General features: G+C 58.2%; 54 protein-coding genes and 2 pseudogenes (2 of these 56 cut by a window edge). 25 read left to right on the top strand and 31 right to left on the bottom strand.

The features are described from left to right. The 7 genes from nirB to K3759_RS19010 all read right to left on the bottom strand — a co-directional run. A protein-coding gene (nirB, locus tag K3759_RS19040) for a nitrite reductase large subunit NirB (protein ID WP_259986553.1) crosses the window boundary here: on the bottom strand, nt 1-1,217 show its 5' portion. It extends 1,213 nt beyond the left edge of the window; only the first 1,217 of its 2,430 coding nucleotides appear in the window; its start codon is at nt 1,215-1,217; its stop codon lies off the left edge, out of view. Nucleotides 1,218-1,221: 4 nt separating this feature from the next. Continuing rightward, nucleotides 1,222-2,901 (bottom strand): ABC transporter ATP-binding protein, encoded by a 1,680-nt coding sequence (locus tag K3759_RS19035; protein ID WP_259986552.1) that lies wholly within the window; start codon nt 2,899-2,901, stop codon nt 1,222-1,224. Between the two features lie 35 nt (nt 2,902-2,936). Then, nucleotides 2,937-4,013, bottom strand: coding sequence for an ABC transporter permease (locus tag K3759_RS19030; protein ID WP_259986551.1), 1,077 nt, complete (start codon nt 4,011-4,013; stop codon nt 2,937-2,939). 63 nt (nt 4,014-4,076) lie between these two features. Next, complete coding sequence (locus K3759_RS19025) at nt 4,077-5,444, bottom strand: CmpA/NrtA family ABC transporter substrate-binding protein (RefSeq protein ID WP_259986550.1); 1,368 nt, start codon at nt 5,442-5,444, stop codon at nt 4,077-4,079. 262 nt (nt 5,445-5,706) lie between these two features. Next, nucleotides 5,707-6,876 carry an ABC transporter substrate-binding protein gene (locus K3759_RS19020; protein WP_259986549.1) on the bottom strand — a complete coding sequence of 390 codons (1,170 nt, stop codon included), beginning with the start codon at nt 6,874-6,876 and terminating at the stop codon, nt 5,707-5,709. Continuing rightward, nucleotides 6,873-7,457, bottom strand: coding sequence for an ANTAR domain-containing response regulator (locus tag K3759_RS19015; RefSeq protein ID WP_259986547.1), 585 nt, complete (start codon nt 7,455-7,457; stop codon nt 6,873-6,875). The genes K3759_RS19020 and K3759_RS19015 overlap by 4 nt, the downstream gene beginning before the upstream one ends. Further along, nucleotides 7,454-8,380, bottom strand: a complete 927-nt coding sequence (locus K3759_RS19010) for a LysR family transcriptional regulator (protein ID WP_259986546.1) — start codon at nt 8,378-8,380, stop codon at nt 7,454-7,456. The genes K3759_RS19015 and K3759_RS19010 overlap by 4 nt, the downstream gene beginning before the upstream one ends. 391 nt (nt 8,381-8,771) lie before the next feature. Here K3759_RS19010 and K3759_RS19005 point away from each other — a divergent pair. Further along, a protein-coding gene (locus K3759_RS19005) for an IS3 family transposase (protein WP_409202534.1) occupies nt 8,772-9,979 on the top strand; the annotation gives its coding sequence in 2 pieces (ribosomal slippage) (nt 8,772-9,093 and nt 9,093-9,979; 1,209 coding nt in all). Between the two features lie 412 nt (nt 9,980-10,391). On the opposite strand, the gene K3759_RS19000 is transcribed toward K3759_RS19005, so the two are convergent. Together K3759_RS19000 and folE2 are read right to left on the bottom strand one after the other, a co-directional pair. Further along, nucleotides 10,392-11,165 (bottom strand): SDR family oxidoreductase, encoded by a 774-nt coding sequence (locus K3759_RS19000; RefSeq protein WP_259986544.1) that lies wholly within the window; start codon nt 11,163-11,165, stop codon nt 10,392-10,394. 104 nt (nt 11,166-11,269) lie between these two features. Beyond that, complete coding sequence (gene folE2 / locus K3759_RS18995; RefSeq protein WP_259986543.1) at nt 11,270-12,361, bottom strand: GTP cyclohydrolase FolE2; 1,092 nt, start codon at nt 12,359-12,361, stop codon at nt 11,270-11,272. A 243-nt stretch (nt 12,362-12,604) separates the two neighbouring features. Between folE2 and K3759_RS18990 the strand changes: the two genes are divergently transcribed. The 3 genes from K3759_RS18990 (at nt 12,605) to K3759_RS18980 (ending at nt 15,434) form a co-directional block, all read left to right on the top strand. Next, entirely contained in the window at nt 12,605-13,294 is a 690-nt protein-coding gene (locus tag K3759_RS18990) for a sulfotransferase family protein (protein WP_259986542.1), read from the top strand. Nucleotides 13,295-13,569: 275 nt separating this feature from the next. Then, on the top strand, nt 13,570-14,043 hold the full coding sequence (locus tag K3759_RS18985) for a molybdopterin-dependent oxidoreductase (RefSeq protein WP_259986541.1): 474 nt from the start codon (nt 13,570-13,572) through the stop codon (nt 14,041-14,043). Beyond that, on the top strand, nt 14,040-15,434 hold the full coding sequence (locus tag K3759_RS18980; RefSeq protein WP_259986540.1) for a sensor histidine kinase KdpD: 1,395 nt from the start codon (nt 14,040-14,042) through the stop codon (nt 15,432-15,434). Before K3759_RS18985 ends, K3759_RS18980 begins: the two co-directional genes overlap by 4 nt. A gap of 134 nt (nt 15,435-15,568) precedes the next feature. Here the strand turns inward: K3759_RS18980 and K3759_RS18975 are convergent, their stop codons facing one another. From K3759_RS18975 to K3759_RS18950, 6 genes are all read right to left on the bottom strand, one after another. Beyond that, complete coding sequence (locus K3759_RS18975; protein WP_259986538.1) at nt 15,569-17,065, bottom strand: carboxypeptidase M32; 1,497 nt, start codon at nt 17,063-17,065, stop codon at nt 15,569-15,571. Further along, nucleotides 17,062-18,087 (bottom strand): ABC transporter ATP-binding protein, encoded by a 1,026-nt coding sequence (locus K3759_RS18970; RefSeq protein ID WP_259986536.1) that lies wholly within the window; start codon nt 18,085-18,087, stop codon nt 17,062-17,064. The genes K3759_RS18975 and K3759_RS18970 overlap by 4 nt, the downstream gene beginning before the upstream one ends. Next, nucleotides 18,084-19,049, bottom strand: coding sequence for an ABC transporter ATP-binding protein (locus K3759_RS18965; protein ID WP_259986534.1), 966 nt, complete (start codon nt 19,047-19,049; stop codon nt 18,084-18,086). Before K3759_RS18965 ends, K3759_RS18970 begins: the two co-directional genes overlap by 4 nt. Next, nucleotides 19,046-19,978 (bottom strand): ABC transporter permease, encoded by a 933-nt coding sequence (locus tag K3759_RS18960; RefSeq protein ID WP_259986532.1) that lies wholly within the window; start codon nt 19,976-19,978, stop codon nt 19,046-19,048. The genes K3759_RS18965 and K3759_RS18960 overlap by 4 nt, the downstream gene beginning before the upstream one ends. Further along, a complete protein-coding gene (locus K3759_RS18955; protein ID WP_259986530.1) occupies nt 19,978-20,952 on the bottom strand; it encodes an ABC transporter permease in 975 nt (324 codons plus the stop codon). The genes K3759_RS18960 and K3759_RS18955 overlap by 1 nt, the downstream gene beginning before the upstream one ends. A 72-nt stretch (nt 20,953-21,024) precedes the next feature. Beyond that, nucleotides 21,025-22,596, bottom strand: coding sequence for an ABC transporter substrate-binding protein (locus tag K3759_RS18950; protein WP_259986528.1), 1,572 nt, complete (start codon nt 22,594-22,596; stop codon nt 21,025-21,027). A gap of 163 nt (nt 22,597-22,759) precedes the next feature. Here K3759_RS18950 and K3759_RS18945 point away from each other — a divergent pair, with 163 nt between their 5' ends. Genes K3759_RS18945 through K3759_RS18920 form a run of 6 tightly spaced genes read left to right on the top strand, consistent with a single transcriptional unit; the run spans nt 22,760 to nt 28,043 of the window. Further along, the gene (locus tag K3759_RS18945) at nt 22,760-23,761 is read left to right on the top strand and encodes a GntR family transcriptional regulator (RefSeq protein WP_259986526.1); all 1,002 of its coding nucleotides are present in this window, start codon (nt 22,760-22,762) and stop codon (nt 23,759-23,761) included. Further along, nucleotides 23,758-24,459 (top strand): creatininase family protein, encoded by a 702-nt coding sequence (locus K3759_RS18940; RefSeq protein WP_259986524.1) that lies wholly within the window; start codon nt 23,758-23,760, stop codon nt 24,457-24,459. The genes K3759_RS18945 and K3759_RS18940 overlap by 4 nt, the downstream gene beginning before the upstream one ends. Continuing rightward, nucleotides 24,456-25,469 (top strand): ketopantoate reductase family protein, encoded by a 1,014-nt coding sequence (locus K3759_RS18935; RefSeq protein ID WP_259986522.1) that lies wholly within the window; start codon nt 24,456-24,458, stop codon nt 25,467-25,469. The genes K3759_RS18940 and K3759_RS18935 overlap by 4 nt, the downstream gene beginning before the upstream one ends. Next, nucleotides 25,466-26,218, top strand: coding sequence for an SDR family NAD(P)-dependent oxidoreductase (locus tag K3759_RS18930; RefSeq protein WP_259986521.1), 753 nt, complete (start codon nt 25,466-25,468; stop codon nt 26,216-26,218). Before K3759_RS18935 ends, K3759_RS18930 begins: the two co-directional genes overlap by 4 nt. Continuing rightward, the gene (locus tag K3759_RS18925; RefSeq protein ID WP_259986520.1) at nt 26,215-27,114 is read left to right on the top strand and encodes a polysaccharide deacetylase; all 900 of its coding nucleotides are present in this window, start codon (nt 26,215-26,217) and stop codon (nt 27,112-27,114) included. The genes K3759_RS18930 and K3759_RS18925 overlap by 4 nt, the downstream gene beginning before the upstream one ends. After that, nucleotides 27,111-28,043: an isoaspartyl peptidase/L-asparaginase family protein gene (locus K3759_RS18920; protein ID WP_259986519.1), complete on the top strand. Its 933-nt coding sequence runs from the start codon at nt 27,111-27,113 to the stop codon at nt 28,041-28,043. The genes K3759_RS18925 and K3759_RS18920 overlap by 4 nt, the downstream gene beginning before the upstream one ends. 332 nt (nt 28,044-28,375) lie before the next feature. Here K3759_RS18920 and K3759_RS18915 read toward each other — a convergent pair whose 3' ends face one another. Next, nucleotides 28,376-28,738, bottom strand: a complete 363-nt coding sequence (locus tag K3759_RS18915; protein ID WP_259986518.1) for a DDE-type integrase/transposase/recombinase — start codon at nt 28,736-28,738, stop codon at nt 28,376-28,378. A gap of 175 nt (nt 28,739-28,913) precedes the next feature. Beyond that, nucleotides 28,914-30,638: a gamma-glutamyltransferase gene (gene ggt / locus K3759_RS18910; RefSeq protein WP_259986517.1), complete on the bottom strand. Its 1,725-nt coding sequence runs from the start codon at nt 30,636-30,638 to the stop codon at nt 28,914-28,916. 236 nt (nt 30,639-30,874) lie between these two features. Between ggt and K3759_RS18905 the strand changes: the two genes are divergently transcribed. From K3759_RS18905 to K3759_RS18895, 3 genes are all read left to right on the top strand, one after another. Beyond that, nucleotides 30,875-31,831 carry an acyltransferase gene (locus K3759_RS18905; RefSeq protein ID WP_259986516.1) on the top strand — a complete coding sequence of 319 codons (957 nt, stop codon included), beginning with the start codon at nt 30,875-30,877 and terminating at the stop codon, nt 31,829-31,831. Nucleotides 31,832-32,488: 657 nt separating this feature from the next. Further along, nucleotides 32,489-33,088, top strand: coding sequence for a hypothetical protein (locus K3759_RS18900; protein ID WP_259986514.1), 600 nt, complete (start codon nt 32,489-32,491; stop codon nt 33,086-33,088). A 6-nt stretch (nt 33,089-33,094) separates the two neighbouring features. Further along, nucleotides 33,095-33,355, top strand: coding sequence for an HGGxSTG domain-containing protein (locus tag K3759_RS18895; protein ID WP_259986512.1), 261 nt, complete (start codon nt 33,095-33,097; stop codon nt 33,353-33,355). A gap of 51 nt (nt 33,356-33,406) precedes the next feature. Here K3759_RS18895 and K3759_RS18890 read toward each other — a convergent pair whose 3' ends face one another. Further along, the gene (locus K3759_RS18890) at nt 33,407-33,628 is read right to left on the bottom strand and encodes a CcdB family protein (RefSeq protein WP_259986597.1); all 222 of its coding nucleotides are present in this window, start codon (nt 33,626-33,628) and stop codon (nt 33,407-33,409) included. A gap of 200 nt (nt 33,629-33,828) precedes the next feature. Between K3759_RS18890 and K3759_RS18885 the strand changes: the two genes are divergently transcribed. The 5 genes from K3759_RS18885 (at nt 33,829) to K3759_RS18865 (ending at nt 38,454) form a co-directional block, all read left to right on the top strand. Further along, entirely contained in the window at nt 33,829-34,857 is a 1,029-nt protein-coding gene (locus tag K3759_RS18885; protein WP_259986511.1) for a sodium:calcium antiporter, read from the top strand. A 159-nt stretch (nt 34,858-35,016) separates the two neighbouring features. Further along, entirely contained in the window at nt 35,017-35,472 is a 456-nt protein-coding gene (locus K3759_RS18880; RefSeq protein WP_259986510.1) for a PRC-barrel domain-containing protein, read from the top strand. Nucleotides 35,473-35,722: 250 nt separating this feature from the next. After that, nucleotides 35,723-36,745: a hypothetical protein gene (locus tag K3759_RS18875; RefSeq protein ID WP_259986509.1), complete on the top strand. Its 1,023-nt coding sequence runs from the start codon at nt 35,723-35,725 to the stop codon at nt 36,743-36,745. Between the two features lie 183 nt (nt 36,746-36,928). Next, nucleotides 36,929-37,885 (top strand): IS5 family transposase, encoded by a 957-nt coding sequence (locus tag K3759_RS18870; RefSeq protein ID WP_259986508.1) that lies wholly within the window; start codon nt 36,929-36,931, stop codon nt 37,883-37,885. A gap of 215 nt (nt 37,886-38,100) precedes the next feature. After that, a complete protein-coding gene (locus tag K3759_RS18865) occupies nt 38,101-38,454 on the top strand; it encodes a hypothetical protein (protein WP_259986507.1) in 354 nt (117 codons plus the stop codon). A 463-nt stretch (nt 38,455-38,917) separates the two neighbouring features. Here K3759_RS18865 and K3759_RS18860 read toward each other — a convergent pair whose 3' ends face one another. Then, nucleotides 38,918-39,316 (bottom strand): hypothetical protein, encoded by a 399-nt coding sequence (locus K3759_RS18860; protein ID WP_259986506.1) that lies wholly within the window; start codon nt 39,314-39,316, stop codon nt 38,918-38,920. Between the two features lie 288 nt (nt 39,317-39,604). Here K3759_RS18860 and K3759_RS18855 point away from each other — a divergent pair, with 288 nt between their 5' ends. Beyond that, nucleotides 39,605-40,522 (top strand): tyrosine-type recombinase/integrase, encoded by a 918-nt coding sequence (locus tag K3759_RS18855; protein WP_259986505.1) that lies wholly within the window; start codon nt 39,605-39,607, stop codon nt 40,520-40,522. A 748-nt stretch (nt 40,523-41,270) separates the two neighbouring features. On the opposite strand, the gene K3759_RS18850 is transcribed toward K3759_RS18855, so the two are convergent. Continuing rightward, nucleotides 41,271-42,563 carry an MFS transporter gene (locus tag K3759_RS18850; RefSeq protein WP_259986504.1) on the bottom strand — a complete coding sequence of 431 codons (1,293 nt, stop codon included), beginning with the start codon at nt 42,561-42,563 and terminating at the stop codon, nt 41,271-41,273. 185 nt (nt 42,564-42,748) lie between these two features. Here K3759_RS18850 and K3759_RS18845 point away from each other — a divergent pair, with 185 nt between their 5' ends. Next, a complete protein-coding gene (locus K3759_RS18845) occupies nt 42,749-43,357 on the top strand; it encodes a GNAT family N-acetyltransferase (protein ID WP_259986502.1) in 609 nt (202 codons plus the stop codon). Nucleotides 43,358-44,283: 926 nt separating this feature from the next. On the opposite strand, the gene K3759_RS18840 is transcribed toward K3759_RS18845, so the two are convergent. Then, on the bottom strand, nt 44,284-44,580 hold the full coding sequence (locus tag K3759_RS18840) for a CcdB family protein (RefSeq protein WP_259986501.1): 297 nt from the start codon (nt 44,578-44,580) through the stop codon (nt 44,284-44,286). Continuing rightward, the gene (locus K3759_RS18835) at nt 44,580-44,822 is read right to left on the bottom strand and encodes a type II toxin-antitoxin system CcdA family antitoxin (protein ID WP_259986500.1); all 243 of its coding nucleotides are present in this window, start codon (nt 44,820-44,822) and stop codon (nt 44,580-44,582) included. The genes K3759_RS18840 and K3759_RS18835 overlap by 1 nt, the downstream gene beginning before the upstream one ends. 457 nt (nt 44,823-45,279) lie before the next feature. Here K3759_RS18835 and K3759_RS18830 point away from each other — a divergent pair, with 457 nt between their 5' ends. Together K3759_RS18830 and K3759_RS18825 are read left to right on the top strand one after the other, a co-directional pair. Then, nucleotides 45,280-45,888 carry a hypothetical protein gene (locus K3759_RS18830; protein ID WP_259986499.1) on the top strand — a complete coding sequence of 203 codons (609 nt, stop codon included), beginning with the start codon at nt 45,280-45,282 and terminating at the stop codon, nt 45,886-45,888. Beyond that, nucleotides 45,889-46,155, top strand: coding sequence for an HGGxSTG domain-containing protein (locus K3759_RS18825; RefSeq protein WP_259986498.1), 267 nt, complete (start codon nt 45,889-45,891; stop codon nt 46,153-46,155). It abuts the gene before it with no gap. A gap of 391 nt (nt 46,156-46,546) precedes the next feature. Here K3759_RS18825 and K3759_RS18820 read toward each other — a convergent pair whose 3' ends face one another. Both K3759_RS18820 and K3759_RS18815 read right to left on the bottom strand, forming a co-directional pair. Continuing rightward, the gene (locus tag K3759_RS18820; RefSeq protein WP_259986497.1) at nt 46,547-47,209 is read right to left on the bottom strand and encodes a YdcF family protein; all 663 of its coding nucleotides are present in this window, start codon (nt 47,207-47,209) and stop codon (nt 46,547-46,549) included. A 236-nt stretch (nt 47,210-47,445) separates the two neighbouring features. Continuing rightward, nucleotides 47,446-47,685, bottom strand: coding sequence for a helix-turn-helix domain-containing protein (locus K3759_RS18815; protein WP_259986496.1), 240 nt, complete (start codon nt 47,683-47,685; stop codon nt 47,446-47,448). Between the two features lie 36 nt (nt 47,686-47,721). On the opposite strand from K3759_RS18815, the gene K3759_RS18810 reads away from it, so the two are divergent. The 3 genes and pseudogenes from K3759_RS18810 to istB all read left to right on the top strand — a co-directional run bounded on the left by K3759_RS18810 (nt 47,722) and on the right by istB (nt 51,185). Next, nucleotides 47,722-48,636: a tyrosine-type recombinase/integrase gene (locus K3759_RS18810; RefSeq protein WP_259986495.1), complete on the top strand. Its 915-nt coding sequence runs from the start codon at nt 47,722-47,724 to the stop codon at nt 48,634-48,636. A gap of 251 nt (nt 48,637-48,887) precedes the next feature. Then, nucleotides 48,888-50,416 (top strand): annotated as a pseudogene (gene istA / locus K3759_RS18805) (IS21 family transposase). Nucleotides 50,417-50,426: 10 nt separating this feature from the next. Next, nucleotides 50,427-51,185, top strand: a complete 759-nt coding sequence (gene istB / locus K3759_RS18800) for an IS21-like element helper ATPase IstB (protein ID WP_259986494.1) — start codon at nt 50,427-50,429, stop codon at nt 51,183-51,185. A gap of 65 nt (nt 51,186-51,250) precedes the next feature. On the opposite strand, the pseudogene K3759_RS20320 reads toward istB, so the two are convergent. The 7 genes and pseudogenes from K3759_RS20320 to K3759_RS18765 form a co-directional block, all read right to left on the bottom strand. Beyond that, a pseudogene (locus K3759_RS20320) lies at nt 51,251-51,382 on the bottom strand (transposase); the annotation flags it as partial. A 352-nt stretch (nt 51,383-51,734) separates the two neighbouring features. Then, entirely contained in the window at nt 51,735-52,706 is a 972-nt protein-coding gene (locus K3759_RS18790) for a GDP-L-fucose synthase (RefSeq protein WP_259986492.1), read from the bottom strand. 1 nt (nt 52,707) lies between these two features. Continuing rightward, on the bottom strand, nt 52,708-53,832 hold the full coding sequence (gmd, locus tag K3759_RS18785; protein ID WP_259986490.1) for a GDP-mannose 4,6-dehydratase: 1,125 nt from the start codon (nt 53,830-53,832) through the stop codon (nt 52,708-52,710). After that, on the bottom strand, nt 53,829-54,590 hold the full coding sequence (locus tag K3759_RS18780; protein WP_259986488.1) for a glycosyltransferase family 2 protein: 762 nt from the start codon (nt 54,588-54,590) through the stop codon (nt 53,829-53,831). Before K3759_RS18780 ends, gmd begins: the two co-directional genes overlap by 4 nt. A 173-nt stretch (nt 54,591-54,763) precedes the next feature. Continuing rightward, nucleotides 54,764-55,672 carry a glycosyltransferase family 2 protein gene (locus K3759_RS18775; RefSeq protein WP_259986486.1) on the bottom strand — a complete coding sequence of 303 codons (909 nt, stop codon included), beginning with the start codon at nt 55,670-55,672 and terminating at the stop codon, nt 54,764-54,766. A gap of 237 nt (nt 55,673-55,909) precedes the next feature. Beyond that, entirely contained in the window at nt 55,910-56,476 is a 567-nt protein-coding gene (locus K3759_RS18770) for an acetyltransferase (RefSeq protein ID WP_259986484.1), read from the bottom strand. 3 nt (nt 56,477-56,479) lie between these two features. After that, on the bottom strand, nt 56,480-56,639 hold the 3' portion of the coding sequence (locus tag K3759_RS18765) for a glycosyltransferase (RefSeq protein ID WP_259986482.1). The gene runs 974 nt beyond the window's last position; only the last 160 of its 1,134 coding nucleotides appear in the window; its start codon lies beyond the right edge, outside the window — the gene reads right to left on this strand; its stop codon occupies nt 56,480-56,482.

Here is a 56,639-nt window from a genome sequence, read left to right as displayed (position 1 = left end):
AGCGGGTCCGAGGTATCGCCCCCCTGAAATGCCGGACCGAATATGAGCGTCTCGCGCATTTCGTCGATATCGGTGCCGTCTTTGATCAACTGGAAGAACCAATTGCCATCTGCTGTGTCGCCGTACATCACCGCGCCAATCAATCGGTCTCCCTCAATCACCAGCCGTTTGTAGATGCCCCGTGCAGGGTCACGCAGCACGATATCTTCACGCCCTTCCCCTTCAGCAAAGTCACCCGCGCTGAACAGATCGCAGCCGGTTACTTTCAGCTTGGTGGCAGTATCCTTCGCGATGAAAGCATCGACCCCGTCTAGCAGGCTCCGCGCCAGAACCTTGGCCTGATCATAAAGCGGCGCCACAAGCCCGAAAAGCTGCCCGTCAAACTCCACGCATTCGCCCACGGCAAAGATATCTGGGTCCGACGTCTGCATCTGCGCATTCACCTCGATGCCCCGCGCGACCGTCAGCCCCGCGTCGGTCGCGAGCCGGGTTTCGGGCCGGATGCCAACGGCCATGACCACCAGATCGGCTGGCAGGGTTTCGCCGTCTTCCAGCACGACGGCCTCGGCCCGTTCCGCGCCGATGATCGCCTTGGTTGAGGCCTGCGTGCGGATGCTGATGCCGCGCCCCTCGAGGTCCTTGCGCAACAGGTAACCTGCCGCCTCATCCAATTGCCGCTCCATAAGGTGGCCCATCAGATGCACCACCGTGACCTCCATTCCACGTTCGGCAAGGCCGGCTGCGGCCTCCAACCCTAAAAGCCCACCGCCGATGACCACGGCTTTGCCGCCCTTCCCCGCCGCGCTTATCATCGCATTGGTATCGTCCAAATCACGATAGGTGACGACGCCCGGCAGGTCTTTGCCGGGAACCGGAATGATGAAGGGCGCAGAGCCGGTGGCGATGATCAGCTTGTCATATGGAAGATGGCCATTCTGACCGGAGACCACCTTCATCGTCGGATCGATGCCAGACACAGGCTCACCAAAGCGACAGGTCACACCCTGTGTGGCATACCAATCGCTGTCATGGGTGACGATTTCCTCATAGGTCTTTTCGCCCGAGAGCACCGGGCTCAGCATGATGCGATTGTAATTCCCCCGCGCCTCCGCGTTGAACAGGGTGATGTCAAAGGCATCTGGATCGGTCTCAACCAGATGTTCGATGACGCGGCCCGATGCCATGCCAGCGCCGATGATGACCAGTCTTTGTTTCATGGGTTCACTCCGCCGCCATTGTTTCAGGGGTTTTGGGCTTGGGTTTTGCGCCGTGCTCATATTCCTCAAGGAAATCGAGCACCTCTTGCCTGTAGCCGTAGTAGTCAGGATGCTGCAGAAGCATCTTGCGCGTTCTTGGCCGGGGCAGATCGACCTGCGTGATCTTGCCAATGGTGGCCTGCGGCCCGTTGGTCATCATGACCACACGGTCAGCCAGCAAGATCGCCTCGTCCACATCATGGGTGACACAAATCGCCGTGACCTTGGTGCGCGACCAGACCTCCATCAGCACTTCTTGCAGTTCCCAACGTGTCAGGCTGTCGAGCATGCCAAACGGCTCATCAAGCAACAGCAGCTTGGGGCTGAGCGCAAAGGCCCGGGCGATACCGACACGCTGCTGCATACCGTTGGACATATCGCTCGCCCGCTTGTCCATCGCATCGCCCAGCCCAACCCGCTCCAGATAATACTCCACCACATCCTGACGCTCGCCCTGCGAGGCGCGGGGGTAGACCTTGTCGACACCGATCGCCACATTCTCTTTGGCGCTGAGCCAGGGGAACAAGTTGGGCGATTGAAACACCACGGCGCGCTCAGGGTCGGCGCCCTCCACATGGGTGCCGTCCAACACGATGGAGCCCTTCGATATGTCGTTCAGCCCCGCCGCCATGGTCAAAACTGTCGATTTGCCGCAGCCTGAATGGCCGATCAACGAAATGAACTCTCCCTTCTCGATCTTGAGATCGAAATTCTCGACCACCGTCAGCGGGCCTTTGGGCGTGGGGTAAACTTTGTGAAGCTGGCTGAAATCCAGATAACGGCTGCGCAATGTGCTCTTCTCTGCTTCGGCCAGAGCGGCGGGGAGGCCGTGGATCGGGGTCACGTTCGGCAAAAGTCGGGTGCCCTCGACCTTGGCCTCAATCCCAACATCCATCAGGTATTTGGTTACATCCGCGCGCAGGCGTTTGAAGGTTTCATTGGTGTTCATGCGTCCCCGATCCCGAGGGCGCGGGATCTTGACGGGGAACTCCTTGCCCAATGTGCCATCCGGGTTCAGGGCGATGATCCGGTCAGCAAGGATGATCGCCTCGTCCACATCGTTGGTGATCAGCACACAGGTCTTCTTGTCGGCTTCCCAAATATGCTCGATCTCATCAGCGAGATTGGCGCGGGTCAGCGCGTCGAGCGCCGACAATGGCTCATCCAGCAAAAGCACTTCAGGGTTCATCGCCAGCGCGCGGGCCACATTGACCCGTTGCCGCATCCCGCCCGAAAGCTCCGCCGGGCGGCGTGTAGCGGCATGGCCAAGGCCCACCATCTTGACATAGTGCGCGACTTTCTCGGCGCGCTCTGCCTTGGACAGACCGGGAAAGACCGTGTTCACCGCGAGGCCGACATTACCGCTGACCGTCAGCCAAGGCATCAGCGAATAGCTTTGAAAGATCATCGCGCGTTCCGGCCCCGGCCCGGTGACGGGCTGGCCCTTAAAGCTGACCTTTCCCTTGGACGGCTGCTCCAGCCCCGCCATCAGGTTAATGAGCGTCGTCTTGCCGCTGCCGGAAAAGCCGAGCAGCACGAGGAACTCCCCCTCACGCACATCCAGGTTGATGTCCTTCAGCACATGGGTCGCATGGGTTCCCGAGCCGAAGCTCTGGCTAACATGATCGAGTTTCAGAATGCTCATGTGAGTGTTCCTTTCCGCTATCGCCGCAGCACAGCTCAGCGGTTGTTCGTGAAGGTAAAGAGCGACTGCAGGGCGTACATCACCCGGTCCAGCAGGAAACCGATGATGCCGATGGTCAGCACTGCGACCATGATCCGGGCGAGCGAACTGGAAGACCCGTTCTGAAACTCGTCCCAGACGAATTTGCCAAGTCCCGGATTCTGCGCCAGCATTTCAGCGGCGATCAGGACCATCCAACCCACCCCGAGCGACAACCGCAGCCCAGTAAAGATCAGCGGCAGGGCGGAGGGCAGGACCAGTTTGGTGATCTTGGTCCAAGTGTTCATCTTCAGCACCTTCGAAACATTCACCAGATCCTTGTCGATGCTCGCCACGCCCAGTGCAGTGTTGATCAGCGTTGGCCAAAGCGAGCAAAGCGTCACGGTAATGGCCGAGACCAAGAAGGACTTGGACAGCAAGCCATCATTTGAGGCCGCAACGGCGGAGACCACCATCGTCACGATCGGCAGCCAAGCCAGCGGGGAGACCGGTTTGAAAATCTGAATGATCGGGTTCAACGCGGCGTTGGCCGTGGGCGAGAGGCCCGCCGCGATCCCAAGCGGGATTGCCACAGCACTCGCGATCAGAAAGCCGAAGAATACGGTTTGGATTGAGGTCCAGATTTGTTGGTAATACGTTGGCGCACCGGTATAGGCGCGCTCAACAGGGGGCATGCCCTGTTCGACGCGGCGTTCATTCAAAACCGCAACCTGCGCTTCGAATTTGGCACGGCTCTCGGCCTTGGCCTGCGCGTCCTCATGCAGGGTGACCGCCTCAGACCACACCTGTGCCGGACCGGGGATCGCGCCGAGCGAGGTTTGCACTGTCGGGGCCAATGTCGCCCAAAGCGCGAGGAACCCGATGATCGCAAGCAACGGCACCCCCAACAGGCGCCAGATCTCGGCGATTTGGGCCTTAGGATTGTCCCCGGCGACGGCTTTCAGGATCGGGGTCAGCCATGCCAGCCCAATAACCTGAAGCCACTTATCGGCGGTGTTGATCCGGGTGAAGCGCCTCTCGCGGCGCGCCGCGCGTGCTGGATCAGCGGTAAAATTCGGGTCTGCGGTGCTCATCGAACTGTCTCCTGCGGGAATGGGAAAAGCACGGGCGAGACGGCGCGCCAGTGCCGCCGGGCCTCAGCCCTGAACTTCGTCGCCGACCACGGTTTGATCGCCTTTCAGCCCGATTGGCAGGCTGTCGAGATAGGCGTTGGGGGCGCGGCCATCGAAGGGAATGCCGTCGATGATGTCAGCCGCAGGTGTCGGTGCCTTGAAGCCGTTGGCCTCCCAGGGGAAGTCTTCCTCCTTGGCCAAACCGTCGTCGACCAGCGACCGGGCGGCCTCCAGATAGATTTCCGGGCGGTAGACGCTGGCGGCGACGTCCTTGAACCATGCGTCGGATTTTGGCTCGGCAATCTGACCCCAGCGGCGCATCTGGGTCAGGTACCAAATCGCGTCCGAATAATAGGGGTAGGTCGCGTTATGCCGGAAGAAGACGTTGAAATCGGGGATGTCGCGTTTGTCGCCTTTTTCGAACTCGAAAAAGCCGGTCATTGAATTGGCAATCACCTCGTAATCGGCGCCGACATATTCAGGACGGCTGAGAATCTCGACGGCTTCGGGGCGGTTGGCATTGTTGTTTTCGTCCAGCCACATGGCCGCGCGAATGAGTGCCCGGACAACCGCTTTGGTGGTGTTGGGGTTTTCCTCAGCGAAGGCATCGGTGATCCCGAATACCTTTTCGGGGTTGTTCTTCCACAGTTGATAGTCGGTGATGACCGGCACGCCGATGCCTTTGAAGACCGCCTGCTGGTTCCAAGGCTCGCCCACGCAATACCCATGGATCGTCCCTGCTTCCAAGGTGGCAGGCATCTGCGGCGGCGGTGTCACCGACAAAAAGACATCCGCCCCGATCTGGCCCGAGATGTTATCGGGGCTGTAGTATCCGGGGTTGATCCCGCCTGCAGCGAGCCAATAGCGCAGCTCGTAGTTATGGGTCGAGACAGGGAACACCATCCCCATGTTGAAGGCCTCGCCCTTGGCATTGAACTCTTCGATCACCGGCACCAGCGCCTCGGCTGAAATCGGATGCTCGGGCCGTCCATCCGCCATCTTGGGAATGTTGGGCAGCATCTTTTCCCAAACCTCGTTGGAGACGGTGATCCCGTTGCCGTTCAGGTCCATCGAAAAGGGCGTGATGATATGCGCCTCAGTCCCGTAACCGATTGTCGCCGCCAAGGGCTGCCCGGCCAGCATATGCGCGCCGTCCAACTGGCCGTCGATCACCCCATCCAACAGCACTTTCCAGTTGGCCTGGGCTTCGAGGGTGACAAAAAGCCCCTCATCAAGGAAGTAGCCCTGCTCATAGGCGATGGCGAGCGGGGCCATGTCTGTCAGTTTGATAAAACCGAAGGTCAGCACGTCCTTTTCAAGGTCAAGCAGTTCAGCGAAGGCGGCGCTGGTCATCACGGTCGAGGCCGCAAGGCCAAGGATAAGGTGTTTCATGGTTGGTCCTTTTGAGGGCGTCCGCGCCGGGCGGAGGTGGATCGGGCAAATAAAAAAGGCCGCTCACTGACCATCGTTGCAAACGATAGAAAGCGAGCGGCCCTGCTCAACGTATCCCAGTCATCGGGAGGAATTCGGTGCAAGCCACGCCATTGTGGATGCACCTTCGATCATGCCGCAATGCAGCGCGTTCTCAACCCTATGATGTCATTATGCAGCAAAAAAGTCGGAGGCGTTTTGCCGTTGCGTAAAAAATAGTCGCCTACAGCGCGGAAGGATCGAAAATCTGGCCGTCGAAAAACTCATTCGGCAATAAAGTCAGCCTCCCCCCCGCTGAAGCCACCGGTGTAGCGCGTGGAATCGCCCCTTCGACCTTTTCCGATGCACCGGGCAGATCGGGGTCCAGCATACTGAGATGCAAACGATGTAGATCTGAGCGGAACACATTCGCAATCGTATCCGCAGTGGGATTGCCACTGCCGTGCGACTGACACAAATGTTGCGCGATCCATCTTGATTGGCTGCGCCACGGAAAGGTTGCGGCGCCGCGGTGAAACTCAAGAAATCCATCGATCTGGCGATGCGCCCCGCGGGACGAAACGATCAAATGCCCCGACAAGGCCCGGTTGATAAGTTCCGACGGCACATCCAGATAGGCTTTGCGCGACAACAGATCGCTGGCGGCGGCATGAACATTCGGGTCGGCCAACCACCGGCCTGCCTTCCAAGTCGCGCGCAACAGACGGGCGAGTAGGTCGGGCTCGGCCTCAGCCCAGTTCGTGCGCACGGCCAGAACCTTTTCAGGTGCAAAACTCCAGATCGCCTTGCCCGGCAGCAGCAATGCACCGACGCCGCGCTCAACCGCAACCGACCCCCAAGGCTCGCCTACGCAAAAGGCGTCCACCTCCCCCGCTGCCAGTGCGCTTGCCATAAGCGCAGGCGGCACGGTGCGGATTACGATCCCGTCCGGTCCAAGTGCTGATGCCCGGCTCCAGTAGCGCAACAGTTCGACATGCATCGAAAACGGGAATGGCACCCCAAATACGATCGGTCCGTGGCGGTCCTGTGCAAGTGCTTCTGCAGCCTTGAAAGGATCGACAAAGTCGAAGTCATAGCCCAAAGCGCGCAGCCGGTCTTCGAGCGGTTTGCCAACCCCTAAAACAGTGCCGTTGACCGACAGGACCGACACCGCCGACAGTGCGGTCGCGACCCCGCCCAACCCCATCGCCATTGCAACCGGCAGCGGCGACAGCATATGGGCAGCGTCGACACGGCCAAAGGCCAGCATGTCTCGGATTGACGACCACGACGGCGCGGCGGTCAGGTCCAGCGCAATGCCCTCAGCTTCGGCAAAGCCCAACTCTTGCGCTACGATCAAGGGCGCGGCATCCACCAGGGGGACGTAAGCAACAGGGATGGTCGTCGTCTTCATCCGAGCAGCCCCGACGCGGTCACCAGTGCTTCGGCCACGTCAGCCACCCGCCGCCCCTGGTCCATCGCGGCCTTCCGCAGGAGGGCATAAGCGGCTTCCTCATCAAGGCCCTTGGCCTTCATCAACAGCCCCTTTGCACGGTCAATCACCTTGCGTTCTTCCAAGGCGCGGCGTGTCTCGGCCAATTCACTGCGCATCTGACGCACCATCGCAAAACGCGCAATCGCAGTGTCCATTACCGGCTTTAGTCGGCCCGGCGCGAGTCCATCGACAACATATGCCGAAAGCCCCGCCTCAATCGCCGCCTGTGCCAGCCCGCCAGCCGCACCGGATACGAACATCGCCACAGGACGCTCCAACGGGCCAGAGGCCAGCGTCAGTTCCTCCATCACGTCGCGTGTCGGGTTGCCTGCGTCGATCAGCACAATATCGGGCACATGGGCGGCGATCTTGCGGGCGAGGCCACTGGAATTGCCGACAACGAAAACGTCACAAACGCAGGCCTCTTTCAGCGCGTCCACGATCCCAATCGCGCGCTCTTGATCTTCTTCGACAACAACGATGCTTAGGGTCTTGGTCATGGGTGCCCCGCCACCTTCTGAACTGGTGGCGCTGTATCGGGGCGAAACTCCGACACCAAGAAATCAATGAAGGCGCGGGTCTTCGGGGGGAGATTTCGCCGCCCCGCGAACTGCACGACGATATCGGTGCTGGCAGGCGCATAACCGGGCAAGACCCGCAGCAACTCACCCGACTGCAGTTTCGCGTCCACCAGATAGCTTGGCAGCCGCGCGATACCGATGCCAGCAAGGGCGGCGTGAAATATCACATCTGTACTGTTGCCTTCGAAATCCCCAACCGCGTCAAAAGGGTTCGCTCCGCTTGTCTGGTCATCGTTCCATGCATTCCTGCGGCTATTCCCGGCAATTCTAAGACAGTTGTGCTTCGACAGATCGGCGAAGCTAATCGGTGTTCCGCGTCGCTCGATGTATTGCGGCGCCGCACACAACACGCGGCGGCTTTGCATTATGCGGCGCACGACGACATCGGGGTTCTTGTACTGCTCAGCAAAACTGACCGCCGCATCGAAACCTTCCGTCTGCAGGTCAATGTCACGGTCCGTCAGCTCCAGCGACACTTCTACGTCTAGGTTCTTAGCCAAAAATATGGGTAAGGCCGGGATCAACTGAGATTTGCCGAATGCCACCGTCGACGCGATCCGCAATTTGCCGCGCGGCGCATCATCTAGGTTAGAAATATGCGCTTCGGCTTCTTTGAATTTCTCTGCCATCGCTTGGCACTTAAGGTAAAATTCTTGGCCTTCCTGTGTCGGCGAAACGCCTATCCGCGTGCGATTGAGTAAGCGAAAGCGCGCGTGATCCTCCAACAGGCTGATCTGCTTGCTGACTGCCGATGGGGTTTGCCCCATAGAGCGCGCCGCCGCAGAAATGCTCCCTCGCTCGACCACGGTGGCGAAGATCAGCATTTGCGCTGAGATATCCATGTCAACTCACTCATATTTTCCAGTTTGGCGCTGCACCGCTGGGCGAGAGACAAACTGCGAAGGCCTCTGCGCAGTCTCGGCTCTGCAATGCAGCAAAGATACTGCGCAGCAGCAATGGCTCGAACATTATGAAATTCGATTCCCACGGGTCAGTGAGGCTTGGCGACTACTTTTGATGCTCTCTGCCTATTCTTTCATCGAGTTTGTGTTTGCCGGTACGGGAGACTGTTGCGTTAATTGCAGTTCTTGGGAAGGTTGCTGTTTTTGATGTCGAGTATGCCGCGCAAATCGCCGTTCAAGCATCCCCGCTTTCCACGTGAACTGGCCCCCATTTCGACCGGACACCTTGGACTGACCAAGGAGGCATAAGGATAGCCTTAAGCACGTGCTTATGTCTGAGATGGAAATCATTACTGATGGCGGACGCCGTCGACGCTGGTCTGCGGCAGAAAAGCTGCGGATCGTTGAGGAGACCCTCTATGACGGGGACAGCGTTTCCGCTGTTGCTCGCCGTAATGGTGTGGCCCCAAATCTGTTGTATCGTTGGCGTAGATTGATGGTCGAGGGAGGGAGTGTCGCCGTAACAGGGGATGACAGCGTGACCAGCAATAAGGCTGTCCGAGAGATGGAAGCCCGCGTGAGGGAGCTCGAGCGCCAGCTGGGACGCAAGACGCTGGAAGTGGAGATCCTGAAGGAAGCGCTCGACAAGTCGCGCGCAAAAAAACCGACCTTGCTTGCGCAGTCGCTCAAACCGGGCGGTTCCCGATGAAGGCGGTGGCACAAACGTTAGGCGTATCCCGTTCGAACCTGCATGAACGACAGAAAGGAACCACGGAGCCGCGTCGGAGCTATTATAACGCTCAAGACGCGGCTCTCTTGCCACGTATCGAACGTTTGGTGGCGGAGCGCCCAACCTATGGCTACCGCAGGATCACTGCAGTGCTGAACCGGGAACTCCAAGCAGAAGGCCTTGCCCCAGCAAATCATAAACGCGTCTATCGCATTATGAAGGCCAATAACTTGCTGCTGGAGCGATCCGGCTTCAACTGGCCAGAGCGCGCCCATGACGGCAAGGTCATCATGGTTCGGTTGAACTTGCGCTGGTGCTCTGACGGGCTGGAGTTCACCTGCTGGAATGGCGACATTATCCGCGCGGCGTTCCTGCTCGATGCTCATGATCGTGAGGTCATCGCCTGGCGGGCCGTCGCCAATGCCGGGATTAGCGGCTCGGACGTCCGTGACATGCTTTTGGAGGCCGTCGAGAAACGCTTCGGCAGCTATCGCGCGCCAGAGGTGGTCGAGGCCTTATCCGACAATGGAAGCGCATACACAGCAAGGGAAACCCGCATCTTTGCTCGCCAGTTTGGCCCAAAGTCATGCTTCACGCCAGTCGCCAGCTTGCAATCCAACGACATGTCAGAGGCCTTCGTAAAGACGCTCAAGCGCGATTACGTGCGCGTCAATCCAATACCCGATGCCGAAACCGTTTTGAATTTGATAGGAGAATGGATTGAGGACTATAACGACAACCACCCACACAACGGCCTAAGATGGCGCTCGCCTCGCGAGTTCATCAAGGCCACAACCGAAACTGCTTAGGTGTCCGCTGAAACGGGGGCCAGTCCACATGGATATGGGGAGTGTCATGAACTTTGTGTATCAGGTCTGGCCTATGCGGGTTTTAGATACAGTCACGCATTGAAGCGATCCTCGAACATTATGGCGAAATGATTGCGAGCCGCAAACCATTCTCGAACATTCCGGCCGCCTTTCTCAAATTTGCGGATCGCCAAACAAGTTGGCAAAGCCGCGCGGCATGCTCAATCTTAAAAACCGCAAACTTCCCAAGACCTCCGATTACCGTAACAGTCTCCAACCACTGCCTCAGAGGACATATTTTGCATAGTTATCATGGCATTAGCTTCCATCGCTTCTTATAAAATGCGCTCGGCCGCTTATAAGACCGCACGTCAGGCCGTCGGGCTTCCTAAGATGTTGGACGGCCCCCCAGTCAGCTATTCTGACTGGCATTTTGCCACTGCAGGTGCTCGCCACCATCGGTGCAAATCAGTTGCCCCGTGACAGCAGGCGCATCGATAAAGTAGCCAAGGGCGGCAGTAATATCTGCAAGGTTCACACCCCGTTTCAACACCGTATTCCGGCGCTCCTGTGCAAAGACTTCTTCAGACTGATGTTGACCTTGTAAGGTTGGTCCGGGGCCAATGCCGTTAACCCGGATTGACGGAGCCAGCGCCTGTGCAGTGGTGCGTGTCATAGCCCACAGGCCCATCTTAGCGATCGTATAACTCATGAATTCTGGGGTCAGGCTGTGCACGCGTTGGTCGATCATATTCACGACCAGCCCAGTGGCACGCGGTTCGCCGTACTCATCTTGTGTGGCCTGCAACCCTTGCCCCGCCATGGCCTGCGTCAGCACGAAGGGCGCGCGTAGGTTGCTGCCAATATGGCGCTCCCAACTTTCTCGCGTAGCCGTTTGAATGTCGTCCGCCTCAAAGATTGACGCATTGTTGACCAGGCAGGTGATCGGTCCGCCGAGCGCCGCGGCCGCGCGGGGCAGCAGAAGCTCTGTCTCGACCTCCTTGAGTAAGTCAGCTTGCAAAAGAGCGGCCTTTCGCCCTTTCGCTGTAATTTCTGCGGCTGTTTTCCCTGCCTCGGCCTGCGAGGTGGCGTAATGCACAGCCACGTCAAATCCCCGCCCGGCAAGGTAGAGCGCCATAGCGCGTCCTAGTCGTTTTCCGGCGCCGGTCACCAGTGCTCGCTGCATGGCGCCTCTCCTCGATCCATAGTCACACATGGATAAACCACAAAGAGGGTGCTCCCCGCCAGCCCTGAGTCACGCACGAAAAAAGGCAAATCCATGAAAACCCGTCAGCCAACATGAAAGAGCGTGTTGAACAGCTTCGGGTCGAAACTTTGCGCGGCAAAGGTATCGCCTTGGGTCAACACGCTAATTGCATCATGGCTGTGCAAGCTTTCTTGATGGCTGGCGACAATTCGGAAATCCCCTACTCGCACATCCGCAAGAAGTTGTTCGCAGAAAAGTCGCGCTGCATCCTCGACGAAGATCGGATTGGCAGCGTTCAGCTCGGCAAAAGCCTGTTCGTCTTCGCGTTTGACCATCACTTGGGTCTCTGTCGACACCGCGCGGCGACAGAGGTCAATCAAGTCTTCAAACCAGAGGCAGACCCCCGCATCGATGACCTCCACCGAAATCCGTGCGACCGAACGCTGTGAATGCGGCGTGGCCAACTGCCCCCGGGTTGCGCGGGCATGTTCGCTCAACTCCAGCGAACAGGGACAGGTACTAGAGTAGACATAGTCGAGATGGACTATTTTTTTGCGCCTCCCCTCCTGCTCCACAAGTTCGAGCGCGAGGTCGTAATATTGGTAGCCGGTCAGCCCCGAGCGCAGGCTGGCGATCTTCATCGGGAAAGAAAACCGCATCTGGATCCGCGCATCGACGCTTTCCAGATCGGCCTTATAGTCATCCAGCGCGGCTTCGATCACCTCGAAGCTGAAGGTGGCTTCAGCATGACGGTAAAAGCTGCGCATGATACGGGACATGTTAATGCCCTTCTTCCCGGCATCAAGCGAGACCGATCCGGTAACAGAGGTTTCAAGCTGCAAATCACCGTCGCCGCGGCTGTGGTAGCGGATTGGCAGACGGAAGTTAGAAATGCCCACATGCTGGATCAACTGCTGTGCGCCGCGGATCAGGCTGGAAGGGCCGTTTTGCAAATCAGGCAGTGTGGCATTGTAATTGGCACCCATGGTGAAATCCGTCGGATAGACCCGGTTGAACGTAGGGTAACCGGCACCTTTCACCATCCGCGCGACCGCGGGGTCGAGTGCGGCGACCTCGGTTGGAGTGGCCTTTTGGCCCCACGCGCGCAAGGTGGCGAGTGCAGCCTTGGCCGCCTCCCGATCCGGTGTATCTGACACCTCTGTTTCAATAGTCATATGCACGCCCTGTTGATCTGTCGGCCGCACGCTAAAGTGGTTTAACAGGTAACACCATGGCGCAGCGCAACAAGACGACACCTTGGAGAGCCTCCCCCATAGGATGGTTCAGACTAAGGGCTCTTGAACTTGGCAATGTTTGCAAAGCCCGCCTGGGGCGACCACTATGGCCCCCGGCCCGAATTGACTCGCCAAGCGTTTCCCACATAGATGCACAATCTATGGTAATAACTGAGGCGACAGGTGCCCCTATCAAAAATCAACGGTAAGCTTCTGCATTTTGTCCATATCCCTAAGACGGGTGGATCGTGCATCACAAGCTATCTCAGGGCCAAGGGGCCGCTGGCTCTTTACAGCCGTGAGCCGGTAGAATGGTCCAAAACCACGCCCCAGCATATGGAAGCGGCAACGCAACGCGTGATCTTGCCCGATAATTTTTGCGATCATCGGTTCTGCATTATGCGCGACCCGTTTGAGCGCTTGCTGAGCGAGTATCGCTACCGCGCAACCCGAAGAAACCCTCCTGAAGCGCTGCCTAAACACATAGCTCCGGGCGACGCACTGACCGTGGAGCTTGATTGGACGACAGAGTTTTACGGTACTTTTGATGCATGGGTTGAAAAGATTTTTGCAGATCAGATTGCTGACCCCTATCAGTCAGACAATCATATCCGACCTCAGGTGGAATTTACCGGGCCGGACGTAAGGATGTTTCTCTTTGAGGAGGGGCTTGAGCAGGTGTTCCGCTGGATTGACCATGTCACTGAAACCGACCGAGCCATCGTGCCTCTCGACCATAACAGCAGCGTAAAGTTCTCCATACAAATGCTGGAACAAACGCGGAAATCAATCGACACCTTCTACCAAGAAGATCTGAAACTGATCCAAGAAATCAAAGCGGGAAGGAGACCTGCGCTGCAAATATCGTGCTGAAGTGCAAGGCACCATCAGCCCTTCTGCGAGAGGCCCTCGTGGTGGGACTTCAGCCGGTAGCGCGCGCCCGCCTCCCGCGCGGCCTAAGACTACGTCACCGGATAGAACTCTGCTTGGTCCAGGCAAAATAGATGAGGTAAGGGGCTTTTGATGACAAGAACCGGTCCCGCACCGCAAAGCAGCCCGTATTTCGAAAAAGGCCTTAAAATTGCCACCAATATCTGGTCGTTTTCTAACCGACATGCGAAAGCAACAAAGACCATCAAGGATCGGTTATGCGACGCAAGAATTTTCTGAACGCCATCTTCGTGGCTGCCCTACTCGCCCTTCCCACTATGGGGGCTGCGCAAACAATCTTGACTGTTTCGACCCCTGAGCAATCCGCGACGTATACACTGGAAGATCTGCTTAGGCTGCCTCAGACCACCGTTCTGACCAAAAACGACTATGTAGATACTGCAGCAACGTTTCAAGGGCCGCGTCTGCGCACGGTACTAGAGCCCCTGAATGTCGCGCCCGATGCAACCCTGAAGATGGTCGCACTGAATGATTTCAGCTCAAATGTCCCGGCCATAGATGCCTTTGATTACGATGTCATTCTGGCAGTGCTGCGTGACGGTGAGCAGATGTCGGTGCGGAACAAAGGACCTATTTGGGTCATTTACCCAATGGATGACCATGCGGAGCTTCAAGACAATTCCTTCAACGGCAGACTTGTATGGCAGCTCAAAAGCATTGCTGTCGAGTGACCGATAAAAGCAGAACCATTCGCGCAGCACTCCTCGTATTTTTTGTAGGTGCCGTGCTCTTTGGTATCGGGGTCGTCTATAAGCTGAGCGATAGGGTCGACAGTATCCAGACCGCGGAGCAAAGCGACCCGCTCTGGATCGGTTCACAGCTTCAGTTCGAAATGCTCAGGCTTGAGAAAGAGCTCAGCGAAGTCGCGCTCGGCCTTAGACCCGCAAGGGATGTGGCCTTGCGCTTTAACATCGCCTGGAGCCGGATCACGATCCTTCAGGAGGGTAAACTTTCGCGGCTCCTCACGAGCTTTGGCATAGATCAAACTGTGCTTTCTTCCCTTGAGGAGACCTTCCAAACCATTGAGCCCCATATCGATGAGTTCGCATCACAAGAGATGATAAATGACGCGGGGCGACAAAAGGTTGTGTACATTCTCACAGAACTCCGAGGCTACGACATAGCCTTACGCAATCTGTTGGTGGCCCTTGCACAGGCCAAAAACAGCACTCTGTCAGAGTTCAGAACCGGCCTGCTTTCATTGTCGCATACCATCGCCTATCTCGGCATGACACTTCTAACCCTCTTCGGTATCTTCATATCCCTGCTCCTGATCGAACTTCGCGCTACCAGAAATAGGGAACGGAAAATGCGCATTCTGGCTGAAGAAGCAACCTCAGCAGCACGCTTGAAAATGAATTTCATGAGTGTGGTCAGCCACGAGTTGCGCACGCCGCTCACCTCGCTTTTAGGCGGGTTGTCCTTGCTGAAAGCCAGGGTAGGCGACACACTCAAAGACCCAACCGCACTAAAACTGCTCGATGTCGCTGACCGCAACGGAGACCGCCTCTTGACACTCGTCAACGATATTTTGGACGCCCAGGCCTTAAGCGAAGGGAAAGTCTCCGTTAAACGCCAAACGGTGGACCTTAACCAAGTGGTCACAGCCGCGGTCGAGAATTGCCAAGGCTACGCTGAAAAACTTGGTGTAAGCTACGCTGTCCATACCCCCCAAGAGCCCGTCATCACACTCACTGACAGTGCACGGGTCACGCAAGTCTTGAACAACCTGATCTCCAACGCCGCTAAATTCACTTCCACCGGGGATGTCGTTGAAGTCCGCTTGACGCGGATCAGCGACAATGCGCGGATCGAAGTCACGGACCATGGGATTGGCATCCCTGCGGCCCTGCAGCCCGACATCTTCACCCCCTTTCATCAGATTAACCCCGGCACCACGGGTGCAAACAAAAGCAGCGGTCTTGGGCTGAGTATCACAAAGCAACTGATAGAGCTGCTTGACGGAAAGGTGGGATTCTCCTCGGTCGAAGGGGAAGGATCGGTTTTTTGGATCGAACTAAACCTCATTTCGAAGGAACTTCTCAGGCTGCAGAAGTCCTGATCATCGGTTGCGATAGATTCCTTTCATTAGTAAAACTTTTGCTTTCCAAAAAAGAGACCACGTAAGGGTAGCGCACGCCTTGTTGTGGCGCCACGTGAACTGCACCTGCCGGAATGACTTAGTACGCGCGCGTCCTATCCGGCGAACTTGTTCCGCAGATAGGCGAGATAGGCGGTCGGGTCATAGGCTCCTGCCCCGATCCCGGCGAGGATTTCGGCCCGGCTGCGCGACCGGCCATGCTGCCAGACCAGATCGCCCAATGCCCCGTGCAGCGGGGCGTAATCCCCCGCCGTCACGCCCGCGCGCACCGCGGGCTGCGTGGCATCGAGATGCGTCATGATCTGCGCGGCGGTCGAATTGCCCACCGTGTAGGTGGGGAAAGATCCGATGTAGCCATGCGACCAATGCACGTCCTGCAGGCAACCTGCGCCATTGTCCGGCACCTCCAGCCCCAGAACCTCGCGCATCGCCGCGTTCCAGGCCTCGGGCACATCCGCCACTTTAAGCGATCCGTCCATCAACGCCATCTCGATCTTCACCCGCAGCATGACGTGCAGATCATAGGTCAGTTCGTCCGCCTCGACCCGGGTGAGACCGGGAGAGACACGGTTGATCGCGGCGACGAATTCCGCTTCGCTCACATCGCCCAACTGCTCGGGGAAAGTATCGCGCAACCGTCCGTAATGCACTGCCCAGAAGGCAGGCGACCGGCCGATGTGGTTCTCCAAAAGACGCGACTGGCTTTCGTGCATCCCGAAACTGGTGCCCGCCACGGCATAGAGACCGATCATATCCGTCGCATGGGCCCCGCGTGTAAGCGACGAATCGGCGCCCATCTCGTAAAGCGCATGGCCCGCCTCGTGGATCGTGCCGAAGATCGACATCGGCAGGTAGGTCGGGTTCCAGCGCGAGGTGATTCGCACGTCGTTGCGGGTCATGGAAATCTCGAAGGGATGCACCGCCGTGTCGAGCCGCCCGCGGTCCATGTCATAGCCCAGGGCCTCCGCGATATAGGCGCAGAAGGCCTGCTGGCCAGCGATCGGATAGTCGCGGAACAGGAAGTCGCTGCGCGGCGCGGGTCGGGCGAGGGCCACGTCGAGGATCGGGCGGATCCCGTCGCCCAGTTGGTCGAAGAACCGGGTGAGCTGCGCCGCCGTCGCCCCCGGTTCAAACACACCGGCCATCGGGTCATAGGGGTGGCCGTCATAGCCAAGCGCCTGCGCCTTTTCGCGCGCCAGATCGACGATGTTTTGCAGATGCGGCTGGAACAGGGCGAAGTCGCCAGTGCGGCGCGCCTCGGTCCAAGCGGCGTCGGCGGTGATGGATTGCTCCGCCTGCCGGCGCAGCAGGGAGGCGGGAATGCGGGCGAGATGGGAGCGTGCCTCCTGCACCGCCTGCGCGGCGCGGCGCTCGATTTCGGGCGCGTCGCTGTTGAGCACCGCTTCAGCAGCCTTGCCCATCTCGAGATCGAGGATCATTTCGCGCGCGATGCCCATCAACGTGGCGATCTGGTGGCCCCGCGTCTCGGCCCCGCCCTTGGGCATCATTACCCGCGCGTCCCAATTAAGCAGGTTCACGGAGACCAGCACGTCGTTCAGCCGCCCCACGCGGTCGGTCAGCGAAAGGGTCATGCAGCGGCTCCTGTCTCTGCGCCGGTGCCCCCGTCATGCAGGTGGCAGGCAACGCTGCGATTGCCTTTCGGAGTCACGAGGCGCGGCACCTCGGCCTTGCAGCGCGGCCCCGCGAAGGGGCAGCGCGGGTGAAAAGCGCAGCCCTTGGGGGGGTTGATCGGCGAGGGGATCTCGCCCTTGATCGGGTGGAAGTTAGCGCGCCCGGTGCCGAGGGTCGGCACGGAGGCAAAGAGCGCTTCGGTATAGGGATGCATCGGCTTGGCGTAGAGTTCATCCGCCGGCGCGGTCTCGACCACCCGACCGAGGTACATGATTGCCACCCGGTCGCAGACATGGCGCACGACCGAGAGGTCGTGGCTGATGAAAAGCGCGGTGAGGTCCAACTCGCGCCGTAGCTTCATAAAGAGATTGAGCACCTGCGCCTGGATCGACACGTCGAGCGAGGCCACGGCCTCGTCCAGCACCAGCAGCTCGGGTTGCATCGCGAGCGCTCGCGCAATGGCGACCCGCTGGCGCTGCCCGCCCGAGAATTGGTGCGGCAGGCGGTTGGCATAGGCGCCCTCAAGGCCGACCTGCTCCAGCAGGCTGCGCACCCGTTCTTGCACCTCACGCGCCGGGATCAGCCCGTGAACACGTGGCCCTTCAGCAATGATCTCGCCCACCTTCATCCGCGGATTGAGGCTGGCAAAAGGGTCTTGGTGGATCATCTGAACCCGGGTCGTCAGCTTGTCGACATTGCCGCGATGCTCGCGCGCCACCGGCTTGCCTTCCAGCGTCACGCTGCCTTCACTCGGCGCATAGATGCCCGAGACGACGCGGCCCAAGGTGGATTTTCCGCAGCCGGATTCCCCGACGATGCCCAGCACTTCGCCGCGTGGCACGCTCAGGGTCACGTCATTGACCGCATGCACGGTCTGGGTGGAATCGCGGCCCGTGAGCTTATCTAGCCCGCTGATGACCAGCCCCGGCTTGCGGGTGAACCGCTTGGAGACGCCGTCGATTTTCAGAATGGGATCGGTCATAGGGCCTCGAGCGGATGGTGGCACAGTACGGAATGTGCCTCGGTTCCAGTGTTGGGTGGGATCGTCGCGCAGATCTCGGTCGCCCGCGGGCAGCGCGGGCGGAACGGGCAGCCCGAGGGCAGGTTCGCCAGTTGCGGGGTTGAGCCGGGGATCTGCGGCAGATCGCGGCCCGGCTCATGCAGACCCGGCACCGAGTCGATCAGCCCGCGCGTATAGGGGTGGCGCGGGTTCGCGATGACCTCTTCCGCCGTGCCGCTTTCGACAATGCGGCCCGCGTACATCACCGCGATGTCGTCGGCGAGCGAGGAGACCACGGCGAGATCATGGGTCACCCAGACAATCGCCGTGCCGGTGTCATCGGCCAGGCGGCGCACCTCGGCGAGGATTTGACCTTGGATCGAGACATCAAGCGCGGTGGTCGGCTCGTCCGCGATGATCACGGCGGGGCGGTGCAAGAGTGCGGTGGCAATCGCCACACGTTGCCGCATGCCCCCCGAGAGTTGATGTGGATAGGCTTGCAGCCGCTCAACCGCCGCCGGAATGCCGACGATCTCAAGCGCTTCGCGGGCGCGCTCCCAGGCGGCGGCCTTGCTGACCTTGTCATGCACGCGCACTGCCATCGCCATCTGATCGCCCACCCGCAGTACCGGGTTCAGCGTCATCATCGGGTCTTGAAACACCATCGACACAGCGCGGCCGCGCATTTTGCGTTGCTCTTCGGTGCTCATCCCGCGCATGTCGGTGCCTTGCACCATGACCTGCCCGGCGGTGATCTTGCCCGGCGCGTCGATCAATCCCATGATCGAGAAGCCGGTGACGCTCTTGCCCGAGCCGCTTTCACCGACCAGCCCGAGAATGCGCCCCGGCTGGACCGAAAAGCTCACGTCGTTCACGGCGGTCACCGCGCCCTTGCGGGTGCTGAATTGCGTGGTCAGGCCCCTGACCTCCAGTGCGGCGCTCATCGGCTGTTCCTCGGGTCGAGCACCTTGCGGACCTGATCGCCCACGAGGTTGATTGCAACTACGGTCACCATCAGCGCCAATCCGGGATAGATCGACAGCCAGTAGCGGTCCGAATGGATGTATTTGAACCCGTTGGAGATCAGCGACCCCAACGACGGCTCGGTCAGTGGCAGACCGACACCAAGAAAGGACAGCGTCGCCTCCAGCGCGATGGCACTTGCCACCTGCACCGTGGCCACAACGATCAGCGGCGGCAGCACATTGGGCAGCAGGTGTTTGAACAGCACGCGATGCGTGGGCAGCGGCGTGGAGCGCGCGGCCTCGATATAATCCTTACCGCGCTCGACCTTGGCCGCGCCATGGGTAGTGCGGGCGAAATAGGCGTATTGCGCGACGACCAGTGCGAGGATGATCTGAATGATCCCCTGCCCCAGCATCGCCACCAGCACCAGCGCCAATAGGATCGCGGGCATTGAGAGTTGCAGATCGACGATCCGCATCAAGAGCGCCTCGATCCGTCCGCCGAAATAGGCCGCCGTCAGCCCGACGGTGATCCCTACCAAAAGGGCCAGCGCCCCCGCCGAAAGGCCTATCACAAAGCTGGTGCGCAGCCCGTAGAAGATCGCCGAGAGCATGTCGCGGCCCGCGTTGTCGGTGCCCAGCAGATGCACATAGCCGCCCGAGCCTTCGGTACCGGGGCGCAAAAAAGCGTCGAGCCAGTCGAGCATCGCCATGTCGTAGGGATCTTGCGGCGAAACCAGCGGCGCGCCGAAGGACAGGAACAATAGCACCCCGATGACAATAAGCGCGCCCACGGCCACCCAAGACTCGCGAAAGTCGGACCAGAAGTTGCGCAGCCGCTCGGCGCGCGTCTCCACCGGCGGGGCCGAGCGCACGGCGACGATGTTTTCAGCGACGATCTCGGGCATCATGCGCCTCCTTTCAGGCGGACACGCGGGTCCAGACGGGCATAGACCAGATCAACCACAAGGTTAATGAGGACAAAGAGGATCACGACCATGATGAGGTAGGAGACCATCACCGGACGGTCGAGTTGCAGGATGGAATCGATGATCAGCTTGCCGACACCGGGCCAGTTGAACACGCTTTCGGTCACCACCGCGAAGGCCAGCGTCGAGCCAAGCTCAAGCCCCAGCACCGTCACGATCGGGATCGAGATGTTGCGCAGGATGTGGCGAAAGACGATCTGCCGGTCCGGCAGGCCCTGCGCGCGGGCGAATTTGACGTAATCGGTGCCCATTGCCTCGACCATGCCGGCGCGGGTGAGGCGGATCATTAGACCCATCTTGAACAGCGACAAGTTGATCGCGGGCATAATGACATGGCTCCAGCCATCAGGGGTAAAGAGCGAGGAGGACACGCCAAGGAAAGTCGCCTCATCGCCGCGTCCACCGGAGGGCAGCCAGCCCAGTTCAACCGCGAAACCCATAATCAGCAGCATGCCGATCCAAAAGGTCGGCACCGAAAAGCCCAGCACCGACAGCGCCATGACCAGCTTCGCGCCAATGCTGTCGGGGCGGTAGCCAGCCCAGAGCCCAGCGGGAATGCCCACGCCGACGGCGATCAGCACCGACACGGCCACCAGCTCAAGTGTCGCAGGAAAGCGTGAGAAGACCAGATCGACAACCGGAATGTTATAGACCATCGAAGTGCCCAGATCGCCTGCAAAGACGTTGCGCAGGAAGGTCCAATATTGCACGACCAAGGGCTGATCGAGCCCGTATTGCGCGATAAGTTTTTCGCGGATCGCTTGGGTCGCGCCCGGGTCAATCATCACGTCAATGGGATTGCCGATGGCAAAAACGCCGACGAAAACGATCACCGACATGGCGAAGACCACGACAATGGCCTGTGCAATTCGGGTGATAAAGTAGCTGAGCATTCGACCTCGCCCGTGGGAGCAAAAAGGAAGGCGCCCGCTGGCAAAGCAGCGGACGCCCAGGTTGGTATGGCCTTACTTGACCGGGGTGATCGCGTAGGTGCGGGTTTCCTGATCGACGCGCGGTGTCATGTCGATGGTATCGGCATTGGCCGCCCAGACGGTCTGAAGGATCACCGTAGGGATCAAGGCACGGTCTTCCATCGCGATGAAGGACGCCTGCTCGTAAAGCTTTTTGCGCCCTTCGGGATCGAGGGTCTGCGAACCTTCGCCGAACACCTTGTCGAACTCAGGGTTGGAATAGCCCGAGCGGTTGAAGTTGCCAAAGCCCTTTTCCGCATCCTTGGTGTGGGTCAATGCGCCGTAGGTATAGGCGGCCTCACCTGTCAGCGTGCCCCAAGCAGACATGGTCATCGTGTATTCTTCACGCGCCGCAGCGGGGAAGAAGACGGTGCCATTGAGCGCTTGCGCGTTCACTTTCAGCCCCAGACGCGACCACATCTGTGCCAGCGCTTCGCAGACCACGGCATCGCCGGGCACGCGGTTGTTGGTGCAGGTGAAATCAATCTCGAAACCTTCGGGGTAGCCGGCCTCGGCCAGTAGTTCCTTGGCTTGCTCGATGTCATACTCGCGCTTGCCGAGTTCCGGGCTGTAGCCGAAGAAGCCTTCGGGCATCAGCTGGTTCGCGGGCGTGCCGAGACCTTCGAGCACCACATTGACCAGCACGTCGCGGTTGATCGCGAGATCAAGCGCCTTGCGCACGCGCAGGTCTTGCAGCGGGTTGCCGTCAACCTCTTCGCCATTGACCTTAATCGGCTGCGGCTCTTCGTCCTTCACCGAGGGCGCAATGTTCAGGATGTAGACAGAGTCGGAGACAAACGTGTCGATCTCGCCGTCGTTCTTCATCGCAAGGTAGTCGGAGGCAGGGACGTAGTTGATCAGGTCAACTTCGCCCGAACGCAGGGCCGCGACGCGCGATGTGTCCTCGGGAATCTCGCGGCGGGTGACGTTTTCCCAAGCGGTCTCACCGCCCCAGTAGTCATCATTGCGCTTCAGAACCAAATCGCCTTTGGGCTGCCAAGACACAAATGTGTAAGGCCCGGTGCCGATGGCTTTTTCGCCGGAGTTGAACTCTTCGTTGCCGGCCTCCATGCCAGTCTCGGAGGGCACGACAAACAGACGGGTAAAGTCATTGGGAAGCGAAGGCGCCATGCCCTTGGTCTTCACCCGCAGGGTGTAATCGTCCACCACTTCGACGGAATCGACATATTTGGTGTAAAGCGTCATCGGCATCGGGCCGGTCACTTCCGGGATGCGCTCGATGGAGAATTTGACGTCTTCGGCGGTGAAGGGTGTGCCGTCGTGGAAGGTCACACCTTCGCGCATCTTGAATTCCCAAGTGGTGTCGTCGACCGCCGCCCAGCTGACCGCCAGACCGGGCTTGAGTTGCAGCTTTTCGTCAACGTCCACAAGCGTGTCAAAGACGTGGCGCAGCGCTTCGGCCTGCGAGCCGAGGGTGGACCAATGCGGGTCAATCGAATCCGGCCCGGCGCGCAGCCCGACCACCAGGTCGGCTGCCATCACCGCAGGCGCGACTGCCATCAGCGCCAGCGCCGCGACGGCTGATTTCAAAGAAAGTTTCGTCATTGGTCATCCTCCATGTGTTATATCTTGCAGTCACACTAGACAGCTATTTCTAAAACGGTCAATATTTAAATGTAACATTAACAGAAGGCCCGTTGAGTAGAGTGCACAATTATAGCAGATATAACATCTTGTCGGACAAAATGTTTTCGTGCACTGTAACACCATGACGCAGCAACAAGATATCTTTGAGCGGGCGATGGACCGCATCATTCAGGCGATCGACCGCAAGTCTTCGGTCTCGCTTTCGGTGCAGTTGCGCGGGGCGCTGGAGTTCGGCATCGCCTCGGGAGAACTGCCCGCCGATGCCCGCCTGCCCTCGGTGCGCGCACTGGCGGCTCGGCTGAAAATCTCGCCCGTAACGGTCAGCAATGTCTATGCAGCGCTGCAAACCTCGGGGCTGGTTGACGGGCGCGTCGGCTCAGGCACTTTCGTCAGCGGCGGCGGCAGCCGTGCCACGGATGGGCGCTTTCGCCAGCTTGACCAACAGATCGCCGAGTTGCTTACCCTCGCTAAATCCTGCGGCGTCAGCGCTTCGGAACTTGCGGTGCGCATCTCGATGACCAGCACCGCCCAGCCCCGCCCGGTCCGTACCTTGATGGTTGGCAATTTCACCGATGCCACGCGCGCCTATGCGGACGAGTTACGCGCCCATCTACCCGAGGGCGACCAGATCGAAGCTGCCGTGCTCGAAGACATTGCCGCCGCGCCGCCCCGTGACGTCGATCTGGTGATCGTGCCCAAGACCCTGCTCGCCAAGGCCCGCGAAATCCTGCCCGATGTCGAGGTGATCGGTCTGACCCTGATCCCCAATGAGGCGACCCGCGTGGCGCTGGCCTCGATCCCGCCCGATGCCAAAACGCTGGCCTATTCCTATTTTCCGGGCTTCGTCACCATCATGAAAGCGGGCATCCTGCGCTTTGCGCCACATGTCACCCAACTGACTATGAAGGTGCGCGACGAGGCCGGGGTCGCGGAGGCAATGCAGAGCGCCGATGTGGTGATTTATGCCACCGGGGCGGACTATCTGCGCCACGACCTGCGCCCGGAACAAGTGGCCTTTGAATACCGCCACACCCCCGACATTCACGCCATCCGCACTGAAATCCTACCCGCCATTGAGACATGCCGGGCCTCTCCTAAATCTACAAAGGCCGCCGCAGAATGAAGATATCCGAAAGCAACTGGTTCGACATCGAAGACTACCTGAAAACCGACGACCGCTGCGTCCTGCCCTTGGGCAGCACCGAGCAGCACGCCTATCTCAGCCTCTCGGTCGATTCGATCCTGTCCGAAAAGGTCGCCGCCGACGCCGCCGCGCCTCTGGGCGTGCCGGTCTTTCCGGCGGTCGCTTATGGGCTCACGCCCTATTTCATGGGGTTCCCCGGTTCGGTCTCGCTAAAGCTCTCGACCTATGCGGCACTGCTGCGCGACATCCTCGACAGTCTCTACGCTACCGGCTTTCGCCGCGTACTCATCGTCAACGGCCACGGCGGCAACAGCCCGGTGCTGCCCGTCACGATGGAATGGATGGAGGCCAACGAAGGCGCCCGCTGCCGCTTCCACGACTGGTGGCGCGCGCCCGAGACGTGGAACTGCGTGCAGGAGATCGACCCTGTCGCCTCCCACGCCTCCTGGATGGAGAATTTCCCCTGGACCCGCCTGCCCGGCCGGGAGCTGCCGGACGAGCAGAAACCCTTCGTCGATTTCGACCGCCTGCGCGACCGCAATGCGGCGGGCGTGCGTGCGCTGATCGGTGACGGAAATTACGGCGGGGTCTATCAAAAGCCTGACGCGGACACCGACCGTCTGTGGGAGATCGCCGTGCGCGAGACCCGAGCGCAGCTCGAGGGGGACTGGGCATGAGCGAGACCCCGATCCTGATCTGGGGTGCCGGTGCCATCGGTGGCATCCTCGGCGCCTATTTCGCCCGCGCGGGCCACGCCGTACATATGGTCGATGTCGTGGAAGAACATGTCGAAGCGATGCGCACTAGCGGTCTGCACATAGAAGGCCAGGTCGAGGAGTTTACCCAAGTGCTGCCCGCCAGCACGGCCGCGGAACTCACCGGCCAGTTCGAGCGCATCTACCTTTGCGTGAAAGCGCATCACACCGAAACGGCGCTCGAGATGCTTCTCCCACACCTCGCGCCGGGCGGCTATGTCGTCTCGGCCCAGAACGGCCTCAACGAAAAGGTCATCGCCGCGCGCATTGGGGCCGAGAACACGGTGGGCTGTTTCGTCAACTACGGTGCCGACTGGCTGGAGCCGGGCCGCATCCTCTTTGGCAACCGCGCCGCCGTGGCCGTGGGCGAACTCGACGGGCGCATGAGCGACCGCGTGGCCGAGGTGCATGGGCTCTTGAGCCTCGTCGAACCCGAGGCCGTCGCCACCGACAACATTTGGGGCTATCTCTGGGGCAAAATGGGCTACGGCGCGCTGCTCTTTTGCACCGCCCTCACCCCCGACAGCATGTCCGACGCCATGGCGCGCGACGAACACCGCGCCGCCTATCGCGCGCTTGGCCATGAGGTGATGACACTGGCCGCGCATGAAGGTGTCGTGCCTTTGGGATTTAACGGCTTTGACCCGGCAGCCTTTCTGGCAGGTGACACCGCTGCGATAGACGTGGCGATGGACAAGATGGTCGCTCATAACCGTAAGACCGCCAAGACCCACTCAGGCATTTGGCGCGATCTGGCTGTGCGCAAACGCAAGACCGAGGTCGACGCGCAGATCGGCGTCATGGTCGAGCTTGGCCGCGAAGCAAGCATCCCGGTGCCGACGCTGGCGCGCTTGGTCGAGTTGATCCACGACATCGAGGACGGCAAGCGCGCACAATCGGCCGATCTCGTCGACCTGCTGGTGGCGGCATGAAGATCGATCTGACCGGCAAGGTCTTTGCCGTGACCGGCGCGGCGCAGGGCATCGGCGCCGCGATCCTCGCCGAGCTGCGCGCCGCCGGGGCCACCGTGGCCGCCATGGACATCGACGCTGCGGGCCTCGCCCCGCTGGAGGCGGAAGGGGTCACGCTCCACATCGGCGATCTGGGCGACCGCGAAACGACCCTCGCGCTCTGCGCCGAGATTCTCGACCGTCATGGCCGGATCGACGGGCTGGTGACCTCCGCCGGTGGCGTGCGTGGTCAGGTCGGCCGGGCGCTCGAAGAGGTCGGCGAAGCCGATTGGCAGGCGATTTTTCAGGCCAATGTCGATGCCGCCATGTGGTGCGCTCAAGGCTTCGCCCCCGCGATGAAGTCTGCCGGATCCGGCCGCATCGTCACCATCTCCTCCGGCGCGGGGCTGAAGCCCAGCCTCACCGGCATTCAGGCCTATGCGGCGGCGAAACATGCGCTTGTCGGTCTGACCAAGCAGCTGGCGCTCGAGCTCGGGCCGCAGGGCATCACCGTCAATTCCGTCGCCCCCGGCTTCGTCCTGTCGAACCCTTCGACCGAGAAGCAATGGGATGCCTTCGGCCCCGAGCGACAGAAACAGATCATCGGCGGCATCCACATGCGCCGCTTGGGCCGCACGCAGGACATTGCAGACGCCGTGACTTTCCTGTGTTCCGACCGCGCCGGTTGGATCACCGGTCAAATCCTTTCCGTCGATGGAGGACACGCATGAGCGAGCCGCATGAATGGAACGAGGCGCATTGGCGCGGGCTGGTGGACCAGGTGCGCGCAGGGCAAAACCTGCTGCCCAAATCCTGGCCCGGCGGCGCGCGCTGCGCCGTAGCGCTGAGTTTCGACAGCGATCACGAGACCAACGAGCTGCGCGACGGGGGCGAGAGCATCGCCCGCCTCGGTTGGGGCGAATACGGCGCGCGCCGCGGCATCCCGCGCATCCGCAAGGTCCTCGACCGGCACGGCGTGAAGGCGAGCTTTTTCGTGCCCGCCGTCTCGGCCCTGCTGCACCCCGAGGAGCAACGCAGTCTGGCGGAAGACGGCCATGAGATCGGACTGCACGGCTGGATTCACGAGCGTAACACCCAAGTCGATCGCGCAACCGAGCGCGAGTTGATGCTGCGCGCCTCGGAGACGCTGGAGAAGATCACCGGCACCCGCCCCGTCGGCATGCGCACCCCGTCCTGGGACTACAGTCCCAGCACCCTGTCGATCGCCCGCGAGATGGGTCTGCTCTACGACAGCTCACTGTTCTCGGACGATGACCCCTACGAGATCGTCGAGAAGGGCGAGCCGACCGGCATTGTCGAACTGCCCGTCGAATGGATTCGCGATGATGCGGTTTATTTCATGATGAACCGCTTTGGCGCGCAGCGGCCCTATACGCCGCCTGCGGACGTGCTCGACATCTTCCGGCGCGAGTTCGACGGGGCCTATGACGAGGGCGGGCTGTTTCTGTTGACCATGCATCCGCATGTGACAGGTTACCGCTCGCGCATCTTCATTCTCGACGAGTTGATCGACCACATCAAATCCCGCGGCGACTGCTGGATCGCCACCCATGCCGAGATCGCCGCCTATTGCGCCGCTGAGGCCGGATTGAAAGGACCGAAATGACCTATTCCCTTGCCATTCACGGTGGTGCCGGAACCATCCTGAAGGAAAACATGACGCCCGAGAAGGAAGCCGCCTATCACAACGGTCTCGCCCGTGCGTTGGAAGTCGGTGAAGCGGTGCTACGCACGGGCGGCAGCGCGATGGACGCGGTGGTGGCTGCGGTCTGCGCCTTGGAGGATGAGCCGCTATTCAATGCAGGTCGCGGTGCGGTCTATACCTCTGAGGGCGTTCAGGAAATGGACGCAGCCGTGATGGACGGCAAAGACCGCCGCGCCGGATCGGTGGCGGGCGTGTTTGGCCCCAAGAACCCCATCAAGCTCGCCCGTGCCGTGATGGAGCGGACTGAGCATGTCACGCTGATCGGGCCCAACGCGCTTGAGATCGCCCGGCAGGCCGGGCTGGAGTTTGGCGACCGGGACTATTTCTTCACCCAGTCTCGCTGGGACGCGCTGCAGGAGACGCTGGCAATGCGCGCACGCGGCGAAGTTTCGGACGATCCGGCGCGGCGCCATGGCACCGTCGGCGCGGTGGCGCGGGATGAGGCGGGCAATATCGCGGCGGCGACCTCGACCGGCGGGATGACGGCCAAAGCACCGGGCCGCGTCGGTGACACCCCGATGATCGGCGCGGGCACATTCGCCGATAACGAGACCTGCGCAGCCTCTGGCACGGGCCATGGCGAGGTTTTCATTCGCTGGAACGCCGCCGCCGAGATCGCGGCCCGGATGCGCCACGCCGGCGAAGACCTCGCAACGGCTGCCGACCGTGTCGTGATGCAGGATTTGGCGGACAACGACGGCTCAGGCGGCATGATCGCGGTAGATGCGGCGGGCAATATTGCCATGCCTTTCAATTCGCAGGGCATGTACCGCGGTATGGTTTGCAAGGGCTCGGGGCCCAAGACAAGTATCTATAACACCGACGACTGATCTTAGATTTATTTTTTGCTGATAGACATTTCATGCCGCTTCTAAACGCGCTTGGAATTCAGCCTTGCGGTGTCTGCCCACCAGCGAAGCTGGCTTTGGCGCGTCCGGCGCAACGAGGAGTGCTATAATCCGTGCGCGACCGAATTCGCGAAGTAACCGACAGCGAACAGGTAATGCGAGACTGTTGCGTTAATCGGATAGGTATGGTCCCGGGTCCTTTCATCACTATAGGTCATGCGGTGGCTCCGAAGAGGCCGCCGATAAACGCGATCTCGCCAAAGACATCTAGTTGTTTGTGATGGATATGGCCTGCTTGATGGTTCCGATCCTTTCTATTCCGTGGAGGGCCGCTTTGACCGTTCGGAGTGAGCGGAAGCTCTGTCGATACCGGAGCAGCCGCAGATCATGACAGGCCGATGTAGACGGACCCGCTTGATCGCCTTGTTGAGGAAGGCCTTGGCCGCCTTCGCATCCCGCCGCGCGGTGAGGAGGTAGTCAATCATCTGGCGGTTTGCGTCGACGGCGCGCCAGAGGTCACGGCACCTCCCGCCGACGCGGATGTGTGTTTCGACCACACGCCCGTCGACGCTGGCCCGGTGCAGATGCTTCTCGGTGGGCCTGATCAGTTCTGGGCCGAACTTCAGGACCCGGCGATTCACCGTAGAGCGATCAACCGTGCCGTCGCGCTCTGCCATAAGATTTACGTCATCCTGATAAGACAGCAGGTTTCGCAGATATCACCGGACGGCACAGAGAATGATCTCTCGCGGAAAGCGATGATGTTGGAACGGTGATTGGTGCGACATGCTCAACCTCAAAAGCAAAAATCTGGCCGACACGAACAGTCACCGCAACAGTACCACCTAATAGTCAGTGTCCCAGGGTCGCCGCATCAACGCGCCTGGGGTCAGACGCACCAAACAGATAGCCGCTTTCTTTGTCCACGAGGATCGATTGGGTTGAGCCCATCACCGATTTTTTGCTGACCGTATGGCCGCGCTGTTCCAGCAATCCGACGGTGTCGAGGTTGATCCCCTCTTCAATGCGGATTTCATCGGGCAGCCACTGGTGATGGATGCGGGGTGCAAAAGAGGCCTCGGCAATGTTCATTCCGTGGTCGATGACATTCATGATGACCTGTAACGTCGTGGTAATGATGCGCGAACCGCCGGGGGAACCCGTGACCATGAAGACCTCTCCGTCCTTCATCACAATGGTAGGTGACATTGATGAAAGGGGCCGCTTCCCGCCTTCGACGGCGTTGGCATCGCCGCCGATTAGCCCATAGGCATTGGGGACACCGGGCTTTGCGGCGAAGTCATCCATCTCGTTGTTCATCAGAACACCGGTGCCGTCAGCAACCATACCAGACCCATAGGAAAAGTTGATCGTATAGGTGTTGGAAACGGCGTTGCCATCCTTGTCTACGATAGAGAAATGCGTGGTCTGGTCAGACTCGTAGGGTGCAAGCTCGCCCGGTTTAATGCTGCTTGACGGGGTCGCCACGTTAAGGCTGATGTCTCCGCGAATATCACCGGCATAGGCTTTAGACGTGATCTCGTTCAAAGGCACATCCACAAAATCACTATCGCCCAGATATTCCGAACGGTCCGCATAGGCGCGTTTCATCGCTTCGACCATGAGGTGAATCGTGTCGGCCGTGTTATGGCCGAGAAAGGAGATCGGGTAGTCTTCGAGAACGTTGAGGATTTGGATGATATGTGCCCCACCAGAGCTGGGCGGCGGCATTGAAACGATCTCATACCCGCGATAGCTGCCCCGCACCGGGTCACGCAGAACCGCCTTGTAGTTCGCCATGTCCTCAACCGTGATGCGTCCCCCAGCAGCCCGCACCGCTTCGGCAATTTTTGTTGCGGTTTCGCCTTTGTAGAATCCGTCCGTCCCTTCATCCGCTATTTTTTGCAGGGTGTTTGCAAGGTCTGCCTGCACAAGGGTCTCGCCGGGCTCGTAGAAATCGCCGCCTTCTTTGTAGAAAATGCTCTCAGAGGTTGGCCATTTCTTCAACCGATCCTCAAGCCCTTTGAGGCTGTCAGCAAGGCCGGGCGTGACCGCGATGCCTTCGCGCGCGAGGGCGATGGCTGGCTCAATCACCTCGGCAAGTGTCATGCTGCCGTAATTCTCTAACGCCATTTGCATGCCCGCGACGGTTCCCGGCACGCCAACTGCCAATCCCGTGAACCGAGACAGCTCACTGTCAGCATTGCCCTCGGCGTCGAGGTACATATCGCGTTCGGCGGATGAGGGGGCCATCTCGCGATAGTCTATAGCTTTTGTCTGGCCGGTTTCCGCGTCATGGACGATCATGAAACCGCCGCCACCGATATTGCCCGCGCGCGGCAAAGTCACAGCCAGAGCGAATGCCACGGCAACACCCGCGTCGATGGCATTGCCCCCGGCCTCAAGAATATCAAGCCCGATCTGGGCCGCCACGGCCTCTTGGGCCGAGACCATACCGTTTTCGGCGTAAACGGGATGTACACGGTCATCCCCGGAAAAAATCGCGGCTTCTTGGGCATGAAGCGCGGGGACAGCCGACAATGTCAGGCATACCGCGCCGGTGAAAATCTGTTTCATCGAATTCCTCCCAGTTGCGTTTGCGTAGGTTGAGGTTGGCTGTTTCTCCTTAATAGCGCAACGGGGAGGTACTTCTGGACGACCTTGCATCTCGCTACCCTCCAGTATTCTCTGCGCAGAAAATCGGGTAAGGGGCGGGTCTGAACTGTAGTTTCTTGGTTAATAGCAATAAATTATCACGGATGACCAAAACAATGAAACTATGATAAGCCGTAAGCGTGAAATTGGGGTTTTATTTGAAAATTGATAGCAATAGGTTCGTACTGATCGACCTCCTGCGCATGGTGGGCGCGTTTTTGGTCATTACCCTGCATGCTCAGCCGCTCCGCACACTGGCTCCGGTAGCAGATTTTGCCATCACCCATGGCATCACCCGGATCGCCGTACCGTTCTTCTTTGTTACAAGCGGCTATTTCCTTGCAAGCACGTTCCACAAGAGGCGTTTTCACATTTGGGCGGTAAAAATCGTGAAACTCTATGCGCTCTGGATGCTCCTCTATACTCCTTTCTGGTTTCCAGACCGCACGGCGGGCGATTTGTTCTATACTGCGCTAATGGGCTATTATCATCTGTGGTATCTAAGCGCTCTGCTTATGGCTGCCTTGCTCTTGTTTCTTCTTATCCGGGGCCAGCCGACCCTTGTTCCGGTATCTGTCGGAGCCGCGATGCTGCTCGGCTTCGGGCTGCAGTATCTCTATTATTTTTTGCCTCCTGGGGCACTGCTGGAAGTCATTGAGAGCTATGCCCTGCACCGATCGTTTCTGACCTTTGCCTTTCCCTATATCGGTATTGGATACTTAGTTGCCACACGCGCGAACGGGGCTGCAACATTGACCGCGTGGGCGCCGTATCTCGTCGCCCTTGGCTTTGCACTTTTGGCCGTTGAAGTCTGGGCCAACCTGACCATCGCGAAAAGGCACGGTCTGTCTGACAATCTCATTTCGATCCTTGTCCTAACACCGTCTTTGTTTGTTCTGGGTCTCCGGTCAGAGCGAACGCTTGGGAAGTTAAACACCTTGCTCGGGCCCCTCTCACTGGCAATCTATCTTGTCCATATCGCTGTGCTTTATGTGGTTAGTACGGCGACATCTTTGGGTCCTATCGGGGTTTGGGCGCTGACCTGCGGGATCAGCACGTTGATTGGCGCGCTACTGGTTTGGCGGAGGAATGCTTTGCCTTGGATGTTGGGCTAGCCCTTTTCTGCCAGACCCCTAAATCGCACCCTATGGGCCAGCCTACTTGAACCTGTGACACAGCTTGCGCGGTCGAAAGCAGGGAAGGTCACAAAAATTTGCAACCTCTTTGGGCTCGCCATAGCAATCGCGCCGCGATAATGGCGTCGATCCGCAAACGCATCGCGCTTTGCCACGTCGATGGGGTCGAGCGATATATCCCCCTGCCTGGCTGGAGCGGCCCTATAATGCGGCAGCACTAGATCATGACCGTGGAAGGACTACAGGTTTTTGTATTGATCGAGAAGTCCGACTGCGGGCCGAAATTACAAACCAGATCTTAATTTGAGGAGTTTAGTAAATGCGCCCCGGCCTTGTTCGGTATTTTATGGTGCAAAACTCTGCACGGGGATCTCGGCTTAAAGATGGGATCAGGGCAGTCTTAGACGGAAGAAACTGAGTGTTCGCTAATAGCGAACATAGGGCCATAGCCCCGTTAAGTTGCTTGCAAGTACCTGTTGGCGTTTAGGAAGCCCGCTGTCAGAACGAAAGTTCGATCCTGCACGTTATCGAGCGTTCTGGTAGGGAGGGGAGGGTTGGAAGCGGAATCGGAATTCAACCCCTTGCACAGTAGAAATTGGCCCTTGCTTTGCCCGGGATAAAGCGCAGGATCAAGGCATGGCTCATGAATCCTCAAAGTCGAAGGAGAACAGCTCCCGATTGCCGGTTGGGGAGATCCTTTCAGCGCGCGGGGCGCTAGAAGCTTCCGACCAGCAGATAGAAACTCGCAAGTTGCATGAGATTGTTGAGCTCCTATGGCTTCCGGAAAGTTTAAGCGAGGAGGAAATGTCCGCGCGCATCCTCCGCGCTCTAGACCTTTACCACGACCTGAAACCGGATGGCAGTGCAGAGAGCATGTTGGCGGTGCAAATGGTGGGTACCCATTCTGCCGCGCAGGAGTGCCTTAGACGCGCGGCCCGTGAAGATCAAACATTCGAGGGCCGCGATATGGCGTTCAAGCACGCTCATAAGCTAATGACTCTCTACATTCAGCAGCTCGCCACCTTAGACAAGCATCGTGGCAAAGGCCAGCAGAAGGTGACGGTTGAACATGTCCATGTGCATCCGGGCGGGCAGGCTGTGGTTGGCAATTTAGAGATGGGTCAGCGTGGTAAAACAAATTCGAACGCGCCGGAAACCGTCGAGCATTTGAAGGACGTGTCGACGCCCGTCGATACAACCGAGAAGAAGGCGTCTAAGATCCGCCGGTCAGATTAAACCGCCATGACCCACCCGCGAAACACAGCGTCGATGAGACAAAGTTTGAGGTGCGGTGCCAAAACCCGCAATGGCACGCCGTGCTTGGCCCCGGCTGTCTCTGGAAAGAAGCGATGCCGGATGCACGGCGGTGCCCCAGGTTCCGGCGCCCCGCAGGGCAATCAAAATGCTCTGAAACATGGTCTTTACACGCAAGAGGCATTGGCGCTGCGCAAACACGTGCGTGACCTGCTGCGGCACGGCAAAGACCTCATTGAGAAAATGTAACTGTGTTTGCTCTCACGCGCAGCCGAGGAACGATATGGCCTCGGACATCGGCTAAATTCCATTGATCAGGATATCTAAAGCCCGCGTTAGGGCGTCACGATGCTCTTCCAAGCTCCCTACCCGTTCTCGCAACTCAGAACCAGGTACCGCTGCCAGTTCTTGAACCCGTACAATCCATTCTGTTCCGTTGAGATGGACAACCGAAGTAAGCCCTGGGAAAGCCGTGTATCGGCCAGCATCTCGAAAAGGCGCTAAAACCCGCGATGCCTCTATACCGATCAGGTCTGTCTACAGATCCACAACCAGCTGTCCGCTTTTCAAGATATAAAGATCGAACTGCGCCATCTTAAACCTTGACCTAAAAGCTTCTTAAACCTGTAAGGGGCAATCCCTCTTTGGCGACCTCCTCGGCGTAGGCATTGAGAGCTATGCAAAACATAGCAACCAAAGCCCGACAGCAGCGTTGTTGAACCATGTTCAATGATTTTCCTCTTCTCCTGTTGCTGCTGGTTGGCATTTGCGCGGCCACGGTCATCTTACTGGTTGGGCTTCGGATGACAGTCCTTGCAGACCGGATCGCCGACCGCACTGGCTTTGGAGAGGCAGTCGTAGGTGGGGTGCTTCTCGGGGCTGCAACGTCATTCTCGGGCACCATCGTCTCGCTCACCGCGGCGCTGGATGGGCGGGCTTCGCTAGCCTTTTCAAACGGCATTGGCGGGATCGCAGCGCAGACGGCGTTCCTCGCTATTGCGGACATAGTTTATCGACGTGCAAACCTTGAACACGCGGCTGCTGAGATTGCGAACGTCTTTCAGTGCGGCGTGCTGCTCGCGCTCCTCGCGATCCCCTTCGCGGCCTCTACCACGCCAGAGGTGGCGCTCTGGGGTATTCATCCTGCGTCGTTTCTTCTGGTGGTGGTTTACGCTTATGGGGTCGCAGCCACCGCTCGCCTCCGCGAAAAGCCGATGTGGCGGCCTGTCGAGACCGATGAGACCCGTGCTGATGAACCTGAGGTAGATGACACGACGGACAAGCCCGCCCGCTGGCTCTTAATGTGGTTCTTGCTACTCATGGTGTTCCTCGGCCTGGCGGGTTGGGCCATCAGCCAGATCGGCAACCAGCTTACAGATCGACTTGGTCTTTCGGCGTCGCTTGTCGGCGCGCTCGTGACCGCTGTGATCACCTCTTTGCCCGAACTTGTTACAACGGTCGCTGCGGTGCGCCGGGGAGCGCTTCAACTCGCTGTCGGTGGGATCATCGGCGGCAACACGTTTGATATCCTATTTCTCACGATCTCAGACGCAGGTTATCGCAGAGGCTCGATATACCACGCCGTCAGCTCACAAGACCTTTTCTGGCTGGCGGTTGGAATGTTGATGACCGCAGTCCTACTGCTCGGGCTCATCTTTCGAGAGAAGCAGGGCCCGGGAAGCATCGGGCGCGAAAGCCTTACACTTTTGTGCATTTATGGCGCCGCCGTCGCGGTCCAGGCGTTCTCTTGAGAGACCTTAGGTCGAAAAACGGGGCCGCGGCTATCGTTTCTCAGATCCAGTAGACGGATATAGAGCATAGGCTTTACCCAAGATCGCATTGTCTTTTTAGGAACGATCCGCCGCGGCACCCGTTGAATCTTCAGAAACTAACGAAAGAGGAGACATGCTATGAAAATGCTTACAGCAAGCACACTCGCACTGACACTCGCAGGCACAGCAGCTTTCGCTGAGGCTCATATGACTGATTACTCCAAGGTCGACAGCGCGGCCATGAATGAGATGCGTGGTGACCTAATCCGCACGCGCGACATCACCGGCGGTGAAATTTACACGATTGGTGAAGCCGACGACGAATGGAATGTGGGAAACCAATATGATGCGATTGATTCTGGTTGGAACGAGATCGGCGAGATTGAAGACATCGTTCTTTCCAAAGATGGCCAGATGGTCGGCATGGTAGCCGAAGTCGGCGGCTTTCTGGACCTTGGCGACAAACACGTCATGATCTCGGTCCCAGATGTGAACCTTGTGGCAGTTGACGACAAGACCTACGCCTACGTAACGCGTCTGAGTGAAGAAGAGCTTGAGGCGCTGCCAAGCGTTGATGAAGGTTTCTGGGACTAACCCAAACTTAGGGCGCAGCCCGTAACCGTTAAGACACTCCGGCCGTGCTTTCACAGGCAGGGGCGTTTCTGGCCTGTTGCAGTTCCTTCCCTGTAACAGGCCTTTCTGCGTCAAATGCTCGCTGCAGGGGATCAACCCCTTCGGCAGTGGGATCATAGGCATCTTCGAGAAGATCGATGAGCGTCAATGCAATGGGGATGACTTCCTACAGACCCAAGCTAACTGACAGGTAGAGAAAGGGGTTACTTCCATGGCTGATAATTTAGGGAAAACTGGAACTGAGGGTGCCGACAGGGGGAGCGGAAATCGCGCTTGGCTTATCGGACTGGCGGTCCTCGCAGCGATCGGCTGGGGGTGGGGGATATACCAAACGACGGCCCGCGCCACGCTCGAAGATGAGATGACACGCCAGATTAAAGCCGCAACCCTCGAACGAGACGAGGTGGCAGAAGCTCTCGCGGCTTTGAAAACAGCCTCCGGCGAGCTGACTGAAATTCAGTCGCGCATTGAAGCCTCGACTGGTGAACTTGCTGAGATCGATGAAAGGCGGCAAGCCGAATCCGAAAAATTTGACGCGGAACTTGCGGAGCTCGCAGATCGCCGCGCGGGTGCCGAAGCAAATCTCTCCTCCCAATTGGCCACGATGACTGCACAGATCGAGACGGCCCGCGAGGATTTTGAGGGCGAACTGGCGGCTTTGACCAAACGACGTGACGCTGCGCTGAAGGAGACAAACATAGCTGAATCTTCTCTTTCCGAAGCGAACAAACAGTTGGAGCAATCGACCAGCCAACTGGAGAGCCAACGTTCTGAGCTAAAAGCAATCCAGCAGGAAATCGCGACCCAGCAAACCACGCGAGATGAGACCCTTGCGGCCTTGACTGAAGCAATGAAAGAAGTCGAGACTGTGGGAGCGCGTGTGAAAGAGGCGCGTACGCAAGAAAGTGCGCTACGCGAGACCCTCAGTTCTTTGCAGGAGGAAGCCGCGGCCTTGTCGAAGGAGTTGGCTGACGCTGAGACCCGGATACAAACGGCGCGCAGCAGCGAAGCGAAGGCGCAAGAGACTTACGCGAAGATCGCAAAAGACGTTACGGGCCTCGAAGATAGAAAAGAAGGCCTCCAAAAGGAGCTTTCGCGACTTGAGTCCCGCCATACCAACTTAAGATCTGATGTTACCGCGGCCGAAGAACAGCGTACCAAGGTGCAATCTGAGCTGCAGGACATCACGGCCCTCCTCAAAACCCGGTCGGAGGAAATGTTGAAGGTAGAGTAGCGTATTAAAGACGAACAGGGCGCGGTTCACGATGCTATGGGCGATCAGAAAAAGGCCCAAGGCGAGACTTCAGATAAACCGGAGAAGCCTCAAAAGCGGAGTAGAACTCAAGGAAAGTCTGAAAAACCTCGCGCACTGAGCGGCATGGGTTAGAGTTGGGGGGACGATATAGGAACCCCGCCGATGCCCAAGCAGCCCGCCTTTCCAGGCCTCCGCCAATCGATGAAGAAGAAACAGACGCGGCGTGAGAAGTTCCTCGCGGAGATGGATGCGGTTGTGCCGTGGCCACGGCTGGTGGCTCTGATCGGGCCGCATTACCCGAGGGTCGGACCGAAGGGAGGACGGCCGCCGATGCCGCTGGAAACGATGCTGCGCATATACTTCCTCCAGAACTGGTATGCGCTCAGCGATCCGATGGCCGAGGAGATGCTGTATGACAGCGAGGCCATGCGCCAGTTCGCAGGCATCGAACTTGGGGACGACCGCATCCCGGACGAAACAACGATCCTGAACTTCCGCCATCTGCTGGAGAAGCATCGGCTGACCGAAAAGCTGTTTGTCGAGGTGAACAAGCACCTTGCCGATCAGGGTATCACGCTGCGCTCGGGCACACTGGTGGATGCGACGATCATCGATGCGCCGTCTTCGACCAAGAATGAGGTGAAGGCGCGCGATCCCGAGATGTCGTCGACAAAGAAGGGCAACGACTGGTATTTTGGTATGAAAGCGCATGTTGGCGTCGATGCTCAGAGCGGCATCGTGCACAGCCTCGATACCACCACGGCCAAGACGCATGACAGCCAGGTCTGGGATGACCTTCTACACGGCGAGGAGACATCGGTCTGGGCCGACAAGGGCTATGTCAGCGCTGCGCGGGAGGCGGCATTCTCAGGCCCAGGCAAGTTCTGGGGTGTCATGCGAAAGGCCGCCAAAGGCGGCAAGCTTCATCCGATCGACGACGACATCAACCGGATCATCGCCAAGGTGCGGGCCCGGGTTGAGCACCCGTTCCGGGTGATTAAGCGGCAGTTCGGATACATCAAGACCCGTTACCGTGGTCTCGCCAAGAACCGCGCCCAGCTCTTTGCGCTGTTCGCCCTTGGCAACTTGTTTCTTGTTCGACGAAAATTGATGGCATGAGGACGAGTCTGCCCAAAATCAGGGGCTGGGCGCTTCAAGGCTGCCGATTCTGGCGCTACGAGCCAAAAATCGGCCCCTGTCAGCGAAATCAAAGCCCGATTGCACGGAAACCGGCGCAGCAAAACGGTAGATCAGACGTTCCTCAAAAGGCCGGAGATGTCGGCACATCTGATAGCCAATCTGCAAAGCAATCTGCGACAAACACGGCCCCCCCGATGCCAGCCCGAACTGAGCAATCGCAATCGGAACGCAATAGCGGAAACCAAAGTGGTAATAGTGCAATCACGCCCGGCACATACCGCACTGGTGATATTTTGGCGCGCTTTGCATCGGACGGCACCTTTAATATGCGTAATGAGCAGAGCGGAGCTAAAGTTGCGGGCGAATATGCTGTCGAGAACGATGTACTCACGCTATTAAACCCGGTGGGCAACTTACGACAGGGGGTCAATTTTCCGCTGCGTTGCGCTGTAGAATTCGCCGGCGAGGCATTCACTCTTCGTGCGGCGGGCCAAGACGGGCTTGCCTGCGGGCCGCTGACTAACGCGGCCTATGAAAAGGTCCAATAGCCGGAGAGCAGAAGTTTCCGCCCGTCATCCCAGAGCGGAGGCGGGTGGGAATAATTGCGCCTCTGCGTTCCATGGAGATATAGATTTGTTATCTTTTACAGTGTGATAACACTATCGACGCGGCAGTTCACAACTGCTTCACACCGCCGTGGGGGAATACGACAAAGTAGACGTTTCACGCTGTTTGTCTCTCTTTCCGCTCTCAGATAAGCGCATGGGGCACCCCTCATGCTACGGCGCAGCGCTTGGCAGCTGCTCGCGGGTTTGTCACTTTGGATGATCTCGTCCGCAGGTCTTGAGTGGCAGGGGGCAGTTTGGCCTTCAGTTGCGGCGCAAAAAGACGAGGACTTCAACCGGGGGCGAGAGCCCCTCGTAGGTGCGTCGCGCAGGTTTAATCCGGACATGAGGGCCGCGCCCGCACAGCTGGCAATCCGCAAATTTTGAGAAGAACTTGAATGCCACCTTAGGAGCTTGCGAGGCGGCGGGCAGTACGCCCTCCGAATGCGAAATTCAAAAGCAGGCCCAGTGTCGCACCGATGCCAACGCCGAACAGGTCCGCGATGAAATCTGCAAGCTCACCTTGGCGCCCGACATAGGGTTGAATGACCTCGATTACGGCTCCGAAAACAGCTGCCGCGAGCGCCACCCGGAGTAGCGCCTTCGGATAGAGAACGGCGCAGGGCAAAGTTAAGGCCGCAAAGGCCAACAGGTGATGGGTTTTATCGGACCCGGGTGCGTCAGCGGGAATGTTAAGCGGGATGAGGGTCAATGCGGCGATGCTGATCGTCAGGCTGATCGTCAACCAGATCACAACTGCCCGCCGGCGTTTGGTGCCAAAGGCAACTGCTTGAATATCGGGCATGTAAAATCAACCTACGGTTTTGGAGTGCGAATGCGGATGCCAGGGCCATCGTCGGGCGTGCCGATGAATTCGATGCCAGCAGCTTCGAGGGATGATTTTATCGCTCTGATGTTCGGCCCAGTACTTGCGGGAACGCCGTCTTGCGCCTCGACACGCTTAATTGTGCTAATGCTCACCCCAGACGATGCGGATAGTTCGCTAACACTCAAACGGAGCGCATACCTTGCAATTCGAACTTGAGCGCCAGTAATCATTGACATCTCCACCTAATGAGCCCATATAGCTCACATGAAACCAAATGACGCTCAGCTCTTTAGCATCAGCTCTGACTGGCAGTCAGAATTCAAGCGCCTTGAAGGGGCTTATGCGCCGTCTACCATGCGGGCCTACCACGCCGATATCGAAATATACATCCAGTGGTGCGCGTTGAGCGATCGGACGCCGTTCCCCGGGAGTGTGGAGACGGTTTGTGCATTTCTGCTGGATCAGGACAGCTTTGCCCCGGCGACGGTACGACGGCGGGTGTATGCTATCCGAAAGGTTCATCAGCTTCTGCGACTGCCGGATCCCACCTATGACGAGGATATCAATCTTACGTTCCGGCGCATTCGCCGCAGCAAAACTTCGCGGCCGCGTCAGGCGAAAGGCATGACCAAAAGTTATCTCGATAAATTTCTTGCCGTCCAGCCTGACAACCCTTGGGGCCTAAGAAACAAAGCCATGCTTTCACTGGGCTATGACCTCCTAACACGACGGTCTGAGTTAGTTGCAATCACCGTGGAGGACGTTGAATTTCGCTCGGATGAAACGCTGCGGGTCCTAATCCGACGCAGCAAGACAGACCCTGGGGGCTACGGCCGCGTGGCTTTCACCTCGAAGCGGACAGGGACGCTTGTTACCGAATGGCTTGAGTGGCGCGGCTATAACTTCGAACCGCTTTTCTGCCCAATCTATCAAGGTCATGCTGTGAACCGACACTTAAGTGACACGACCGTGAAACACTTGATTAAGTCAGCTGCAAAGAATGCGGGGCTTGATCCGAACGATGTGAATGATTTCAGCGGCCATTCGATGCGCGTCGGTGCGGCGCAAGATCTGCTGAAAGCAGGTCATGATACCGCTGCGATTATGCGGGCCGGCGGGTGGAAGTCGATCAATGTACTGACGCGCTATCTAGAGAATGCTGAATGTAACGTGTGGCTCTAGATACAGCAGGTGCTGCCAACGCCAGCATCGACGTGGAACAGTACCAGATTCCGAGGCGGTCCATGAAGGTCTGGTCTTGATTAAGGCCAGCTCGATCTATGACGGGTTCGAAACCGACATGGCCAACAATGTGCTCGCGACCGCCAAGGGGCCCTGTTTTGGGACCATGATCATTGACGAAGGTGCCGTTTCTGGCGGCGGGGCCTGCAACATGGCGAAGCCATCGTCATTAGCTAGACCCCGTCCGGCTTCAACGATGAGGGCCGGACTATCGGCACGTGAGAGATTACGGCGGCACCGGCAAATGGACGTACGCCTCTGGTGGCCATGATTTCGATGCCGGGGGCGAAGGCGCTGATTACACCAATATGGTCACCGGCGAAGTTAACCTAAACTGAATCCCACTACATTGACTTCTCTATCTCGCGTGCAGACGTGCAAACCGATCTATGCGCGGGATGGACATGGTAATAACCTAGGTGGCTTTTCGATCAACTGCGTGGACTTGAGTGACCGTTTTAACAGATCGGTGGTACACTTCGTGACCCGTTTGTCAGCGTGGCTGAAGCACGAAGGCCAAGCTTGCTATATCAATATCGGGCAGTTGTATCTTTTATAACGGTTATCGTCCTGCTTTTCGCCCGTGCCGTCTCAAAGTCGAAGAGCTGCGGAGCAATGCCCTACTACAAGGGGCGGCAGGCCACCCATGGATCGTTACTCTGATGCGTTTGGCATTAAACGTAACCGTTTATTCTTGGCTTCCTAGCGTGGGATCGTCGTCATATCGCTTAGGCTGAGCGGCATTTAGCTCTGCCGGATCAGCGCTGAGAGCGGCCGTCTCGGGCGTGGACGCGCGCGCCAAGGGTTTCGCCTGGAAGGCTATCTTGGCATTGGGAGCCACGGGAGGGGCGATCCGGAGACGCAAGAGCGCGAATAGGATCAACAATACATGCACAGAGCCCGTGACCGCAAAAAGCGTAGAAGCGCCAAATTCGGTCATCGCGAACCCAGCCACTGTGGGTCCGACAATTGAGCCGATGCCAAACACCAGGAGCAGCCCTCCGCTGACCTGAATGAAGGACCCCGGTTCAGCATGATCGTTCGCATGCGCCACAATGATGGGGTACATGGCGAAGACCGTCGCGCCAAATAGCGCTGACATCGCCAGCGCAAGAGCCGGTGTCGGTACGGCAATCGACAGGAAAAGAACGTCTGCGAGGATGGCAAATATTGTGACTGCGATCAAAACCTTGCGTCGATCAAATCGGTCCGACGCGATACCCACCGGGATCTGAGATGCCGCACCCGCGAGGATCGGGATGCTCGCAAACAGAGCGATTTCGTTCAGCGATAAGCCTATGCGCGCGGCATAGACCGCCGCCAATGTGCCGAAAGAGGCATTGGAGACGCCGACCATTAATACGGCGAAGACAGCGATGGGCGAATTTTTCCATAGCTTGCTCAAGTCGAGCTTAGCCTGTGTCAACGGCCTAGGTGTGGTCGTCGCACTGATCGCAGTCGGCAGAAGCGCAAGGCAGTAGACCATCGCGGCCAGCACGAAGAACAGAAAACCGTTCGTATCCCCTAAGGTTAGTACCATCTGTCCTGCTGTCGTAGCGCCAAGATTGACCATCGTGTAAATGCCAAAAACCCGCCCGCGAGACTTCGCGTCTGCGCGCTCGTTCAACCAGCTCTCAACGATCATCGCGGCACCGGCAAAGCAGAATCCGGAAAGCGCGCGCACTGGGACCCAAACCCATGGCGTAATCAGAACGAGTGAGAGCAGCACGGCAATAGCGGCAATTGCACACATGGCCCCAAAAGCGCGTATATGTCCGACACGGGCCACCAATGCCGGCGTGCGCAAACATCCCGCAACGTAGCCGACCGCCCAGCCCGTCCCCAGCAAGCCCAAAGACGCCGCCGTAAAGCCTTCAGCTTCACCTCGGATCGGCAAAATCAGGCTGTTTACGCCTCCGGCGAACAAGAGAAAGGATGACCCCAACAGCAGGGCGGTTAAGGGAAGAAGGTTTCTGATCATAGCGTTTAGATACCCTGCGCGCCCACTGTTTCCAACTGGTACTGCCTGGCGAGGTATTTTCGCAATGCGTCTTTGCAGCCTGTCTGGCTGGTGAAGAGCCGCTTCGTTGGGGGCGAGTCCCTTGTCGCGACGAGCTCTGTGACAGACTATGGTAAACTCAGGAGATTCTGATCGGGAGAAACTTTATGCGGAAGAAAGAGAATGATGAGCGCTCTAATATTGACCCGAACCCGGCAACCCTTCAGCGCGAAATTGACCGTCTGAACCGTGAACTTCGTGCCTTTGTTGCTGTGGCTCTGCGACACGGGCTGCGGGATTATTGCGAGACGCGACATCCAATACTGACGGCCGAACTCGACCAAACCGATACGCACTCGCAACGCCACGCGAAACAAAAATATGACAGAGTTCTTGCGCGGATCACAGATGTTCCCGGGCTCTGCGGTTGCCCCGGCGATACCGCGGAACGTACCTATTACCGAAATGCCCAAGACAACGTGGCCTATATCGAGCATACCCTTAAGAACAAAAGATTTATCCTAGGAGGCATCTGGGTCGCCCCCCGATACAGAGGCAAAGGGTGCGCTCATAATATTCTGCGGGTTTTGGTCGAGGCCGCAGACGATGCCGATCTCGGCATTGAACTGTACCACGAGCCATTTGGCGAGGAGGGGCTGCGAGCACAGGAGTTGGAAGCCTTTTACAATCGGCACGGCTTTGCGTGGCATGACTCGGCGCCTGGCGGGTTGGTTCGACTTCCACGGTCTCCGCTTGATCTTTATACGCGCAGCTGAAGCTGGGCTTGGATCTGCTTTGCTAAGACGTACCGAAATACGCCTCAACTCGGTAGTTGCGCCGCTGAAGGGCGGCAGTCATGCATATCTCGAAGGGGAAATTCTACTGGGAAATTATCGGTGAATTGCGAGGAAGAATCTGATACAATCATCAACATCTACCACATGAGAGCATCAAAGGATGTGAGCCATGCACGGATATGTTGGAATTCACCGACGGACGGTTCTACAGGCCTATCATCGCTTTCTTGCGGCGGATCGGTCCTTGCAGAAGGCTCAATCAGCGGCGTTGGTTTGGATCTCTGAACCATCTTCTCAGAAGGCCATGCTCATGGGGGATACTGGGTCTCGGGTAAGGCGGCTTCATGAACGCCGTGATCGGGCCCTCGCCCGACTCCGGCTCCTATGGCAGACCCTTGATCAAGAGAAGAAAAGAAAGCGTAAAAGGTCCCAACGGAGCGTTCTCTTGCTTGAAATGCGCCCTATCTCGAAGTGAAGAGAGCAAACAGAAACGACGCGGCTTGCGGACCTCCTTTTAACTTTTCCTTAGCGCCTTATCCCAGCTCGCGTGTTTAACGGTTCAATGCGGCGCTGGCAGACTATGAATGAGGTTTTGCCCCAGTCGATTTCTTGATCTACCTGCAGCTCGGTGCGTGATGGATAGACCATGCGGGATCAATATCGCACGCAGGCTACCACTGCTGACCTTAAGTCGTGAAGGATCCAAGCCAATCCAGAATATTACGGGGCACGCACCGCGAGGGCTGCGCATCGTTTCGCCCAAAACCAACTCGGTAGTGCCATCGCCTCATGCACCATAGTCTAGAACCGAACAGAAGCCCCCTGCCAAGACATCAGAGCGCTTTCAGGCTGGCCGATCCAAAACCGGCAGCGCGCAGCGGGCGGGGCTCGCCCGCTTGGCCCACTCAGAACCCCGAAAAGACCATGTCAAGAGCGCCGCGGATCTCATAGTCAGATGCGGAAAGATCTGCGATGGGGGACCCTTTGAGCAGCGCAGAGGGGATCGCCGCCATCTCTGCGGTGTGCAGGGCATGGGCATCGCCCTCAATTTCGAATACTGGCTCCAGGCGTCCGATAACCCTTGGCCCGACCGAAATGGGGATCAGAGGTGCGACGATGCGGGAACCAGTGTCGATCAGATCCGTTTGGAGGTCGAGCACCAGCCGTCCGCTGGATACCCGATAAACTTGGAACTGTGCCATCAGCCGAGACGCAGCACCTGCAGGTCTGCCAGCGGCATCCCATGGGCCTCAATCCAAGCGCGGCGCTCTGAAATCGCCGCCGCGTTGTCCGCAGCCCAAGCTGTGGCCCGCGCCGCCCGCACCGCTTCTGCGACGGCAGCATCGCTGATCGCGGACACGTTCAGGCCCAACTCCCGCGCGGCGGCGAGATTTTCCACCGTAAGTGTAATGTTTGTGCGCTGCTTTTCGGATGTGGTCTGCATACCATTCTCCTCTATCACATGCAGTGTACACACGATCGGTGTGTAATGCAATGGCGTTGGGTCCCTAGGATGTTGTCATATGATCAGCCCCGCGCCCCATTCAATGTTTAGGTGGAAAGCGGTTGTCATGGGGGTGAAAAACGACCTTAGCCCGTGCGGTATTTTAGAAAATTTGGCTTGCGCCACAGACACTTCCAAGATGCAGCTTATGCGATCCTTGGGGTGGCGTGAGCGTCGTATTCCAATAAGCGGGTTAATATTTCGGCGCCGCAACCTGGTCTCAGATCAGGGGCGCTTGAGAGGAGGCGTTATCGGGCGTTTCAGTGGGGGGTGGGGGTGGTGTTAGCAGAATTCAAAAACAAGCCCATGCACAGTAAGGGTTCCGTGCGAAAATGTCTCAAACTTAGACCGGTAACCTACTATGTTGACGATGGGCAACATCTCGAGGCAAGGCAGAATGGCAAAGAAGGATCTGACGCTGAAAACGACGCAGCGCAGTTTGGCGGCGCAAGAGATACCCTCCGCCGCGGCGCTTCAGGAAATGCTCGGGGTCAGCAACGAAGCTTTGCTGACCCAAAAGATCAACGAGATCGGCAAACTGCTCTGGTTTCACGCGGATGCCAGCGAAGACACGAAACATGAGCGGATCCTGCGGGCTCTAGAGCTTTATGAAAGCTTGGAGCCTGCGGATGGGGCGGAAGGTATGCTGGCGATGCAAATGGTCGGCACGCATGATGCGGCGCTCGAATGTCTTAAACGCGCCGCTCTTTCCAACCAGACCTTTGAGGGGCGCGACATGGCGCTCAAGCACGCGCAAAAGCTGATGACCCTTTATACGAAACAGCTTGAGACCTTGAACAAGCACCGTGGGAAAGGCCAGCAAAGGGTGACCGTAGAGCACGTCAACGTGCAGGCCGGCGGACAGGCGATCGTTGGACATGTTGAGTCAGGCCAGCGGGGCAGCCAGCGGCGCGATGCCGAGCCATCCATCGACCACCAGCGGGATGCCGCATTTTCCGGAGAAAAACCAAAGACCAAGGCCCCAAGGAAAAAAGGGTCAGACTAGATGGTGGGCACGCATAGACGCAACACCGGACCAATGCGGACCAGTCCGCGCTGCGGCGCTAAAACCCGTAAAGGGACACCGTGCCAGGCGCCAGCCGTGGCCGGCAAAGCGCGCTGCCGCATGCATGGCGGGGCAAAGGGATCGGGGGCGCCGATTGGTAACCAGAACGCCTTTACGCATGGGATGTATACTCGGGAGTCCCAGGAATACAGCGAGCACATCCGAGATTTGATACGCGAAGGCAAAGAGCTGATCGAAAAGTTTTAACTTTTAGAGGTATCGCGTTAGGCGGATCTACGGCGCCATGCGCGCCATGCGCGGTCTATGATGGCGCCCCGTCCGAAACCAATGAGATCTGCCAGGACCTCCATCCCTTCAGCCTCGGCCCCATGCAGGGCGGCACAAGTTCGATTGCGGCGCCAAAGAACGCAGTCGGGGGAAGTGGACGGGATCAGGAGCGTCAGGTCGCTGGTCATAGATGCGATCCTCCGGGAGTATGCGGTATGCTGCGTCTTTGCGCCTACTTACTCCCATACATGCTGTGCGACTGTGCCATAAGCCTTCACATCGGAAGATCGGGAAAAAGAACCTGGTAAGAACAAATACTGTTTTGGTAGCCAGTTACATTCCGTTTTGCGGTTAATACCCTGCGTCGTTGTCAATTGCAGCCTCGCGGAAAGAAGGCCACCGTTCGATCGGAAACCCGGTAGGCCAGCAGTCCGACCCATTCCTTCACGCCAGTGTTCAAATCCGCGAGGTTTTCCGCAAGGTTCCAGCCGATTTGATCTAGGACTGTCCCGCCGCGGTAGTCGGTGGGGAACGGCACCAGGTTCGACCACCCCGCTGCGCAGAAACTCCCCATTGCCCGCGGCATATGGAAGGCGCTGGTCACCAAAATCCAGGGCCCCTGCCCCTTTGGCGCCACGGCGCGCGACAGGACGGAGTTCTCGGCTGTCGTCCGTGAGCGTCCCTCGACAATCAGTCTATCCTGCGGCAACCCTAGTTGCCGCAGGATATTAGGACCCAATGCGAATGTGTCTGCGGCTACCGGTGTAGCTGCTGCCTTGCCACCCGTATAAAGTACGGCCGCGTCAGGGAACTGCCGCGCCAATTGAATGGCAGCAATAAACCGGTCTCCAGCCTCGTTGACCTGTGCCACGCTGCCTGTGTAGGCAGGAGCGGTATCTTCTGCGCCGCCGAGAACGAGGATGCCAGCAGGCTGCGTGATCGGTGGATTGGGCGCGTAGGCGCGTTCCAGCGGATTAAGGACAAAGTTGCCGACGGGGATCACGCCAATCGCGATCATGATGATGAGTGCCATTACCAAGAACCGCGACGCGGCAACAATGCGCCCAAGCCATAAGCAAACTAGGGGAACGGCGATGAGAGCCACAAGGAGGGTCTCTGGCCGGATCAACAGCCAAACGGTCTTACTGGCGATGAAAAAAACTGTGTCCAAAAGATATTCTCTCTGCGCTCAGCCGGGAGGGTCATCGGTTGTCCCGGTAGACCCGGCATGAGGCGGCTTCCAGGTTCAAGCAGGAAACACTCAGTTCTTCATTCTTGTGGGCGGAACAGTACGCCTTTGCCGCCATCAGCGGTCTGGATAAACTCGATGCCTTCGTTTTCGAGCGCGATACGAATAGCCTCTAGCGTTTTCTTTGAAGGAGTGACTTCACTACCTTTGGCTTCAACCCTCAATACCGTCCGCCTATTAAGCCCCGCTTCAGATGCCAGCTTATCGATTGTCCAATCAAGTGACGCTCTGGCGGCGCGTATCTGTTCTGGATCAATCATTGACACCCTACTAGAAAGTCACTTAAAGTGACATTTATGAAAATCCTCGATGCCCACACAGCAACATCTGACTGGCGCAAACATTTCGAGCGCCTCGAGGGCGCATATGCACCTTCAACAATGCGCAGTTACCGCACAGATGTCGAGGCGTTCGAGACTTGGTGTCACGAAAATAGATGCCAAGCCTTCCCTGCATCTGTGGATACAGTCTGTCGCTTTCTACAAGACCAGGGAACAAACAAAGCGCCTTCAACGGTGAGACGGCGCCTTTATGCCATCCGTAAGGTGCATCGGCTGCTTCAGTTGGATGATCCGACGTATGATGAAGAGATCAATCTTGCGTTGCGCCGCGTCCGCCGCGCAAAACCGGGCCGACCCAAACAAGCAAAGGGCATGACGCGCGCCTATCTCGACCGCTTCCTTGCGGGTCAGCCGGACACGCCCCTGGGGCTGCGGAACCGTGCCATGCTGAGCCTGGGCTACGAGCTTCTAACCCGGCGCTCGGAACTGGTAGCTATTCGCGTGGGTGATCTTGAAGAGCGCGAAGATGGTACGCTGCGCATACTGATCCGCCGTGCCAAGAACGACCCCTTCGGCGAAGGGCGTATCGCTTTCACTTCTGCCCGCACGGCCTCCCTGGTGGCGGACTGGCTCGCCTGGCGCGGCCCAGGGATCGCGCCCCTATTTTGCCCAATCTATCATTGCCAGCCAATCGATCGCGTGCTTTCACCTGACACCGTCAAGCGGCTCATCAAAGAAGGTGCCAAGCTAGCCGATCTCAACCCAGTGGAGGCCCGAGAATTCTCCGGCCACTCAATGCGCGTTGGGGCGGCGCAGGATCTTTTGCGGCGAGGCTTTGACACCGCTGCCATCATGCGTGCGGGCGGATGGACTTCGATTAACGTCGTCTCGCGCTATCTCGCTCATGCGGAGCACAATTTGTGGGAGTGATTTTGATATGGAACTGACTGAAATGCAGTCGCAATGCGGTTTTGAAGTTGCTCGATAACGTGAGATATCGAAATTTAAGTCCTGCGTGCGTATTCCGGGGTGATCCGCCCACCGATTCCGATTTGATGCGCCCACCCGTTCCGATTTTATCCGCCCACCGATTCCGGGGTATTCGCCCACCCCTGTGACGTGCTGCTGCGAGGCAATCTGTAACCGGCTACCCTTCGTCTTTTTGGCATGAAGGAAGCCTGATGAAGAGATTGCCGATGCGGAAGATACGAGATGTTTTGCGGCTGTCAGCCGAGGGCCTATCAACCCGCCAGATCGCAGCGAGCCTGGCGATTGGGCGAACAACCCTTCGGGGCTACCTTGATCGCGCTACTGAGTTAGGTTTGGGCTGGCCTCTGCCAGCAGAGATGTCTGATACGGATCTCGAGCGATGTCTGTTTCACCGGGCTTACTAGCATACCCAACGGATCGAGGCGCAGCCTGACTGGTCGTATATCCACCGCGAGTTGCGTCGGAAGGGCGTGACGCTGTCACTTTTGTGGGAGGAACATCGCGCCAACCACCCCGAGGGATACGGCTACTCCCGATTTTGCGAACTTTACACGCGGTGGGAGGGCAAGCTGTCGCCGGTGATGCGACAGCGGCACCCGGCGGGCGAGCGGCTGTTCGTCGATTACGCGGGGCACACCATCGACGTGATCGACCCCGAGACCGGGGAAGTGCGCCCGGCACAGCTGTTCGTCGCGACGCTTGGGGCCTCAAGCTATACCTTTGCGGAGGCGACCTGGACGCAATCGCTGCCGGATTGGATCTCGAGCCATGTGCGTGCCTTTGGCTTCCTTGGGGGTGTGACGGCGCAGGTCGTGTCCGACAACCTAAAGGCCGGGGTCACCAAAGCGTGCTTTTACGACCCTGTGATCAACCGAACCTATGCGGATCTCGCCACCCATTACGACACAGCCGTTGTGCCCGCGCGGCCGCATAAACCAAAGGACAAGGCAAAGGTCGAAGGGGCGGTCTTGCTGGTCGAGCGCTGGATTCTGGCGCGGTTGCGCAATCGGCAGTTCTTCAGCCTCGGGGATGTGAACGCTGCCATTCGCCCGTTGCTTGACCAGCTCAACGACAAGGTCTCTCGGCATCTTGGGGCCAGCCGCAAGCAGTTGTTCGAGCAGTTGGACAAGCCCGCCCTGAAGCCGCTACCGACGGCTCCATATGTCTATGCCGAATGGAAGAAGTGCCGAGCGGGGCTGGATTACCACGTCGCAATCGACAAGCATTACTATTCCGTGCCCTATCAGTTGCTGAAGAAAGAGCTGTGGGCTCGCATCACCGCCCGCACGGTCGAAGTCTTCCATGTTGGACAGCGTGTTGCTTCCCATGTGCGCACTTCTGGAAACGGCAGACATTCTACACAGCGCAAGCACATGCCAGCGCACCACAAGTTCCGCGAGGACTGGACGCCGCAGCGTATTATCGCACGGGCCGCTCGTGTCGGGCCGAATGTCGCCACCTTCGCAGAGGTTGTGAGCGCGAACGCAAGCACCCCGAACAGGACTACCGGAGCTGTCTGGGTGTCATTCGGCTGGCCGACAAGTTCGGTGCCGCCCGCCTTGATGCGGCGTGCCGCCGCGCGCTCGAGATCAACGCCCGTTCTTACTCGTCACTCCAATCCATTCTCAAGAATGGTCTGGAGAGCAAGCCCCGCACCCGCGCCACGGAGGAGCCTGCAATCACCCACCCCAACATCCGTGGCGCCGATTATTTCCATTGAAAGGAACACAATGCTTGATCACCCAACCCTCGATCATCTGAAGGCCCTGCGGCTGGACGGTATGGCCGAAGCTTTTGCCGAGCTGCAAGCGCAGAATGCCGCAGCCGACTTCAGCCACGCTGAATGGCTTGGCTTGCTCGTTGACCGTGAGGTCGCCAGCCGGGAGACCAAGCGGTTTGAAGCTCGGATGCGCTCGGCCAGGCTGCGCCACGTCGGCGCCTGCCCGGAAGATGTCGATTACCGCGCGCGCCGTGGTCTCGACAAGGCGTTGTTCCAGAGCCTGCTCACCGGTAGATGGATCACCGACAAGCACAATCTGATCATTACCGGCCCCTGTGGTGTCGGCAAAACTTGGCTCGGCTGCGCATTGGCGCAAACGGCCTGTCGCGACGGTGTCACTGTGGCCTACAAGCGAATGCCGCGTCTCTTCGAAGAACTCGAACTGGCCCATGGCGACGGGCGCTTCCCCCGCCTGTTCCGCAGCATCACCAAAGCACAGCTGCTCATCCTCGATGACTGGGGGCCAGACCGACTGACCGCCACGCAACGCCGGGATCTCATGGAGATCGTGGAAGAGCGCTACGGCCGCGGCTCAACGATGATAACCAGCCAATTACCCATCAAGGCTTGGCATGACGTCATTGGCGAACCAACCTTCGCTGATGCCATCCTCGACCGCATCGTTCACAACGCTTACCGCCTCGAACTCGAGGGGCAGTCTATGCGGAAAAGCGTCACCAAAATGGATGACGAAAACCCTCAAACCTGATAACCCAAACCCACTGCCTCACGGCAACGCGTCACAAGTGGGCGGATACTCCGGAATACGCACCTGCGATGGATGTCGATGTCGGAGCGGGCAAGGATATGGCTTTGGCGATACAACGGCAGGTGGTCTGAGAATTTGCTGACAAGCACATGTGCGATGGCGCCCTCAGTCGGCAACCCGCCTTCGATCAGATACGCCACCAGCATAAGCGCTTCAGGCGCGCGGGCAGCGAGGCTCAAAGCTGCCGCAAGGATCGCCGGGCCGGTGTTGCGCCCTTCCGGCTCAATAAGAATGCCAGCAGGCGCAATCTCGACCGCCGCCAATTGCTCGGTGAGATAAACCGAAAATCTGACCCCGTCAGGATCATCGGTGCCGCAAACCCGTCTCCGGACAACCGTTGGGCCGAAGCTTGAAAGAGGCTTTCTTCGCCCATCAGTTTCGCAGACTGCTTAGGGTAGCTCTTGCGGGCCAAAGCCGCGTGCCGGAACCGCCAGCTAAAAGGATCGGGTGACCAATAGGGGTCATCAGAAACATCCTGTCGGGAAAAAGTCAGTGGCGGATGGCATTCTCGTTTTCGATAAACCAGTCGTAGGTTTCCTGTAGCCCCTTTTCGAGATCAACTGAGGCGCGCCATCCCATATCGGCCAAACGGCTCACATCCATTAACTTGCGCAGGGTGCCGTCTGGCTTGCTGGGGTCATTGGTTATGCGCCCCTCAAAACCGGTAACCTTGGCCACCATCTGCGCCAGCTCCAGGATCGAAACGTCTGTCCCGGTGCCGACATTAATATGGCTGAGCATAGGCTGGGTGTTGGCATCATAGGTCTCGCGTTCGAGATCAAGCACGAAAAGGCTGGCCTCAGCCATATCATCTACATGTAAAAACTCACGGCGCGGCTTACCTGAGCCCCAGATTTGTACCTCGTCATCGCCGGCCTGTGCCGCCTCGTGAAAGCGTCGGATCAAGGCGGGCAGCACATGGGAGTTTTCGGGGTGGAAATTGTCGCCGGGCCCGTAAAGGTTCGTCGGCATAACCGAACGGTAATCCGTGCCATGCTGGCGATTGTAGCTTTCACAAAGCTTGATCCCGGCGATTTTGGCCACGGCATAGGGCTCGTTGGTGGGCTCCAACACGCCGGTTAGGAGCGCATCTTCCTTCATCGGCTGCGCCACGGCACGTGGGTAGATACAGGACGAGCCCAATTGCAGCAGCCTAGTGACGCCCGCAGCAAACGCCTGATGGATGACATTGCATTCGATCATCAGATTTTCGTAGATGAAATCCGCCGGGTAGCTGTTATTGGCGTGAATACCCCCCACCTTGGCCGCGGCAAGGATCACCACATCGGGCTTCTCAGCCTGCATGAAGTCGCGAACGGCAGCTTGGTTCGTCAGATCCAGTTCCGCATGGGTGCGGGTGATCAAGGTAAGATCTTCCCCTGCCGCGCGGCGCGCCTCAAGCCGGCGCAGAACGGCGCCTCCGACCAAGCCGCGATGGCCGGCAATGTAGATTTTATTCATATTATGCCTGCTCGATGCTGATTGGCAGTTCATAGCCATGCTCACGCAAGAGCGCATGGCGACGTGCAGTACGCAGGTCGGCCTCCACCATTTCAGCACACATCTCCTGCGCGGTAATTTCCGGCTCCCAACCCAACACCTTCTTGGCTTTGGCCGGGTCGCCAAGAAGAGTTTCCACTTCTGCCGGGCGGAAGTAGCGTGGGTCGATCCGCATCACCACATCGCCTTCTTTCAACCCGGGAGCCCTGGCCCCTTCGATCGCAGTGACGGTGGCGATCTCTTCCACACCCTCGCCGGTGAACTCCAATGTAAGCCCTAGTTCTTTGGCTGTCCAAGTGATGAACTCGCGCACGGAATATTGCACCCCGGTGGCGATCACGAAATCTTCTGGCGCATCTTGTTGCAGCATCATCCATTGCATGCGGACATAGTCTTTAGCATGACCCCAATCGCGCAGGCTGTCGATATTGCCCATGTAGAGGCAAGGCTCCAACCCTTGCGCAATATTGGCCAGACCCCGGGTGATTTTGCGGGTCACGAAGGTCTCGCCGCGGCGCGGGGACTCATGGTTAAAAAGGATACCGTTACAGGCATACATGCCATAAGCTTCACGGTAGTTCACCGCGATCCAATAGGCATACATCTTGGCGACCGCATAGGGCGAGCGCGGGTGAAAAGGTGTGGTCTCGGTCTGAGGTGTTTCTTGAACGAGACCGTAGAGCTCCGACGTTGAAGCTTGGTAGAAGCGCGTGGTCTTTTCCATCCTCAAAAAGCGGATCGCTTCGAGCAGGCGCAAGGTGCCAATTGCATCGACGTCCGCGGTGTATTCCGGCGCTTCGAAACTTACCGCGACATGACTTTGCGCGCCGAGGTTATAGACCTCATCGGGGCGCACTTCACTCAGGATACGGGTCAGGTTCGACGTGTCGGTAAGGTCCCCATAGTGCAACTTGAACCGCGCCTGATCCATATGCGGATCTTCATAGATGTGATCGACACGTTGGGTATTGAAGGACGAAGCCCGGCGCTTGATGCCATGCACTTCATAGCCCTTATCAAGCAGGAACTCCGCGAGGTAGGACCCGTCTTGCCCGGTGACCCCAGTAATAAGCGCACGTTTGGTCATTTTGGGGTTCCTTTTCTAGGGATAAATTGTTCGAGCTTCGAGAAATTCTTTGCCAGGAGGGTATCGATGCCACCGACCTTATGGCGCCGCAACGCGATATAATCTTCACGACTTTTTCGCAAGATACGGGATAGCGAGCGGTTGCTTTCGCCCCCAACACGCATTTTCACTAATACTTCGGGAATATAGGCAAGGTGGATGTTGCCCTTCACAAGATAGCGCAGCATGGCCTCGTAATCTGCGGCGATGCTCATCGACGTATCGTAGAGCCCCCAACGATCAAACACCTCACGGCGCAGATAGAGGGTTGGATGTGGCGGCATCCATCCGCGCTTTAAGAGGTCCGCACGATAGGGTCCCGACCGCCAACGCCGAACAATCTTGTCAGTATTTGTTGCGGATACGTAATCTAGGTCACCATAGACGCCATCGACCGCCGGATCCTGGAATGCTTCAGCGACCCGTTCCAGCACCAAATCATCAGCGAAAAAATCATCTGAATGCATAAGACCAATGATATCCCCACTGGCCCGGGAAATTCCCTTATTTATGGCATCATATATCCCACTGTCAGGCTCAGAAACCAGCTGGGTCGAGGATGCGTCGAAATGCCAAATTACATCAAGCGTGCCGTCTTTAGAGCCGCCATCCTGAATAATATGTTCGACGTTCAGGTAGCTTTGGGTCTCTACGCTGCGCAGTGCATCAGAGATTGTCTCGACACGGTTAAAGACAGCCGTGACGATTGTAATTTTCATTATGTAAAAGCCGTTCTTAGAGATTGAAGTTGCAGGCAGCCGTTTTTTGGTTTGCACTATCCCCTTATGGTGAGTTTCACCGAAATCTCAAGCGCGACGCAAATCCGAAGCGCCGATAAGGTCGGATATCGACCCTCCCAATATCCGGTTCTCAGCCGATGGCATCATTCGCTTTAGGCACGAGGGTGAAGGTCAATGCCGAGAACATCCTTGATCGCTACTTCCACTTTCACGTTCTTACGTTTCATATAGGTGTTCACTTCGTGGAGTTTCATATCGACAAGATACCGATACCAGAAACCTTGAAGTACGTGGAACGCGGTGCCCTCTTTGCCGTCCAAAAATCCCAACCGAAAAACATACCTATAAAGGAAATACGCGAAGGCTCTCAACCCACCGGGAAGCCGTGCGTACACATACTCTTTGATCCAGCGCTTGATCCCTGCTTGCTGACCGCCGCGCAACTTGGCGACGCTTTCTTGCGGCATAAAATTGTGCTGCTGGTTGAGGATATCAACCACTTCCCTACTGGCGTAGGAATTGTGCTTCTCCGTCCACCAAGTCAGCGAATTCAAATTGTCATCAATAATCTCGCCGGCGAAGTTTGCGGTCTCACCGTCTACAATAATGTGCTCGTCCATCCATCGGTTTTCGCAGTGTCCATGCCCGTGGCGGAAGAGCCGCAATACGCGGACTGGAAAGACCCCCCCCCAAGCTATGCGTCGACCCAAGAAGTGCATGCGGCGAGGAGCGTAAACGCCCAGCGTCTCTGGGGGGAGAGTGGTGAGACCATCTAAGATTTCAACCGCTAGATGAGTGGTCACAATCTCATCTGCATCTAGGCGCAAAATCCACTCCGTCTCCTGCGGAAGCTGGTCGATCGCCCAATTGAACTGCTGTGCTTGCGTGATAAATGGATGAACGAGAGTTCTCGCACCCTCGGCTTCAGCCAGTTCGACTGTCCGATCGTCCGACCCAGAGTCAACCACCACGCAAGTATCCGCAATGGCAGCGACTGAGGCAAGCGCACGAACAATGTGGCGCTCTTCGTTCTTGGTCAGAATGACAACGGTAAGGGTCAAAGGGACCTCTTTGTAAAGGGGCTAAAGCTAGCTGGTACGAAGGGGACGTTATTGGGCGTTTGAAATGCGGTTAGGACACAGGCCTGTGGGCAATGGCGACTAAGGGCTTTCCTATAAGGGATTCGCCACTTCAGAACTAATCATATACTCATCAGTTTGATGTCGCCCTCACTGAAGTAGTTATGTTAAGATTTATCCGACATACGTACGCAGACAACCCCCAGTGCCGTTGACGCATTAGGTCGCAGGTTTGAGGCTTAATTTGCGTGGTTTGTCCTTCCTGATTGCGCGCGCTGGATTCCCGACGACAATGGCGTCAGTTGGGACATCCTTCATCACCACGGCACGAGCACCGACAATTGCGCTATCCCCAACATATACGTTCGGGCCGATGAAAGCATCCGCCGCAATCCAGACGTCCGCTCCAATCGTAATCGGAAGCTTTACAAGCGGCCGGTCAGAGCGGGAAATGTCATGGGTTCCAGCACAGAGGTGCGCACCCTGCGAAATAGTCGCCCTTGGACCGACTGTAATGGGCCCCAGAGCATAAAGAATTGCACCGTCGCCAATTGCGCACTGATCATTCAGATACAAGTTCCAAGGGATCGTTATTCGAGCACTGGGATAGATATGAACATTCCGTCCGACCCGAGCCCCAAATGCCCTTAGCAAGTTGCGACGCCAACCCCATACCGGTCGTGGGCTTAGATAGAAGAGGGGCTGCACGAGCCCCCACAGTGCGCGGCCAATCTGCTCACGTCTGCTCCATTTCCGCGAAGACCGGTTGGCTTCAACATCAATCATTATTCAATCCGCACGAACAAAATCAGGAGGTTCTCCGCCCTCTAGGGCCCATAGGTAAGTGTCAAGTGTCATATTGGCCACCCGCTCCCAAGAATAGTCTTGCGCCATCCATGCGCGACCTTTGTGACCCATGGACCTGAGTCCTTCCAGAGGCTGAGACATC

This window comes from Sulfitobacter sp. W027 (assembly GCF_025143985.1).
In the GTDB taxonomy this organism is placed as follows: Bacteria; Pseudomonadota; Alphaproteobacteria; order Rhodobacterales; family Rhodobacteraceae; genus Sulfitobacter.
Note: the sequence above shows the minus strand (reverse complement) of the source record. Positions and strands in the feature narration are given on the sequence as shown.

Excerpts from the sequence above, each read along its gene's own strand:
- K3759_RS19035 (WP_259986552.1), bottom strand. The coding sequence starts at position 2,901 with ATGAGCATTCTGAAACTCGATCATGTTAGCCAGAGCTTCGGCTCGGGA.
- K3759_RS19030 (WP_259986551.1), bottom strand. The coding sequence starts at position 4,013 with ATGAGCACCGCAGACCCGAATTTTACCGCTGATCCAGCACGCGCGGCG.
- K3759_RS19025 (WP_259986550.1), bottom strand. The coding sequence starts at position 5,444 with ATGAAACACCTTATCCTTGGCCTTGCGGCCTCGACCGTGATGACCAGC.
- K3759_RS19020 (WP_259986549.1), bottom strand. The coding sequence starts at position 6,876 with ATGAAGACGACGACCATCCCTGTTGCTTACGTCCCCCTGGTGGATGCC.
- K3759_RS19015 (WP_259986547.1), bottom strand. The coding sequence starts at position 7,457 with ATGACCAAGACCCTAAGCATCGTTGTTGTCGAAGAAGATCAAGAGCGC.
- K3759_RS19010 (WP_259986546.1), bottom strand. The coding sequence starts at position 8,380 with ATGGATATCTCAGCGCAAATGCTGATCTTCGCCACCGTGGTCGAGCGA.
- K3759_RS19000 (WP_259986544.1), bottom strand. The coding sequence starts at position 11,165 with ATGCAGCGAGCACTGGTGACCGGCGCCGGAAAACGACTAGGACGCGCT.
- folE2 (WP_259986543.1), bottom strand. The coding sequence starts at position 12,361 with ATGACTATTGAAACAGAGGTGTCAGATACACCGGATCGGGAGGCGGCC.
- K3759_RS18985 (WP_259986541.1), top strand. The coding sequence starts at position 13,570 with ATGCGACGCAAGAATTTTCTGAACGCCATCTTCGTGGCTGCCCTACTC.
- K3759_RS18975 (WP_259986538.1), bottom strand. The coding sequence starts at position 17,065 with ATGACCCTTTCGCTGACCGACCGCGTGGGGCGGCTGAACGACGTGCTG.
- K3759_RS18970 (WP_259986536.1), bottom strand. The coding sequence starts at position 18,087 with ATGACCGATCCCATTCTGAAAATCGACGGCGTCTCCAAGCGGTTCACC.
- K3759_RS18965 (WP_259986534.1), bottom strand. The coding sequence starts at position 19,049 with ATGAGCGCCGCACTGGAGGTCAGGGGCCTGACCACGCAATTCAGCACC.
- K3759_RS18960 (WP_259986532.1), bottom strand. The coding sequence starts at position 19,978 with ATGCCCGAGATCGTCGCTGAAAACATCGTCGCCGTGCGCTCGGCCCCG.
- K3759_RS18955 (WP_259986530.1), bottom strand. The coding sequence starts at position 20,952 with ATGCTCAGCTACTTTATCACCCGAATTGCACAGGCCATTGTCGTGGTC.
- K3759_RS18950 (WP_259986528.1), bottom strand. The coding sequence starts at position 22,596 with ATGACGAAACTTTCTTTGAAATCAGCCGTCGCGGCGCTGGCGCTGATG.
- K3759_RS18945 (WP_259986526.1), top strand. The coding sequence starts at position 22,760 with ATGACGCAGCAACAAGATATCTTTGAGCGGGCGATGGACCGCATCATT.
- K3759_RS18940 (WP_259986524.1), top strand. The coding sequence starts at position 23,758 with ATGAAGATATCCGAAAGCAACTGGTTCGACATCGAAGACTACCTGAAA.
- K3759_RS18935 (WP_259986522.1), top strand. The coding sequence starts at position 24,456 with ATGAGCGAGACCCCGATCCTGATCTGGGGTGCCGGTGCCATCGGTGGC.
- K3759_RS18930 (WP_259986521.1), top strand. The coding sequence starts at position 25,466 with ATGAAGATCGATCTGACCGGCAAGGTCTTTGCCGTGACCGGCGCGGCG.
- K3759_RS18925 (WP_259986520.1), top strand. The coding sequence starts at position 26,215 with ATGAGCGAGCCGCATGAATGGAACGAGGCGCATTGGCGCGGGCTGGTG.
- K3759_RS18920 (WP_259986519.1), top strand. The coding sequence starts at position 27,111 with ATGACCTATTCCCTTGCCATTCACGGTGGTGCCGGAACCATCCTGAAG.
- K3759_RS18915 (WP_259986518.1), bottom strand. The coding sequence starts at position 28,738 with ATGGCAGAGCGCGACGGCACGGTTGATCGCTCTACGGTGAATCGCCGG.
- ggt (WP_259986517.1), bottom strand. The coding sequence starts at position 30,638 with ATGAAACAGATTTTCACCGGCGCGGTATGCCTGACATTGTCGGCTGTC.
- K3759_RS18900 (WP_259986514.1), top strand. The coding sequence starts at position 32,489 with ATGGCTCATGAATCCTCAAAGTCGAAGGAGAACAGCTCCCGATTGCCG.
- K3759_RS18895 (WP_259986512.1), top strand. The coding sequence starts at position 33,095 with ATGACCCACCCGCGAAACACAGCGTCGATGAGACAAAGTTTGAGGTGC.
- K3759_RS18885 (WP_259986511.1), top strand. The coding sequence starts at position 33,829 with ATGTTCAATGATTTTCCTCTTCTCCTGTTGCTGCTGGTTGGCATTTGC.
- K3759_RS18880 (WP_259986510.1), top strand. The coding sequence starts at position 35,017 with ATGAAAATGCTTACAGCAAGCACACTCGCACTGACACTCGCAGGCACA.
- K3759_RS18875 (WP_259986509.1), top strand. The coding sequence starts at position 35,723 with ATGGCTGATAATTTAGGGAAAACTGGAACTGAGGGTGCCGACAGGGGG.
- K3759_RS18870 (WP_259986508.1), top strand. The coding sequence starts at position 36,929 with ATGCCCAAGCAGCCCGCCTTTCCAGGCCTCCGCCAATCGATGAAGAAG.
- K3759_RS18865 (WP_259986507.1), top strand. The coding sequence starts at position 38,101 with ATGCCAGCCCGAACTGAGCAATCGCAATCGGAACGCAATAGCGGAAAC.
- K3759_RS18860 (WP_259986506.1), bottom strand. The coding sequence starts at position 39,316 with ATGCCCGATATTCAAGCAGTTGCCTTTGGCACCAAACGCCGGCGGGCA.
- K3759_RS18855 (WP_259986505.1), top strand. The coding sequence starts at position 39,605 with ATGAAACCAAATGACGCTCAGCTCTTTAGCATCAGCTCTGACTGGCAG.
- K3759_RS18850 (WP_259986504.1), bottom strand. The coding sequence starts at position 42,563 with ATGATCAGAAACCTTCTTCCCTTAACCGCCCTGCTGTTGGGGTCATCC.
- K3759_RS18845 (WP_259986502.1), top strand. The coding sequence starts at position 42,749 with ATGCGGAAGAAAGAGAATGATGAGCGCTCTAATATTGACCCGAACCCG.
- K3759_RS18840 (WP_259986501.1), bottom strand. The coding sequence starts at position 44,580 with ATGGCACAGTTCCAAGTTTATCGGGTATCCAGCGGACGGCTGGTGCTC.
- K3759_RS18835 (WP_259986500.1), bottom strand. The coding sequence starts at position 44,822 with ATGCAGACCACATCCGAAAAGCAGCGCACAAACATTACACTTACGGTG.
- K3759_RS18830 (WP_259986499.1), top strand. The coding sequence starts at position 45,280 with ATGGCAAAGAAGGATCTGACGCTGAAAACGACGCAGCGCAGTTTGGCG.
- K3759_RS18825 (WP_259986498.1), top strand. The coding sequence starts at position 45,889 with ATGGTGGGCACGCATAGACGCAACACCGGACCAATGCGGACCAGTCCG.
- K3759_RS18820 (WP_259986497.1), bottom strand. The coding sequence starts at position 47,209 with ATGGCACTCATCATCATGATCGCGATTGGCGTGATCCCCGTCGGCAAC.
- K3759_RS18815 (WP_259986496.1), bottom strand. The coding sequence starts at position 47,685 with ATGATTGATCCAGAACAGATACGCGCCGCCAGAGCGTCACTTGATTGG.
- K3759_RS18810 (WP_259986495.1), top strand. The coding sequence starts at position 47,722 with ATGAAAATCCTCGATGCCCACACAGCAACATCTGACTGGCGCAAACAT.
- istB (WP_259986494.1), top strand. The coding sequence starts at position 50,427 with ATGCTTGATCACCCAACCCTCGATCATCTGAAGGCCCTGCGGCTGGAC.
- K3759_RS18790 (WP_259986492.1), bottom strand. The coding sequence starts at position 52,706 with ATGAATAAAATCTACATTGCCGGCCATCGCGGCTTGGTCGGAGGCGCC.
- gmd (WP_259986490.1), bottom strand. The coding sequence starts at position 53,832 with ATGACCAAACGTGCGCTTATTACTGGGGTCACCGGGCAAGACGGGTCC.
- K3759_RS18780 (WP_259986488.1), bottom strand. The coding sequence starts at position 54,590 with ATGAAAATTACAATCGTCACGGCTGTCTTTAACCGTGTCGAGACAATC.
- K3759_RS18770 (WP_259986484.1), bottom strand. The coding sequence starts at position 56,476 with ATGATTGATGTTGAAGCCAACCGGTCTTCGCGGAAATGGAGCAGACGT.